This window comes from Carboxylicivirga sediminis (genome assembly GCF_018156225.1).
In the GTDB taxonomy this organism is placed as follows: domain Bacteria; phylum Bacteroidota; class Bacteroidia; order Bacteroidales; family Marinilabiliaceae; genus Carboxylicivirga; species Carboxylicivirga sediminis.
The window spans coordinates 1-57,671 of the sequence record NZ_JAGTAR010000011.1 but is presented as its reverse complement, the minus strand read 5'-3'; the positions used below and the strand labels follow the sequence as shown (position 1 = coordinate 57,671).

43 protein-coding genes and 2 tRNA genes (1 of these 45 running past the window's edge) are annotated in these 57,671 nt (G+C 41.0%); 35 read left to right on the top strand and 10 right to left on the bottom strand.

The genetic code is table 11. The features are described from left to right. On the bottom strand, positions 1–15 hold the 5' portion of the coding sequence (locus tag KDU71_RS08870) for an O-methyltransferase (RefSeq protein WP_212189803.1). Its footprint begins 630 nt before the window's first position; the window shows 15 of its 645 coding nt (coding positions 1–15); the start codon lies at positions 13–15; the stop codon falls past the left edge of the window. A 2-nt stretch (positions 16–17) separates the two neighbouring features. After that, complete coding sequence (locus KDU71_RS08865) at positions 18–1,238, bottom strand: M16 family metallopeptidase (protein ID WP_212189801.1); 1,221 nt, start codon at positions 1,236–1,238, stop codon at positions 18–20. A gap of 180 nt (positions 1,239–1,418) precedes the next feature. Here KDU71_RS08865 and KDU71_RS08860 point away from each other — a divergent pair. The 3 genes from KDU71_RS08860 to KDU71_RS08850 all read left to right on the top strand — a co-directional run bounded on the left by KDU71_RS08860 (position 1,419) and on the right by KDU71_RS08850 (position 3,117). Beyond that, positions 1,419–1,494: transfer RNA gene (locus KDU71_RS08860), tRNA-Phe, on the top strand. A gap of 107 nt (positions 1,495–1,601) precedes the next feature. Continuing rightward, positions 1,602–1,674 (top strand) — tRNA-Phe (locus tag KDU71_RS08855). 168 nt (positions 1,675–1,842) lie between these two features. Beyond that, positions 1,843–3,117 (top strand): hypothetical protein, encoded by a 1,275-nt coding sequence (locus KDU71_RS08850; protein WP_212189800.1) that lies wholly within the window; start codon positions 1,843–1,845, stop codon positions 3,115–3,117. On the opposite strand, the gene cobT is transcribed toward KDU71_RS08850, so the two are convergent. The 4 genes from cobT to KDU71_RS08830 are packed head-to-tail and all read right to left on the bottom strand — an operon-like array spanning position 3,114 to position 7,639. Beyond that, positions 3,114–4,196, bottom strand: a complete 1,083-nt coding sequence (gene cobT / locus KDU71_RS08845; RefSeq protein WP_212189799.1) for a nicotinate-nucleotide--dimethylbenzimidazole phosphoribosyltransferase — start codon at positions 4,194–4,196, stop codon at positions 3,114–3,116. The genes KDU71_RS08850 and cobT overlap by 4 nt on opposite strands. Next, on the bottom strand, positions 4,196–5,143 hold the full coding sequence (gene cbiB, locus KDU71_RS08840) for an adenosylcobinamide-phosphate synthase CbiB (RefSeq protein WP_212189795.1): 948 nt from the start codon (positions 5,141–5,143) through the stop codon (positions 4,196–4,198). The genes cobT and cbiB overlap by 1 nt, the downstream gene beginning before the upstream one ends. Then, positions 5,140–6,183, bottom strand: coding sequence for a pyridoxal phosphate-dependent aminotransferase (locus KDU71_RS08835; protein ID WP_212189786.1), 1,044 nt, complete (start codon positions 6,181–6,183; stop codon positions 5,140–5,142). The genes cbiB and KDU71_RS08835 overlap by 4 nt, the downstream gene beginning before the upstream one ends. Then, positions 6,161–7,639, bottom strand: a complete 1,479-nt coding sequence (locus KDU71_RS08830; protein WP_212189784.1) for a cobyric acid synthase — start codon at positions 7,637–7,639, stop codon at positions 6,161–6,163. Before KDU71_RS08830 ends, KDU71_RS08835 begins: the two co-directional genes overlap by 23 nt. Before the next feature lie 152 nt (positions 7,640–7,791). Between KDU71_RS08830 and KDU71_RS08825 the strand changes: the two genes are divergently transcribed. After that, positions 7,792–8,787 carry a DUF3667 domain-containing protein gene (locus tag KDU71_RS08825; RefSeq protein ID WP_212189782.1) on the top strand — a complete coding sequence of 332 codons (996 nt, stop codon included), beginning with the start codon at positions 7,792–7,794 and terminating at the stop codon, positions 8,785–8,787. 57 nt (positions 8,788–8,844) lie between these two features. Next, a complete protein-coding gene (locus KDU71_RS08820) occupies positions 8,845–9,432 on the top strand; it encodes a DUF3109 family protein (RefSeq protein WP_212189780.1) in 588 nt (195 codons plus the stop codon). Between the two features lie 47 nt (positions 9,433–9,479). Here KDU71_RS08820 and KDU71_RS08815 read toward each other — a convergent pair whose 3' ends face one another. Both KDU71_RS08815 and KDU71_RS08810 read right to left on the bottom strand, forming a co-directional pair. Further along, on the bottom strand, positions 9,480–10,478 hold the full coding sequence (locus tag KDU71_RS08815; RefSeq protein ID WP_212189778.1) for an SRPBCC family protein: 999 nt from the start codon (positions 10,476–10,478) through the stop codon (positions 9,480–9,482). A gap of 113 nt (positions 10,479–10,591) precedes the next feature. Beyond that, entirely contained in the window at positions 10,592–12,118 is a 1,527-nt protein-coding gene (locus KDU71_RS08810; RefSeq protein ID WP_212189776.1) for a glycoside hydrolase family 10 protein, read from the bottom strand. A gap of 154 nt (positions 12,119–12,272) precedes the next feature. Here KDU71_RS08810 and KDU71_RS08805 point away from each other — a divergent pair, with 154 nt between their 5' ends. The 5 genes from KDU71_RS08805 (at position 12,273) to KDU71_RS08785 (ending at position 21,438) form a co-directional block, all read left to right on the top strand. Next, positions 12,273–16,601 carry a response regulator gene (locus KDU71_RS08805; protein WP_212189770.1) on the top strand — a complete coding sequence of 1,443 codons (4,329 nt, stop codon included), beginning with the start codon at positions 12,273–12,275 and terminating at the stop codon, positions 16,599–16,601. 5 nt (positions 16,602–16,606) lie between these two features. After that, a complete protein-coding gene (locus KDU71_RS08800; RefSeq protein ID WP_212189769.1) occupies positions 16,607–18,172 on the top strand; it encodes a LamG-like jellyroll fold domain-containing protein in 1,566 nt (521 codons plus the stop codon). Positions 18,173–18,288: 116 nt separating this feature from the next. Next, the gene (locus tag KDU71_RS08795; RefSeq protein ID WP_212189766.1) at positions 18,289–18,873 is read left to right on the top strand and encodes an RNA polymerase sigma-70 factor; all 585 of its coding nucleotides are present in this window, start codon (positions 18,289–18,291) and stop codon (positions 18,871–18,873) included. 8 nt (positions 18,874–18,881) lie between these two features. After that, a complete protein-coding gene (locus KDU71_RS08790; protein WP_212189765.1) occupies positions 18,882–19,853 on the top strand; it encodes a FecR family protein in 972 nt (323 codons plus the stop codon). Between the two features lie 109 nt (positions 19,854–19,962). Then, positions 19,963–21,438 (top strand): carboxypeptidase-like regulatory domain-containing protein, encoded by a 1,476-nt coding sequence (locus KDU71_RS08785; protein ID WP_212189764.1) that lies wholly within the window; start codon positions 19,963–19,965, stop codon positions 21,436–21,438. Between the two features lie 76 nt (positions 21,439–21,514). Here KDU71_RS08785 and KDU71_RS08780 read toward each other — a convergent pair whose 3' ends face one another. After that, on the bottom strand, positions 21,515–21,781 hold the full coding sequence (locus KDU71_RS08780; RefSeq protein ID WP_244828302.1) for an acyl carrier protein: 267 nt from the start codon (positions 21,779–21,781) through the stop codon (positions 21,515–21,517). A 174-nt stretch (positions 21,782–21,955) separates the two neighbouring features. On the opposite strand from KDU71_RS08780, the gene KDU71_RS08775 reads away from it, so the two are divergent. Both KDU71_RS08775 and KDU71_RS08770 read left to right on the top strand, forming a co-directional pair. Next, positions 21,956–23,125, top strand: coding sequence for a BamA/TamA family outer membrane protein (locus KDU71_RS08775; RefSeq protein WP_212189756.1), 1,170 nt, complete (start codon positions 21,956–21,958; stop codon positions 23,123–23,125). Positions 23,126–23,248: 123 nt separating this feature from the next. Further along, positions 23,249–23,779 (top strand): DUF4494 domain-containing protein, encoded by a 531-nt coding sequence (locus tag KDU71_RS08770; protein ID WP_212189747.1) that lies wholly within the window; start codon positions 23,249–23,251, stop codon positions 23,777–23,779. 40 nt (positions 23,780–23,819) lie between these two features. Here the strand turns inward: KDU71_RS08770 and KDU71_RS08765 are convergent, their stop codons facing one another. Continuing rightward, positions 23,820–25,037 carry a transaldolase family protein gene (locus KDU71_RS08765; protein ID WP_212189745.1) on the bottom strand — a complete coding sequence of 406 codons (1,218 nt, stop codon included), beginning with the start codon at positions 25,035–25,037 and terminating at the stop codon, positions 23,820–23,822. A 159-nt stretch (positions 25,038–25,196) separates the two neighbouring features. Here KDU71_RS08765 and KDU71_RS08760 point away from each other — a divergent pair, with 159 nt between their 5' ends. The 23 genes from KDU71_RS08760 to KDU71_RS08650 form a co-directional block, all read left to right on the top strand. Beyond that, on the top strand, positions 25,197–26,423 hold the full coding sequence (locus KDU71_RS08760; RefSeq protein WP_244828299.1) for an L-serine ammonia-lyase: 1,227 nt from the start codon (positions 25,197–25,199) through the stop codon (positions 26,421–26,423). A gap of 125 nt (positions 26,424–26,548) precedes the next feature. Continuing rightward, positions 26,549–26,989 carry an NfeD family protein gene (locus KDU71_RS08755; RefSeq protein WP_212189743.1) on the top strand — a complete coding sequence of 147 codons (441 nt, stop codon included), beginning with the start codon at positions 26,549–26,551 and terminating at the stop codon, positions 26,987–26,989. A gap of 30 nt (positions 26,990–27,019) precedes the next feature. Next, positions 27,020–27,940, top strand: a complete 921-nt coding sequence (locus tag KDU71_RS08750; protein WP_212189741.1) for an SPFH domain-containing protein — start codon at positions 27,020–27,022, stop codon at positions 27,938–27,940. Between the two features lie 249 nt (positions 27,941–28,189). Further along, positions 28,190–28,762 (top strand): RNA polymerase sigma-70 factor, encoded by a 573-nt coding sequence (locus KDU71_RS08745; protein ID WP_212189739.1) that lies wholly within the window; start codon positions 28,190–28,192, stop codon positions 28,760–28,762. A gap of 373 nt (positions 28,763–29,135) precedes the next feature. Continuing rightward, complete coding sequence (locus tag KDU71_RS08740) at positions 29,136–30,143, top strand: FecR family protein (RefSeq protein ID WP_212189737.1); 1,008 nt, start codon at positions 29,136–29,138, stop codon at positions 30,141–30,143. A gap of 156 nt (positions 30,144–30,299) precedes the next feature. After that, positions 30,300–33,746 carry a TonB-dependent receptor gene (locus KDU71_RS08735; protein WP_212189735.1) on the top strand — a complete coding sequence of 1,149 codons (3,447 nt, stop codon included), beginning with the start codon at positions 30,300–30,302 and terminating at the stop codon, positions 33,744–33,746. Between the two features lie 19 nt (positions 33,747–33,765). Continuing rightward, positions 33,766–35,550: a RagB/SusD family nutrient uptake outer membrane protein gene (locus tag KDU71_RS08730; protein WP_212189733.1), complete on the top strand. Its 1,785-nt coding sequence runs from the start codon at positions 33,766–33,768 to the stop codon at positions 35,548–35,550. Between the two features lie 176 nt (positions 35,551–35,726). After that, positions 35,727–37,151, top strand: a complete 1,425-nt coding sequence (locus tag KDU71_RS08725) for a sulfatase (protein ID WP_212189731.1) — start codon at positions 35,727–35,729, stop codon at positions 37,149–37,151. Between the two features lie 6 nt (positions 37,152–37,157). Next, on the top strand, positions 37,158–38,567 hold the full coding sequence (locus KDU71_RS08720) for a sulfatase (RefSeq protein WP_212189729.1): 1,410 nt from the start codon (positions 37,158–37,160) through the stop codon (positions 38,565–38,567). Between the two features lie 98 nt (positions 38,568–38,665). Then, positions 38,666–40,096, top strand: coding sequence for an arylsulfatase (locus KDU71_RS08715; protein ID WP_212189727.1), 1,431 nt, complete (start codon positions 38,666–38,668; stop codon positions 40,094–40,096). Positions 40,097–40,290: 194 nt separating this feature from the next. Beyond that, on the top strand, positions 40,291–41,799 hold the full coding sequence (locus tag KDU71_RS08710) for a sulfatase family protein (protein WP_244828297.1): 1,509 nt from the start codon (positions 40,291–40,293) through the stop codon (positions 41,797–41,799). Between the two features lie 50 nt (positions 41,800–41,849). Next, positions 41,850–43,259, top strand: a complete 1,410-nt coding sequence (locus KDU71_RS08705) for a sulfatase family protein (RefSeq protein ID WP_212189725.1) — start codon at positions 41,850–41,852, stop codon at positions 43,257–43,259. Between the two features lie 12 nt (positions 43,260–43,271). Next, positions 43,272–44,765 (top strand): Gfo/Idh/MocA family protein, encoded by a 1,494-nt coding sequence (locus KDU71_RS08700; protein WP_212189723.1) that lies wholly within the window; start codon positions 43,272–43,274, stop codon positions 44,763–44,765. Between the two features lie 101 nt (positions 44,766–44,866). Further along, complete coding sequence (locus KDU71_RS08695) at positions 44,867–48,034, top strand: glycoside hydrolase family 2 TIM barrel-domain containing protein (RefSeq protein WP_212189716.1); 3,168 nt, start codon at positions 44,867–44,869, stop codon at positions 48,032–48,034. A 160-nt stretch (positions 48,035–48,194) separates the two neighbouring features. Continuing rightward, a complete protein-coding gene (locus tag KDU71_RS08690) occupies positions 48,195–49,484 on the top strand; it encodes an SUMF1/EgtB/PvdO family nonheme iron enzyme (RefSeq protein WP_212189714.1) in 1,290 nt (429 codons plus the stop codon). 11 nt (positions 49,485–49,495) lie between these two features. Continuing rightward, entirely contained in the window at positions 49,496–50,797 is a 1,302-nt protein-coding gene (locus tag KDU71_RS08685) for a Gfo/Idh/MocA family protein (protein ID WP_212189708.1), read from the top strand. 292 nt (positions 50,798–51,089) lie between these two features. Beyond that, positions 51,090–51,707, top strand: coding sequence for a hypothetical protein (locus KDU71_RS08680; protein ID WP_212189707.1), 618 nt, complete (start codon positions 51,090–51,092; stop codon positions 51,705–51,707). A 297-nt stretch (positions 51,708–52,004) separates the two neighbouring features. Further along, the gene (gpmI, locus tag KDU71_RS08675) at positions 52,005–53,534 is read left to right on the top strand and encodes a 2,3-bisphosphoglycerate-independent phosphoglycerate mutase (RefSeq protein WP_212189706.1); all 1,530 of its coding nucleotides are present in this window, start codon (positions 52,005–52,007) and stop codon (positions 53,532–53,534) included. Between the two features lie 111 nt (positions 53,535–53,645). After that, positions 53,646–54,311, top strand: coding sequence for a ferredoxin--NADP reductase (locus tag KDU71_RS08670; RefSeq protein ID WP_212189705.1), 666 nt, complete (start codon positions 53,646–53,648; stop codon positions 54,309–54,311). Between the two features lie 2 nt (positions 54,312–54,313). Beyond that, positions 54,314–55,357 carry a 23S rRNA (adenine(2503)-C(2))-methyltransferase RlmN gene (rlmN, locus tag KDU71_RS08665; RefSeq protein ID WP_212189703.1) on the top strand — a complete coding sequence of 348 codons (1,044 nt, stop codon included), beginning with the start codon at positions 54,314–54,316 and terminating at the stop codon, positions 55,355–55,357. Between the two features lie 91 nt (positions 55,358–55,448). Then, positions 55,449–55,769: a single-stranded DNA-binding protein gene (locus tag KDU71_RS08660; RefSeq protein ID WP_212189701.1), complete on the top strand. Its 321-nt coding sequence runs from the start codon at positions 55,449–55,451 to the stop codon at positions 55,767–55,769. 126 nt (positions 55,770–55,895) lie between these two features. After that, positions 55,896–56,699, top strand: a complete 804-nt coding sequence (locus KDU71_RS08655) for an outer membrane protein assembly factor BamD (protein WP_212189699.1) — start codon at positions 55,896–55,898, stop codon at positions 56,697–56,699. A 217-nt stretch (positions 56,700–56,916) separates the two neighbouring features. Beyond that, positions 56,917–57,671 (top strand): Ig-like domain-containing protein (locus tag KDU71_RS08650; protein ID WP_212189697.1); only part of this gene is annotated, 755 nt, incomplete at its 3' end.

The following is a 57,671-nucleotide window of genomic DNA, read 5'->3' as shown; positions in this document are numbered from 1 at the left end:
GGAAATATTAGTCATTACTATTTATAAATGAGGTACGACAAACTGTTAGGATTAAGGATTTCATTGGCGACATCCTGTAATTCAGACGCCTTAATGGAATCTATTTTGTTACAGATTACATCCAGCGAGTCTACCTGATCGTAGAGCATAAAGCTTTTACCCATCGATAACATAAGGTTTTCCCGATTATCGGATGATATAGTGAGCTGCCCTTTAAGCTGCCTCGCCGCCTTATGTAACTGTAATGCTCCCAGCGGCTTATCCCGCAATAACTTTAGCTCACGATCAATAATACCAAATGAGCGAATCAGATTCTCTTCGTCGGTGCCAAAATAGATATTAAAAACACCGGTGCCAAAATAAGGAGCATAACTGGACTCCACATTGTATGCTATACCATTTTTTTCGCGCAGAGCCATATTCAGTCGTGAGTTCATACCGGGCCCGCCAAGCAGGTTATTCAGTAAATGCAGATGCAGTCGCTTGTCGTGCCTGAAGTCGTAGGCCACATTACCTATCATCACATGGCACTGATGCGTATCGCGCTCTATGGTTTGCGATTCGGGCACATACCTATTAACCTCAGGTCGGCTAAATGAACGGATATTTTCCTCAACATCCCCAAAATACTTTTCGGCCCATTTGATTATTTTCTTGAAAGAGGCACTACCAACCGAGCAAAACACCATCTCATCAGTATTATAGTTGGCCTGCATAAACTGACGAATCATTTTCTCATCAAATGTTTTCAGTTTTTTCTCTGTCCCCAGTATATTACGCCCCATTGGATCGCCTTTGAATAGCATCTCTTCAAACTCATCAAAGATATACTCGGCCGGACTGTCCTTATAGGAGTTGATTTCATCCACAATCACCTCTTTTTCTTTAGCCAGCTCTTTAATTGGAAATGTAGAATTAAAAGTAATATCATGAATAAGTTCTATGGCACGTTCATAATCCTGCTTTAAAAATGAAGCATAAATACAGGTCTCTTCTTTGGTGGTGTAGGCGTTCAACTCCCCTCCTACATCATCCAACCGACTCAATACATGATAAGCTTTTCGCTTTTTGGTCCCTTTAAAAATTACATGCTCAATAAAATGAGCCATGCCATGCTCCTCTTCCTTCTCATCACGCGAACCTGCATTGATAATTAACCCACAATACCCAACTGCCGACTTATCCTGCCGATGAATAACGCGAATGCCATTTCGCAAAGTATATATTTGATATTCCATTAATTTTTTTTGAGGGTGCAAAAATACTAAACATCAGGCAAATTCACACACCCATTAAAGAAAAGCAACACTAAAAGTTGAAAAATGTTTTTGTGGTATAAAATCTTTGCCTATATTTGCAACCGCAATTCGGAAGAGATGCAACGAAAAGTCCCGATACGCGGGGGTTTGACACAGATTGGTGCCATAGCTCAGTTGGTAGAGCAACGGACTGAAAATCCGTGTGTCCCTGGTTCGATTCCAGGTGGCACCACCAGTCGTAAGGCTGATTTTAGGGTTTATTAATAACCTGTGGGGACAGGTTATTAATCCAAAGGGTAAAGGGTTATTGTTTATGTTATTTTTACTTTGTAAAAATAACTCGGTGCCATAGCTCAGTTGGTAGAGCAACGGACTGAAAATCCGTGTGTCCCTGGTTCGATTCCAGGTGGCACCACAAAAAAGATTGCTTACAGTGTTAAGCAATCTTTTTTTTTAAACCTCAATTCAAACTTTCCTCTCCTCTCAAATCTCTCAAATAAAATCTAATTGTCATTATCCAATTGAATGCCAACGTTTTAATAAAGTATGGCAATCATATCTAACAATAGATAAATTAATGCGTATGAGAGGTTATATCTTAGCACTATTACTCCTGACTACCAGCTTCACTTTTGCCGGTAACAACATTCAAGACTCCATTACAAGTGTCACTAATCAGTATCCGGGACTGGGCAAGGCAGCTTCTGGTATATTCTATTCAGATAAGCCATGGTCAGTAAGTGGCTTTGGAGAGATTAATACAGTAACAACACCCGGCTATACTCCTGACAAGGATGCATTAGGCGATATCGAACTCTATTACAGCAACCTCTACCGACTTGCCACATTCTTTGGCTACAGATTCAATGACAAATTGATTATTAACTCGGAACTGCAGGTTGAATATTTAAGCTCCGGACAGGAGAGCCATACCGAGATAAACTTTGAACTCTTTATGGACTATCGCTTCAATAAAGCATTTAATCTGCGTGCCGGTTTTCATCCCTTAGGTATTGGCTACATCAATAGCAATGACGAGCCAATTTTGTTTTACTCTGTTAACCGGCCCGAAACCGAACGATTAATACTTCCATCAACCTGGATAGAGTTGGGACTGGCTGCCTATGGACAACTATCGCCCAGCATAAGCTATTTTACCAGTGTTGTTACCGCTTTGGATGCACAACACTTCAGAAGTGCTACCTGGGTAAGAAATGGTCGCGAAGCATTTGACTTGAACTCCCTTGCCTGGGTAGGTCAACTAAATTATACTAACAAATCGGGATTAGACCTGAACATATCGGGCTATTACGGTTCAAACGGCAATGATGCCTATCAAATAGAAGATGCTTCACAGCAACTCAATTCTAAACTATCACTATTATCTGGCTATGCACGATATGCCCGTCAAAATTTCAGAGTACTAGCTGCCGGGACTTACGGGTGGCTGTCAGATTCCTATGGAGTTTACCATCTTACTAGTCAGGATAGTAATAACGGACAGGTTCTGGGATCACAAGTATTTGGTGCCTACACCGAGGCAGGCGTTGATATTCTTCACTGGCTCTGGCGCCACCGGAAAGACATCAATAAAACAATCTTGGACACGCATGAGATGAAATGGTCGTTCTTTGTCAGGTATGAACACCTCAATACACACCATAAGGTAGATAGCCGACTAAGTGAATACCCGCGCATACAAAACTATATGAATATACTGGCATTAGGCACCAATATTAACCTTACCGAAGATATTGTTATTAAAGCCAATTACCAGTTCAGGCAGAACCTTACTCCTTCGGAGTTTTCGATACCAACTGGTAATTGTTTTGAATTTGGACTCGGGTTTAACTTTTAATTATTACTCTCATCAGTAATTCGTATTCCAAGGTTGGCTGTGTTAACAATAGCTGCTTCATCAAAGGATGTCATTTTGTTTAACATAGCCACCGCACCTTTCACAACAGCATAAGCTACCGCTGCACCTGTTCCTTCTCCTAAACGAAATCCTAAATCCAAAATTGGCTCACCCCCAAGATAATCGACCATGTGTTTATGCCCTTGCTCCTGCGACTGATGAGAAAAAAGGGCATAGTTGACAACATTAGGTTCAATGGCATACGCTGCCAGCAAAGCCGAAGTTGTTATAAATCCATCAGTTATAATTATCATTCGGCGGGCAGCCGCTTCAAGCATACCTCCTGCTATGGTAGCAATCTCAAGGCCACCAAAGCGTGCCAGATTCTCAATGGCATTATCAGAAATTCCATGCTGCTTGATAGCATCTCCTAACACCCTGGCTTTATTCATAACACCTTCTGTAGTTAAGCCCGAACCAGGCCCAACAGCCTTGTCCACATCCAGCCCGGTGAAAACTGACAACAAAGCAGAAGCTGGTGAGGTATTACCAATCCCCATCTCCCCAAAACCAACTACATTAGTGCCTTCATCCGCTAACTTTGCTACAATATTGCGCCCATTATCCAATGCCTGCAGACATTCATCCATGGTCATCGCCGGTTCTTTTGAAAAGTTACGGGTACCTTTCCTCACCTTTGCATCTATTAGCCTTGGGTGTGGCTGAAAGTCAAAATTAACACCCGCATCCACCACTTTTAAATCAAAACCATACTCCTGCGAGAAAAGACCTATGCCTCCACCTCCATTAAGAAAATTCAGGCACTGCTGCCAGGTTATCTCAACCGGACAAGGACTTACTCCCTCATCGCAGATGTGATGATCAGCTGCCACTGTTAGCATCACCGGTTTACTCAATTGAGGTGTTAAAGAACCTTGTATCATGCCAATTTGCTTAGCCAGACGTTCCATCTGCCCCAGGGAACCAACAGGCTTGGCTTTCTGATCAATTTTATATTGAAGCTGTTCGGCCAATTCATCCTGAAGTGGCTCAATGTTAAGGTTATCCAGTTTAATCATTACTGAAGAATTATATATCTTATTACTACACACAAAAGAATACTACACAGGCACACCAAGTGGTTCACCTTCGCAGCTTTATACACATCGTTCAATTGCAATGGACGCTCATTGATACCAATAAACGGTTTATCAACCATCTGACCATGATAAATATTTGGCCCGCCAAATTTGGCATCTAAAAGACCTGCCAGCGCTGCCTCAGGATACCCGGCATTGGGGCTACTGTGTTTATTACCAAACATGGCAACAAACCGCATGGCACGCACTGAGCCTGTCACTGCAGCCATTAATAAAGCCGTTATGCGAGCCGGCAGATAATTAGCCGCATCATCAATATAGGCCCCTGCCCGCCCATACAACAGGTAACGCTCGTTCTTATAGCCAACCATTGAGTCAAGTGTATTAATCATTTTATAAGCCATCATACCCGGAACACCTAATAAGATGAACCAAAAAACAGGGGCAACCACTCCATCACTCAAGTTCTCTGCCATGGTTTCAAGAGCCGCCTTTCTTACCTGCTGTTCGGACAGTTGAGAAGTATCCCGCCCCACTATGCGACTCAACTGCCGGCGACCAGCCTCTATCCCGTTTTTTTCTAAGACCTTAAACACATTAACACCTTCCTTAATAAGCGTTTTGTTGGCCAGGCCGTAAAAGAAGAAAAGCATAGTCAGCAAAGCATTTAACCACACACCAACGTGTTGAGACCAAAACATAAGCCAATAAAACGCCAGATATACTAACATTATTAGCCCGACACTGGAGAACAAACCTTTAAGTAAACGATAGCTACCTTTATTTAACCGATGCTCTGAGAAACTAATCATCCGCCCAAAATAAACCACAGGATGGGGTAACGCTATCGGATCGCCCAGAAGTAAATCAAGCAAATAGGCCAATACGACTGCCAATACCAGCCATAAATCTGCATATTCAATCATTGGAATATACTTTTAAAGGCTGTTATCAGGCTATCATTTTTATCTCGCGAAAGAGTAGCCAGCCGTATATGGTATTCGCTCAAGGTTCGGAAATTACTGGCATCGCGCACCAGCAAACCATACTTTTCCACTAATAATTGCTTTAATTCAGCTGCCAGCATAGGTGTTTTAACCAGAAAATAGCCTGTTGAAGACGGATAGACTTCAATACCGGGGATGGCTGCAAGCTCAGTCCTGAAAGTCTTTGACAGACTCAGATACGTTAATAATTCAAGCTCATCAATAATTGGTTGGCGAAGGGCAAATTCACCTGCTTTAAGCGCCAGACTATTAACCGACCAGGGCGGCCTATAGACGGATAATTGACTAACAACAGCCTGATGACCTAATACATATCCCAGTCGCAATCCAGGCAAGCAATAGTTTTTAGTCATCGACTTAAGGATCAGCAGGTTCTTAAACCTGCCAATATATGGAATCATGGACATATCCTCGATGCAAAAATCAGCATAGGCTTCATCAATCACAAATGTGGTCTGAGGATTATTCTTAATGAGATCGAGCAATAGCTCTTTTGAAAACACCTCACCTGTTGGATTATTGGGGTTGCATAACCAGAATAGCCCTTCAGGTGTATTCATTCCATCTGAAAGGAAACCTGCGCCACAATAACTAATCTGATGATTGTAAACCTGACATGCATGCTCATATTCAGAAAAAGTGGGGGTAATGATGCGACTGCTGGCATTGGCATAGCTCTGAGCAATGTAAAATATAGCCTCAGCGGTTCCGTTACAAACCAACACCTGATCTTCAGCCAAATGGTGATTATCTGCCAAAGCAGCAGTAAGCGATTCACTTTGCAATTCAGGATAGTTGGCAATGCAGGACATATTACCTTTAAGACAGCTAAGCAACTCCGGATGAGGGCCTTTATACCACGTGTTAGTACTAAAATCAGCAATTATATCATGACAATAGCGATAAGCATCATTGCCATGAGCAAACTGACTGCTTTTACTGATTAAGGATACCGGCATTATCATAAATGGTTTTTATATTAATGTGCTGACGCAAATGTGCTGCCAGACGATCGTATTCGTTTTCTTTAAACTCATTATACGAAAACAATGCACCTGGTTCATTGGTATAAGGTGCTACCAGCCGATCAATTACCTCCTGGTTATCAAGTATCCCATGCATATAGGTTCCCCAGCAATATTCACTCAGATAAATACCATCGGCATGTCCGTCAATTGTGGTAACTAACTGGCGTACATTACTGTGCATCGTACTTTCACCCATATGTATCTCGTAGCCGGCACAAATACCCCTGCCATCAAGAAAAGTAAATTGTTGCTGCACCGTTTTTTTATGATTCGTAATCACCGTGGTCATAGGCAGTAGCCCGATTCCTTCAACTGTCGAAACAATACCTTCAATATTATCCGGATCATCAATACGCTCACCCATCATCTGGTAACCTCCGCAAATACCTATAATTGTTTTATTAGCCTGCTGCATTTGTTTTAACAGAGCTGGAATACCTTTTTCGCGGATGTAAAGCAAATCTTTGATTGTACTTTTTGAGCCCGGGAGAATAACAATATCGGCCTTTTCAATTTGAGATAGCTCTGTTGAATAGTATACATTTATGCGCTTATCAAACTGCAAAGCATTAAAATCGGTAAAGTTTGACATCTGCGGCAACTTTACAACAGCTACATTCACTTTGTCCTCTACGGGTATATTATTTCGGGTTTCAAGCGCCACCGAATCCTCGTCCTCAATATAAATATCGTTAAGATAAGGTACTACACCCACTACCGGAATACCAGTGAGGTCTTCAATTATCTGCCTGCCTTCGTCAAACAAACGCACATCACCCCTGAATTTATTTATGATTATGCCCTTCAGTAATGCACGCTCCTCTTCATCAAGCAGCATTACCGATCCATAAACACTGCCAAACACACCACCGCGCTCAATGTCGCCCACTAAATAAACATCTGCGCCAGCCCGGGCAGCCATGCGCATATTAACTATATCACGTTTCTTCAGGTTTAACTCAGATATTGAACCTGCCCCTTCCATAACAATGGGCGAATATCTTCCTGACAGTCGACTGAAAGTAGCATAGGCCTCATCAAACAAACGGGCATTATCATCTTTACGGAAATACTCATAAGCCGAACGATTGCCTACTGGTTTACCATTCAAAATGACTTGTGACATCATTTCGCCGCTTGGTTTTAACAGAACAGGATTCATATCGGTATGACAGGCTATTCTGCATGCCTCGGCTTGCACAGCCTGAGCCCGGCCAATTTCATAACCTTCAGGCGTAGCATAGCTATTTAAAGACATGTTTTGTGCCTTAAACGGAGCCGGGTGAAAGCCATCCTGTTTTAAAATTCGGCAAAAACCAGCATTTAAAACACTCTTACCGGCATCGGAGCAGGTACCAACAAACATTATCGGTTTGTGCATTTTCATAAGTAGGGGTAAAATTTTGCCAAATATAGCAATTAAAGATCAGGCGTCAGGGACTTTCACTACTTATTAACTTAAGACTTATACACAGTTTTTGTCACCAAACCAATAAAAAATTATCTTTAGGACCAATTCTAAACCCAGTTATAAATCTTATGAGTACGGCCGAACACCAAACCGAGAATGAGCTAATAATTTGTAAAAACTGCGACAATCAATTTAGCGGCAAATACTGTTCAAACTGCGGACAGTCCGTAAAAGAGCTCGAGCGCCCCATCCGCTTTATGATAGCTGATTTTATGGGCACCATCATCACCTTCGATACCAGACTGGTAAAAACCCTGGTGACCATACTTTTTAAGCCCGGCCGACTGACGCTTGATTACATTGCAGGCAAAAGAGCCAGATACATGCCTCCTTTCCGTTTTTACCTGTTCATCAGTTTTGTAATGTTTTTACTCATGTCTATTGTTACTAACAATTCGATACAATACAACTACGACAATACCAAAAATAAAGTAGAAACTGGGAAAGCAGAAATAACTGCTATGGTTGATTCGGTTAAGCATAGCAACGATTCTATTTATGTAGCCGCACGCGAAGCCATTAAAGCAGAATTGGATAGTTCACAAATAGATTCGACAGAGCTGGACAAAATGGACTCATTTATTGCCGACATTGAAAATGCAGTTGAGGATGTGGATGATAGTGACTCGAAATATGCAAAAACAGCCAGAATGATCAAAGACTACCCCGAACTATACGTCAACAAGCTCTACCAGTTCACTTCGTGGTCACTGTTTCTTTTTATGCCTATTTTTGCTTTTTTCCTGTGGATTAGTTTCTTCAGAACACGCAGTCTGTATATCGGACATTTAATTTTTGCGCTCAATATCCATTCATTTATATTTACCATTACTGCCATCGTCATTGCTGTCAACATCATTTTCAAAAACTATTCGGTAGGTTGGATTGGCTATCTGTACTTTCTGGTACCTCTTTATCAAATCATTGGAGCTAAACGTCTCTATCATCGTAAGTGGATTAATACCTTCTTTAAAATGACATTGGTATGGATGATGTATGGCTTTGTGTGGCTAATAGGTCTGATTATATTGGCTACTTTAACGTTTTTTGGCTTAAACTCATAAACACACAATGTGAGCTATTTTTCTATCTTTGCAGCGCTTTATTTAAAACAAGGATAGATGATTCAGATTGATGATAAGATAATTAGCACTGACATATTTGAGAAACGGTTTGTTTGTAACCTGGACAAATGTAAAGGTGAGTGCTGTGTTGAGGGCGAATCGGGTGCACCGTTGGAAGACGACGAAACCACTATTTTGGAAGACATCTACCCGGTTATTAAGCCTTACCTTACTGAAACTGCCATTGCCGAAATTGAGAAGCAAGGCAAATGGATAGTTGATAGCGATGGTGATAAGGTGACGCCCATTATTAATGGCAAAGAATGTGTCTATACTTATTTTGATGAAAAAGGCATCTGTAAATGCGCCATTGACAAAGCGTATCAGGAAGGTCTGATTGACTTTAAAAAGCCGGTTTCCTGTCATTTGTACCCCATCAGGGTAACCAAATACCCCGATTTCGAAGGCTTGAATTATCACACCTGGCCCATCTGTCATCCGGCACGGGAGTTAGGCAGCCAACTGGGAGTTCCTGTCTACAAATTTTTGAAAGAGCCTATCATTCGTAAATATGGCGAAGCTTTTTACAATGAGATGGAAGATGTGGAAGAAACCCTTCGCAAACAAGGCTTACTTAGTAAATAGCTGGTGGCATGCAACAGCATAACACCACCAGCTTATCATTTTGAACCTCATTTAACCGGAATATAAATGGCTGTCAGCCAGTTGGCAGGATCTGTTTCATTGGATGGATCATTCAGATATATTTCAATTGGGTCTATCTTTTTATTAACCTTGAGGCGCTTATACCTGGCATAGCTATAAGCAGCTGCCCAGCCATTTCCCAGATGCTCGTAGTCACCTTTAAAAGTCACTTTAACTGCTTTTATTGTTGGATAAATTTCTTTATAAAACTCACCATCCAAAACAATTGACTGATTCACAGGCACACCAGATGAATATGTACATTCAGGATCAGTAAAATCAAATTTGTGATAGATCGAAAATGCTGAGTCACTCTCAACACCCTCCTTTTCGCACAGTTCGTTGATTTTTGCAAATGTTGCTTTCATTGAAGGACCAACCTCGTACATAGGGCAAGTTTCTCTGATGGCTATATAATCAAAGCCATCGAGCGTTGCTACGCCATCAATCTTCACTTCCGAATCGATTTTACCTTTTTCTATAAAATCCTTAATCATCTTCAGTCCGCGTTCATAATCCATACGGATCCATGGCTCCATCTGCTTGGCCATGAATTTAAAAAAGAATGGCATTTTGCCTTTCATTCCCCAGGTTACTTCACATCCTCCATCTACTTCGGTAAACCGCCAGTATACCTCCGACTTTGACTTAAAAGGTTTTATAAATCTTATTTCCTGCAAAATAGATGCATTTTCAACAATATCCAGATGCTCTATCTCTCCCGTACCTACCAAATCGCCTACCCAACTATTGACAGCTCCGGTTCCAAGGCCATTGTTAGTTACATCCACCCTGGCATCTGGCTCCATACAAAGCCATGGCGACCAGGTTGGCCAGGTTTTGAAATCAGCCACCAAGTCAAAAACCCGCTCACGCGAAGCCTCCACTACTTGCGATTTCTTAACATGATAGGAACCATCGATACTGAACAGCCAGATAAACACACCGACTAAAATAACGGCAAGAAAAATTAAAGCTATCTCCATAACATAAAGGATTAGTGATTTTTAAAACATGGAAGATAACGAAGTTTTTAGGCGAACGCAAACCTCTTTAAGATAGCTTAGAAATAATCTTGTCGTGTCCTTTAATCTGGCATTTAAAACTCTACCACCAATGGTTCACTTAAAGTTCCTTCGGTATTACCTGCTCCCAGAGCCGCTACCCTAACTATATATTGTCTAGCAAAGCCATTTGCGCGCTTCGGTATCCTATACTTATTATCATACACCACATCCAATACAAACCTGGCATCATCGGGCGAAAATGCATCAAAAGCCTGATATCGGTAAATAATGTATTTCTCAGGTGCAGCATTGTCGTCATTGGTGCTTTTCCATTTTATCTTTCTCCTGGTCGCTTTAAGCTTTTCAACATCTCCAGCTAAAGCAGCACTTTGGCTATTAGCGTCATAGATTGCCAACGCTTTGTTCCGATAAAAGGTATTTATCAGCGAATCTTGTAGACCCAGCAAATCGCGTTTCAGATGTTTATAACTAAAGAACACACTGCCATTAAGATTGCTGGAACTCCTCACAAATCCAAGTTGAGACGGCAACTGCTTAACATCCTGCCAATCGGCCTTATCCGAACCAATTTTGTAAATACCATGACCAATATAAACTGGTAGATCATAACTATTCTCATTCCACCAATTAACTAATACCAGATAGTTGGCTACCGGATGCGATGTTCCCCAATATAGCTGCGGCACCACATAATCAATCCAGCCATTCTGCATCCATTTCAGCACATCAGCATAAAGACCATCATAATTGGTTGTTCCGGCTTTTGTATCTGAACCAAGCGGATCATCTGCTTTATTACGCCAAACACCAAAAGGACTTATTCCAAATTGCACCCATGGTTTTGTTGATTGTATGGTTGCCTGTATCGATTGTATGGTTTGATTGACATTCTCTCTACGCCAGTCGGCAATATCATCAAATTGCATCTGTCCATAACGCTGATAATACATAGAATCAGGAAACACCTGTCCGCTAACCGGATAAGGATAAAAGTAATCGTCCATATGAACTCCATCAATGGCATAATTTTCTACCAACTCCTCTACAACCTTGTTAATATGTTTATTGGCACCAGGATGTCCCGGGTTGAAATAAAGCTTATTCCCATATTCTACAAACATTTCGGGCGTGTCATGGTAAGGGTGCTTTGCAGGTAACTCATCCGGCATATTCATGGAGGCTCTATAAGGGTTAATCCAGGCATGTAGTTCAAGTCCGTGAGCATGTGCGTGCTCGATCCAATACCGCAACGGATCATACTTTGGCGACTTACCTGCCTCACCCGTCAATACTTTGGACCACGGCTCATAAGCTGATTTATACAGTACATCAGAAGCAGGCCTGACCTGCAGAAATATAGCATTGAGTCCCAATTGCTTGCAATGCTTAATAATTTGCAAAGCCTCTGCCTTTTGTTCTTTCACCTTCAGTCCAGGTTGGCTGGGCCAGTCAATATTTGCCACAGTGGCGACCCAAACGCCTCTCATCTCATTTTTGGGCACCAAAGACGGCTCCTGTCCCAATAATAAACAGGGAGCAATTACGTATAAGACAATAATGAGACTAAGCTTTGTGGCATTATTTGTGTATAGTGGCATCTTACTATTTTGTTCTGAGAACCAAAAATAGTAAAGCTAAATAAATTACAAACTTAATATTGATGAATCTGTTATTATCAAATAACCGTTTTTCAGGAGCTTAAAATGTTCTTATCTTTATAAGCTCAATATTATATCAGAAAACTAATTCCATATGGGGCTACTTAAACTGGGAGGAATGGCCAATTCCATACAAAGAAAAGTTTCTTTTGCATTTGTCATTATCATTCTTATAATGTCAGCCGTATCCTTTCTCAGTATCAGGGGTATTCGTCGGCTTTCGAATGTAGTGGAAAGCACAGAACAGGTAAATCAGCTTCAAAACAGCATATTTCACCTCCGCCTATATGAAAAACGAGCTTTTCTTTCAGGCAATACCGCTCTTATTAACAAAGTTGATTCCCTCACATTCAGCATCAGTTCGCGCCTCCAAAACATCAGTCAATCAGAAGCTAACCCGCAAACAAAAGAATTACTGGCGCCGATGCATGATTTAGTAACGGCCTTTAATAAAGATTTCAAGCTATATGCCTCCTTACATAACTACCAAAATATCTTATCATTTAAAACGGATAGTATTTATGATGTTATTGAAAAAGAAGAGCTGCGCCATCAGGAGCTCATTGAAGACTGGATTGCAAAAAAACGAACTATACAGCAGACAACGCTTGAATACTACAACAAAGCACATGCCCTGTTAATAGCCATACGCTCTATGCAAAATCGCATTGAGATTGACAACCTGGGACAGGCCAGGCGCGACTCCTTGGAAACCTGGTTTGACAACACCATAAACCTCACCTTTACCATTGAAAATCAGGTCAACAACATTGAGGCTCGCAGCCACATGAAGCAATTTAGAGCTGACTTGCGTCACTACGAGCAAACCATCTTCAGAACCTTAGATTTAATTAATAACCTCAATGCCGTTCAGACATCATTAAAAAGCAACGCCAGCACCTTACAGAGAACTGCTGAACAAGCAGCAACCATTCAATCGCAAATGCTAAGTAAGTGGGGCGTACTTAGCCTGCGCTTTTTAGTAATTCTGGTGGCAGTTGCAATCATTGCAGGTATTTTAGTTTTACGCTTTTTTGTTTTTACCATTACATCGGATGAACGTAAAAGGCGCCACGCCGAAAATGCAATTGAAGACAACAGGCGCTTGCTCGATGATATTATAAACAACTCAAAAGCACTCATATACGTCAAAGATCTGGAAGGCAGGTACTCCCTTGTTAACCAAAACTGGTGTGATGAGGTTGGCCTCAAAGAAGAAGATGTGATTGGCAAAAAAGCAGAAATCCTGTTTGCCAAAGAACCCGTTGAGCAGTGGCGCGAAGTGGATCTGCAAGTAATTAATAGTGGTATCCCCATCCACTATGAAGAAGAAATTGAGTTACGAACCGGTAAGCGCTACTTTTTATCCAATAAGTTTCCAATCAGAAATAAACGCGGTGAAGTACAAGCCATTTGTGGTATATCAACGGATATTACAGAGCTGAATAAGGCATTGCGTGATTTGGAAAGAAGCCGGGAGAACTACCGTAACATTGTAACCAATGTGCCTGGTATCGTATACACCGGCTTGGTGGATGACAGCCGAACCATGCTGTTTCTAAGCAGTGGTTTTAATAAAGTTACTGGTTTCGAACCTGAGAATTTCCTGGATGGCGTTCAGTCATTTACCAACCTCATTTTTGATAATGACAGAGAGCGGGTGCTTGATACAATTAAACAGGCTGTTGCCCAAAACCGCTCGTATGAGGTGGAATACCGCATAACCGATGTGCGCGGTGAAATGCGCTGGCTGCACGAAAAAGGCATGTCGGTCAAACAAAGTGAAGGTGGGCATTACCTGCAAGGTGTAATGATTGATGTAACCGCTACCAAAGAAGCGATCTCGGAAGTTATGATGCGCGACCGCTTTCTGGAAGGCGTTGCTGAAGCTGTTAAAGAACTGATTGCCAACCAAGACTCTACAGAAGCCATACGTAAATCCTTGCGCATTGTGGCACAAAGTGCAATGGTTGATCACTCATTTATTTTTAAGAATGATGAGGCACTAGGCGACAACCAACCTTCTGCATCGCATTTATACGAATGGCAAAAGGATCAAATAAAACCCATTGAACGCACCAACCTTCAAAATATTAAATACAGCCAGATTGGATCGCGCTGGTTTCATTTCCTATCTGACAAAAAAGACATCACGGGTTACAAAGATGATTTTGTTGAAGAAGAGCAGTTTTTATTCAATGAGTTAGGACTGGAAAGCCTGCTGGTGGTGCCTGTATTTGCCCGTAATACATTCTGGGGATTTATTGGCTTTGGCAACACCGATAAGGGCATGCCTTGGGTTGAATCGCACCGCGCCATCTTCAGAGCATATACAGTTACATTGGGTATTGCCATTGCCAAAGAGAAAGATGCAGTTCTATTGAAAGAAGCCAAGGATGATGCCGAAGCAGCTACAAAGGCTAAAAGTGATTTCCTGGCCAGAATGAGTCATGAGATCAGAACCCCTATGAATGCCATTGTTGGCTGGACACACCTTGCCATTGAGAAAGAAGTGAATCCGGGACAGAACGATTACCTGAAAAAAATTCAGGGTAGTTCTAAGTCATTACTTGGCATTATCAATGATATACTTGATTTCTCGAAGATTGAAGCCGGCAAGCTCAGCATTGAAACAATTGACTACGATCTGGAACAGGTATTTGACGACCTGAGTAATATGGTGGCCTATAAAGCCCACGAAAAAGGCCTCGATTTTATTTATGCGCTCCATGCCGATGTACCACTTAACTTGGTTGGTGATCCACTGCGCTTATCCCAGATATTGGTCAACCTGGTTAACAATGCCGTTAAATTCACCAATAAAGGTGAAATTGTCACCAGTGTTCTGGTGCTGCAGGAAGATGATAATGAAGTGGAGTTGCTTTTCGAGGTGAAAGACACCGGCATTGGCATTAAAGAGGATCTGCAGGAGTACCTGTTCGATTCATTCTCCCAGGCCGATGTATCAACCACGCGTAAATACGGTGGTACCGGACTAGGATTGGCTATCTGTAAGCGCCTGTCTGAACTGATGGGTGGCAGAATCTGGGTAGAAAGTACCTATGGCGAAGGAAGTTCATTCTTCTTTACGATGAAGGCTGGTAAACAAAAAGTCCAAAAACGCGATCTATTAATTCCACCTGAAGACCTGGAAAATAAGCATGTATTGCTCCTTGACAACCATCCGGCCACCTCTTCCATTATTAAAGATATGCTGGAGTTGCTTAAGTTTAGAGTGACATTAAAAAGACGTTGCGATTCTGCGATGATCAAGCTTGTAGAAAGTCATCAGTCCGATCCTATCGATTTGATCATTGCCGACTGGAACATTCCTGGCAATAAGTTCAGTCATGCTATACAGGAGCTATACGTGAATAACACAAGTAAAGTACCAATTCTTGTGCTCATCAATGACTTCGGTCAGGACCATGACCTTCAAACCTTTATAAATAACAAGGCCATCGGTTCAATCATAAAACCGGTTAACTTCTCAACACTACACGATGCTTGCCTGGAAGCATTTGGTAAAGAAAAGACCAAATTGGCATGGCGTAAAAAAGAACCCGGATTATACCTCAATGAGCTCAGAGAGCAAGATGAAGTAAAAGTACTGTTGGTAGAAGATAACGAGACCAACAAACAAATCGGAATAGAATTACTGGAACTGGCAGGTTTAAATGTGGATGTCGTATCAAACGGTAAAGAAGCTATTGCTGCTGTTCGCGACGGAGGCCCCAACTTTTTTGACCTTGTTCTAATGGACATTCAAATGCCTGTGATGGATGGGTTTGATGCTACTAAAGGCATATTAGCCATGGAAGAACATGCCAGCCTGCCAATTATTGCCATGACAGCCGATGCCATTGGTGGTATTAAAAAGAAATACCTCAATGCAGGCATGGTGGATATGATAGCCAAACCCATTGATCCTGAACAAGTCTATAAGAAAATTCTGAAATGGGTGGAAAAAAGAAGAGGCAGTAAACGCCACAAACGTAAACCCATTGCGATTGTTGAAAAACCAATAATAGAAATAAAGCCTGACAGTAATAATTTGCCAGAAATAAAGGGAATTAATGTTAATGAAGGAGTTAAGAGATTTGCCAACCGATGGGACTTCTTCAAACGCCTTTTGCAACGTTTCTATTTCGATCATACCAATTTTGTGTCGGAATTTAATGCTGTAAGAGAGGATGAAAGAGATGCTGCCGAACGTATGTTGCACTCTTTTAAAGGTATTGCAGGAACCATTTCGGCACCTAAACTCTATGAATTAGCTATTCAAACTGAGCAGGATTTTAAAAATGGAGAACCCGCGTTTAATGAGCACTTCAAAGAATTATCTCAAGAATTAGAAACTATTTTGAAAGAATTAAGTACAAATAAAGCAGTTGATGTTGAGGGGTTTGAAAAACCAAAATAAGTTGCATGATACAATATTGTAAATGGATAGTTTCCGGGCTTCTGTTAATCGCTCTGATGGCTTGCCAGGATGAAGAACCTGTTAGCAAACCAATAATTGCTTATCACTTTAACAATACGTTAAAGAACTCGGGAATGGTAAAAACAGCCATTTACGGACCCCAAGCAGCATCTTTTGCCTATTCAAAAAAAGATACCAGTCTCGATTTATCGCTCAATGCCTCAACACGCCAGCCGCTTGCTATTAAACTAAAAGATAACTTTTCATTGAGCGACTATAAAGGTTTCACGGTGGCCTTTTGGGTCAAGAAGTTCCCATCAGATCCTCAGAATTATACTATTTTATCACATACTTATCAGGATTCAACCAGTGTGCAAGGCTGGAAAATCAACACACCCGCCAATGGCTCCTGGGAATGGCATCTGTCAGACGGCTTGGATGACTGGTACTACCAACCAACAGCCAAACAAACCATTAACGATGGTAAATGGCATTTGTTAGCTTTCTCCTATGACAAAGAATTAGAAGAAGCCCGCTTATATTATGACGGCAATAACGTTGCTGTCATTTCACTCCAAAACAACAAATTATCACTCAACAGCACCCTGATTCATCTAGGTATAGCCTATAGTAATCAGCACAATAGAGATTTATTCAATGGCGAAATTGATGATTTGCTAATTTGGTCAAGAGTAATCCCCGATAAAGAAATACAATTGCTGCACCGCCAAAAGGCCAGGAAAAAATTACAATCAGAAAACGTAAAGGAGCAGTTTAAAGTAATGACCTGGAACATATGGGATGGAGCTGTTCACGACGGCCGATTTGTTGGGATTAAGCGCATTACCGAAATCATTGAACAGACTGATGCTGACATTGTTGTATTACAAAAAGCAGGACAAGCAGCACCGTTTATTGCCGATGCACTAAATTATAAAATATACCAACGCAGCAACGACTTATTTGTGCTAAGTCGGTTTCCAATTATAAATGCGCACAATGTATTTCAGCCCGAAACTGTGGGATGTATTGAGCTTTCATTACCTAACGAAAAATCATTATTCATCTGCCCGATAAACTTGAACGCATCACCCGATTTATCAGCATATATCCAATCAGGCGTTGCAGATACAGACTCGATCCTGCAATGGGAATCGGCAACAAGAGGTAAAGAATCTCAGTTTATACTTAGCGAGCTCAATTATCAAATTACCAACGCCAACAAAAAGCCAATAATAATCGCAGGCGATTTTAATTCAGGCTCTCACTTGGACTGGACAGCAAAAAACGCGCGACATAACTATGGTTTGGCAATTGCATATCCAACAAGTTTAAATTTTGAGAAGAACGGATTAATTGACACCTACAGAAGCAAGCACCCTGATGAAACCAAACACTTTGGTTATACCATTTCGCCCCGCTTCGACAGCATCATGAAAAACAGGACCAACTTCATCTATTACAAAGGCCAGCAACTTAAGCCTGTCGATAGCTATTTAATTGATGAACACCCAAAAACGTTCCCTTCTGACCATGCAGCTCTAGTGACTACATTTACATGGGAGGAGTAAATACACTCCTCCTAAAACCATTGGTTAGCGATAAAAAAGGACTGGCACTAAAAAAAATACGTAAATTGGATAAGGGAAAAACCCATTTGGCATGTCCTTTAATAAACTAGTTGTAAATGACTGTACAGTTAGACCCAAATATCCAGGATCGTATGCTTTTGGAAAAAATTAAAGCAGGTGATGAACGTGCTTTTGAGCTGGTTTTTAAAAACTATTACCCGCACCTGGTGCTGCTTGCTCAAAAATACCTTGGAGATAAAGATCTATCTGAGAGTATTGTACAAGGTGTATTTGTAAAAATGTGGGAGAAAAGAAGGGAAACAGATATCAAATCACTGAAAGGCTTTTTGGTGGTAGCCGTTCGAAACAAGTGCACCAATGAGCTGAAACACCGTCAGGTTGTCTATCAATACGAGAAAAATCAAACCGAAAAGCCTGAGCCTGTTTGGATGTCGTTTAATGAAAATGTGTACCTGAACAAAATTAACAGTGTAATAGACGAATTACCTGAACAGCGCAGGCGCATATTCAAAATGAGCCGAATGGATGGCCTGAAATACAAAGAAATTGCAGAGAAACTAAATATATCGCCAAAAACAGTTGAAGTGCAAATGGGAAAAGCACTCAAATATCTGAGGGAACAGTTGCAAACTCTCAAAAAGCAAATGTTGGCAACCTTATTATTATTGCTAATGCTTTAATTGTGTGAATGATGAATAAAGAGAACGAAAATATTCGCTGGAGCCTGTTGGCTAAAGATGTGTCGGGAGAGCTGAGTACCGAAGAGCATGAACAGCTTCAAAAGGAACTGGCCAACAATCAGGATATTGAGAAACAGGTGAAAAAACTTTGGGGAGATGCTCACTATGCACAGGCCCTTAAAAATGTTAACACCAATAAAGCCTGGAGTAACGTTAAATCACAAATCAACTCCAATAAAAAGAGTATCGTGTTTAAACGCTATATGGCCATTGCGGCAACTCTGGCCATTATAATTGTTTCCAGCCTGTTTGTAGGAATTATTTCGAAACAACAGACTACTGTTATTAGTACCGCACATACTATTGAAAAGGTGGTTTTACCAGATGGCACCATAGTTGACCTTAACCATGGAAGCACCATTACTTTCCCCAAAAAATTTAAGGGTAATACACGAAAGGTGCAGCTTAATGGTGAGGCATTTTTTGATGTTGCCAGAAACGAATCCGTGCCATTTATCATTGAAACCGAACAGGTCAATATCCGTGTGCTTGGTACATCTTTCAATGTGAAAGCCTATGGAGGCGCAACAAATACTGAGGTTATTGTAACAAGTGGTAAAGTAAAAGTCGACTCCAAACTTAGTAGCGAAAATGTAATTCTTGAAGCAGGAGATGCTGTTAACTACTCAATAAACTCAAATACTTTAGAAAAACACAAAGTATTTACTAACAATTACAAAGCCTGGAAAACAAAGGAACTGGAGTTCAACAACACCAGCCTATCTGAGGTTATTAAAACAATTGAAGACAGCTATCATATATCAATAATTGTTGGCGACAGTATTGTCACTGAAAACAAAGTTTTGAATGCAACGTTCAGCAAATATTCTCTTGAACATGTGCTGGAGTCTGTTTGTACCTCGTTTAACTTACAATATTCAAAACAAGGCGATGCATATTTCATTGAGAACAAGCATTAAGTCAATATTAATGGGCTAAAACAAATAATATCTGCAAAGGATTTGAAAAGAAAATGATACATTGTAAAGGAATAATCATCCAAATCTAAACTGTAATTGCACCTCAAAAATGAACAGGCACCTTATAAGTAATTTTTGGCTTATCCTTTTCTTCATTTGCTTTTTGCCTGAAACGTATGCGCAAATTACATCTATTAATCAACAAGGCATCACCATAGAGGCCTTGTTTGATTCACTAACCAATCAAACGGCCATTGATATCGCGTACGATGTTAACGCTATTCCATCAGATAGTGCTGTTAATGTAGATTTTCATAATAGACATGCCTTACAAATAGTTCAGGAAGTTTTGAGGAATTGCCAAGTTGACATTACCTACCTCAATGGTCAGATAATAATTAGCAAACAGCTACCTGCACCTCAAAAACCTCAACATATTGTACTTACCGGAACCGTACTGGACCAGTCAGATGGTAATGTACTTCCATTGGTTAACATCTCTGTTATTGATAAACCATTGGGCTCCATTACTAATTCCATGGGGCAATTCGAATTTAAATTGCCCCATAGCTATGCAGGACAACAACTGGCATTTTCTTTCTTAGGCTACAATACAACTTTCTTGGCCATACCAAAGGAGGACTCTATCATTGATATCCGCCTGAGGCCTACGTCGGTGAGACTCGATGAAATAGAAGTGACCTATAAAGATCCTCAAACAATTGTTGAGCAACTTAGAACACATCACCGCAACAACTATTTTGATGCACAAACGGTTCTTGAAGGCTTCTTCAGGGAATCAATAAAACAAGACGAGTCTTACGTCCAGGTATCCGAAGCAATTATTGAAATAATAAAGCCCAACTACTATAATCCATCTAACCTGGAACGTGTCAAATTCATTAAAGGTCGTAAAAAGAACGACCTGCACTCGATGGATTTTATTGATTTTAAGTTAGAAGGTGGCCCATTTCAATTCTCACGTATTGACATTGCCCGTTATCAGGATTTTTATCTGGAAGATAAGCAACTATATAAATACACCTACGATGGCATTGCCGTTTTAAATGATGAGATTGTTTACAAAATCAAATTCAGACCAATAAATGACGATGGCGATTTGCTTTACAACGGCACACTTTTTATCCATTCCGAAAGCTTTGCACTAGTTCGAAGTGAATTTAAACTAACCAATAAAGCCCTGAAAACAAGTGGCAAAACATTAATCAGAAAAGCATCAAGAAAGATTAAAGTAAAGCCCTTGGCTGCCACATACTACATTGATTATCGCTATTGGGAAAATAAATGGATACTTAACCGTATTAAAGGTGAAATTATCATCCGTATCAACGATAAGAATCAGAAAGTCAACTCTGTATTTACAGCAACCACCGAACTTCTGATTAGTGATTGTACCATCAACGAAAAGTACAAGCTTAGGCCTTCAGAACTATACAAATCTAAATATGTACTGGCCGATCAGATTAAAGAAACCGATGAGGAATTCTGGAAAGACTATAATATAATACGCCCCGACGAGGAGCTGGAGAAAGTATTTAAACAAACAAAGGTTGTTTCCAAATAAGTTGATGGGACGATAAAATGAGTGGTTTTATAGTCTTGTTTGGAAACAACCTCATGGGATTGGTCATTGAAAAATCTTATGCGCAATGTTTCTGCAGGTAATCAATTGTCGATTTTACAGAAGTTAATTGCGGTATCTCGTCATTTTGAATAGCCACATCAAAACGTGTTTCTAAATAAAATAAGAAACAATTCATATCTAAATCATCAACAAAAAGTTCTTCACGTAGCGAGGCTTCTTCACTGATTCGGTTCTTTGGCACACCAGTTTTTCTTAAAACTTTGTACAAATTACGCCTTATCGCTTTAGCATTCATATCAAATTCTTTTTTGTTTACATCCATTAGACAATCCAAATACGATGTGGACGTATCTTTTTTTTGAATTTTTTCGAAAAAAATTCAACTACTCGCGAAAAACAAAGCTTAAACTCTGATTACTTGAGTTTTAACAATTATATATTTTTTCACTTTTTTCTCCTTAACTTTGTTAATTGTAACGCCAGTTAAATTATTATTGTGAGAAAGCACATTCTAACCCCCATCATATTCCTAATGACAGTTTTAACCAGCACAGCTCAGGTTGATTCTTTAGGCAATAAAATCCTTAATAATCTTGATTCATTACGATTTGCCGAGATAGAAAGAAGTTCTTTCAAACTAATGCCATACATAGCGCCCAGCTATACTCCAGAAACACAGTTTTTATTATCCGGAGGCGGACTTATCACTTTCAAAACTCATAAGGATAAAATCTTAAATCTCTCATCCATTCCGTTTTCGGTTGGTTACAGTTCCAACGGTTCATTTTCGGTACGTGCCATTAATGTGATTTATTGGAAAGGTGATAAATTACGCTCAATTGGCGAGTTTCAACTGCGTGATATGCCAGATAATTATTGGGGCGTTGGATATGATAATGCTAATTCGGTGCCTAAAACAGACACCACAACCGCCTATTCACGCAACTATTGGCGCTTTTATCAGCGCTTCCTGGTTAGAACCCATGAAAAGATATTTGTTGGTTTGGTGGTAGACATTAATCGCACCAGGGCAATGGACCTGAATCAGCTAATGCTGCAGGATGAAGATGTGTTACATGACGGGACCGACATTTTTAATACAGGTATTGGTCTGGAGGTTAGTTACGACACCCGTGACTTTGTCCAAAATGCTTATAAAGGCGTTTTTATTAGTGGGATATTCACAACATATGCCAAATTTTTGGGAGGCAACACCAATTACAACATTATAGACCTCGACTATCGGCAATACCATGCTATTCAGCGCGAACGCAGGACACTTGCATGGCAGGTAAAAGGACGTTTTACTTTTAGCGGTAATACCCCATGGACAGACAAATCGATGTTGGGTGGTCTGGACAATATGAGAGGCTATACAATGGGGCGATTCCGTGATGACAACATGGTTTTTTCGACCCTGGAGTACAGACATATGTTTAAGCGTAAAAAGCTTAATAAGAAAGGTAATTATAACAGTCGTTTTGGTTATGTCGCCTGGGTAGGTTCTGGTTCGGTTGCTCCTTCAGTCAACGAACTGAAAGATTGGATACCCAATGCCGGCGTGGGTTTAAGAGCAGAACTACAACCACGAATGAATATCCGTGTAGACTATGGATGGGCCAAAGGCGAAAACGGCTTTTACATTACCTTTGCTGAAGTTTTTTAACATCAAACAAACTGTCTATCTGTCACTTTGATAATCCCAAAAACTTCTCTAATCTCCTTTTAACAGATATTGCTTTGGCAAATAGCAATCTATCTTATCTTTGCCCGATAAAAGTATAGTACCATGCAGAATTTATTTGAATGTAAAGTCAAATACGAGAAAATTGACGAACAATCGGGCAAAGAAAAGAAAGTAAGCGAAACATACTTAATTGATGCTGTTTCATTTACCGAAGCTGAGTCGAGAATATATAAAGAAATGGAATCAATGATTCGCGGAGAATTTATTGTGACCAATATCAGAAAGGCCAACTACACCGAGATATTTGAAAATGAAGATGGGGACATCTGGTATAAAAGCAAGGTTTCATTTGCTTCAGTTGACGAAAAATCAGGTAAAGAAAAAAAAGTAAGTAATCAAATTCTGGTATTAGCAAGTAATGTAAAAGATGCCTATGATAAAATTCATCAGGGCATGGGCGGCATGACCGTTGACTTTGACATTAATGCTATTGCCGAAAGTCCTATCCTGGACTTCTTCCCATACTTTAAAGGTGATGAGGTAAATGACGACATTCCTGCCAACCTGAAGCCACTGGCTGAGGTAGCAGACAGAGACGAAAGCCCTGTATCAGATGCAGAAACAGAAGAATAAAACTTTTAAGCCTCGGACCTGAAAAATCCGAGGCTTTTTCTTACAGCACACTGCTTATCTTCGCATCCAGTTGTTGCTGATCGTTCATAAACGATAGCAAGCCTGCCTTATTCAGTAAGGTATCAATCCCTACCTGATAATTTTCGATTTTAACGGCCCATTTGTTATGAACTGGTATTTTACCATCATTTCTTAAATGCTGAATTTCATTATTGTCAAAATCAGGAAAGATATCGTGGCAACCATAATCATTAAAGAGCTCTATCAAGTCAGCTGTTGTATCGGGTGTTTTATGAGCTAAACGCATAGCCACTTCTTTCTCCTGTTCTCTTGCCTGCCAAAGGTGCTTCAGATTAAACTGCCTAATCAACTCATTGGGTATGTTAAACGCAGTACCATTAATATGTGAACCGGTTGGTACATTGCCATTTTTTTGAGCATCAGCAATTACTTTCACGGGTATAGTAAGCACATCAGTGCCAGCCAAACTTAGCAGTTGACCTGCTGACCGTATGCTGGCACCAATAAGTTTAGTATTAGCCAAACCTCTCTCATTTATCTTACGCATACATTTTTGAGTTTCAATGGTCACCTTTTCACCAATTCCAGCGCCATCGCTCAGATTATTATTTATAAAATAAGCTCCCAGCCTTCCAACAAAAACATTACAATAAACAGGTTTAGCTACCAAACTAGCTATCACATTTTGACGCACACTAAAACCTAAAGTCATATTCACCGGAATACCTGTTTGGTGAAGTATTCTGGCCGCTAAAAGTCCTGCAGCTGTAAATGGCACCTTTATTATAAAAAATTGTGGAGCTATAGCATGTAAACGCTTACCTATCTCCACCGTCTGCAAAATATCATCGGCATAATCAGTATGCAATTCAACACTCACCTTACAGTTAAATATGTGAGCCAGGCGCAATCCGTGAATGGCATTGATACCAAAAGCAATCTCTTTCACCAGAACATCTTTTTCGTCCATTTTCAGTTCTTTCGACAAGTGCACAAACGCTTCATCATATACACCCTTCTGAACTTCCATGTTAAGCAAGGTATTATTGGTGGTAAGGGCCGAATATTCAGAAGTCCAAAGCTCTCGTGCACTATCTATATCGCCCGTGTCCATCCAAAGATGACTGCCGGAAGTTAAATATTGCGACCAATATTCAGAATGCAATTGTTTAAGATTAGTATTGTCAAACTGATTGGCAAGATGGTAGATTGATTGGTTAGATATTGGATATTTCATAGCATGGAGGATTAGTTACTATAAAAATAAGCGATAGAATTCTGTATTTCAAGATGAAAGGCCAATAAAATAATTGACAAAAATCACCATTTATTGAATGCATTAACAAGAAAAGCAATCATGCACTTCACTACCTTTGTAACACAAAAAATAAGGATTATGATGGAGTCAATTAAAGAAATATATAAAATTGGCAGCGGCCCTTCTAGCAGCCATACAATGGGACCTAAAAAGGCAGCTGAGATGTTTATCAAACGTCGGCCTGATGCCGCCCGGTATAAAGTTACTCTCTATGGAAGCCTGGCTGCAACAGGTAAAGGTCACCTTACCGATTACGCCATTGAGCAAGTATTTGAAAAAAATAACTACCCCTTAAGTGTCGAATGGAAACCTGAAGAGTTTTTACCTCGCCACTCCAATGCCTTAACTTTTTACGCCTACAATAGTAATGATGAGGAAATTGACAGATGGACAGCTTACAGCGTTGGTGGAGGTACAGTTGTTGATGATTTTACCAAAGAAGAAACAAAATCGATATACGAACTCACTACCCTAGAAGACATTCTCAAATGGTGCGAAGAAAACGGTAAACAGCTTTGGGAATATGTTGAAGAAGTTGAAGGACCAACCATATGGAAATACCTTGCTAAAGTATGGAAAGTAATGAAAACGGCCATTGATAAAGGACTTGACGAAGAGGGTGTTCTTCCGGGCTCATTAAAGTTACCCCGAAAAGCAGCCTCATACTATATCAAGGCCAAAAACTTTAGTGGTAAAATGGAGCGTCGTTCAATGATTTTTGCTTTTGCACTGGCTGTTTCTGAGCAGAATGCATCAGGCGGTAATATTGTAACAGCACCTACTTGCGGCGCCAGTGGAGTTTTACCAGCGGTACTAAAGTTCGTTGAAACCTATTATGGGGCTTCCGATAAAAAGATTCTCCGTGCACTTGCTACAGCAGGACTAATAGGAAATTTAGTTAAGTACAATGCCTCCATTTCGGGTGCTGAAGTTGGATGCCAGGGTGAAGTTGGCACAGCATGTGCCATGGCTTCGGCAGCTGCCACACAACTTTTTGGAGGAACTATCTATCAAATTGAATATTCGGCAGAAATGGGACTGGAGCACCATCTAGGTCTCACCTGTGACCCAATTGCAGGCCTTGTCCAAATTCCATGCATCGAGAGAAACGCCTTTGCAGCTGCCAGAGCATTAAATCATAACACCTATGTGCTATTATCTGATGGCAGACACCGGATAACTTTTGATGAAGTGGTAAAAGCTATGAAACAAACCGGTCATGATTTGCCAAACATCTACAAAGAAACCTCCACGGGTGGTCTGGCTGTATTTCATCAAGCACGCAATATCATGAAGAACACATAAATCATTAATAATCTGAGAGGTTAATTACTAACCTCTCTTTTTATATTATATTTCCATGTAATTATGTTGGTTGAACTAATAGTTATGTTTATATTTAAAATACAAAACCAAACACAACAAAACATATGGAAATCTTATCCAACGAAGCAGTTATCTGGTTCATTGCAGGTGCTGCGCTACTACTACTCGAATTTGTTATTCCAGGTGTATTTATTTTATTTTTCGGAATTGGAGCTTGGGTAACTGCCTTGTGTGTGTATCTCTTTGAGCCATCATTGGCCATGCAATTTCTGATTTTCAGTAGCACTTCAGTGTTATCGTTAATCTTACTCCGCTCATTTTTACTCAAGAAACTCTATAAAATGCCCGATCCGGTTGTTGATCCTGATGAAGAGTTTATTGGTGGTGTAGGCGAATGCATCGTCGATATCAGGCCCGATGTAGATGGTAAAGTTGAATTCAAAGGAACAAGCTGGACTGCTTCAGCTGGAACTGAAATAAATCCAGGAACAAAAGTCAGAATCATCAGAAAAGTAGGCTTGCTTTTGGAAGTAGAACCTGCCTAAATTTATTTAACCTCTTATTTTATTTTACTTATGGATGCACAAAGTATAGTATTTATTGTTATCGGTATTATTGTATTCTTTATTCTGCTCTCTTGCATTAAAATTGTACCGCAACGCTCAGCATATATTGTTGAACGACTGGGCAAATACAATGGCACATTAACTGCAGGATTCCATTTCCTGATGCCAATCATTGATAAGGTTTCATACAAGCACACACTAAAAGAGGCAGCTATTGATGTGGCTTCACAGTCGTGTATCACAAAAGATAATATTGCAGTGGAAGTAGATGGGGTGCTGTATCTGCAGATAATCGACCCGCAAAAAGCCTCCTATGGAATTGACAACTACGGCTTTGCCGCCATACAAATTGCACAAACAACCATGCGTAGTGTCATTGGTCGCTTAGACTTAGACAAAACATTTGAAGAGCGCGAAACAATTAATACCAGCATTGTAAATGCAGTTGACAAAGCCAGCGATCCTTGGGGAGTGAAGATTACCCGCTATGAAGTGAAAAACATCACTCCACCGCAGAGTATTAAGGATGCAATGGAAAAACAGATGCGTGCCGAACGTGAAAAACGCGCAATGATTGCCGAATCGGAAGGTCAGAAGCAAGCCAAGATTAATGTAGCCGAAGGTGATAAGCAAGAACTGATTGCGCGCTCAGAAGGTGAGAAACAGAAGCGTATCAATGAAGCTGAAGGTAAAGCAGCCGAAATTGAATTTGTGGCCACAGCAACTGCGAAAGGAATACGCGAAATTGCATTGGCCATTAATGAAAAAGGTGGTATTGATGCTGTGAACCTGCGGGTAGCTGAACAATACCTTGGAGAATTTGGCAAATTGGCTAAAACCAATAACACCATGATTATTCCATCCAATATGTCCGATATATCAAGTATCATTGCAACAGCCACTTCGGTTCTTGATCAAACCAAAAAATAATCTTTTAAGAAAGCGAGTCAGAAGGCTCGCTTTTTTTTGCACGACACCTTACAAATAAATTGTTATTAGAATCAACAATAACAACTAAAAGCAACACAAACAAAGACTGTTACAACTATAATTCCCACCTTCAATTCAAAGTCAATCATACCCCATTAAAACTACTAATTAATTCATTCCTCTTTCTTTTTTTTTACTTTTATCCCGAAAATGCACTGATAAACATTTACCCAAAATAATATTGCTCGCATGGATAGGGGGGATAACTTCCTGATAAAGGAGTTAAAAAAAGGAAACAAAGACGCTTTTGAATTTGTGTTCAAGCAATACTATTCGTCGCTATGCTTGTATGCGGCAAAATACCTTTCAGGTGATTCAGAGGCCGAAGATATTGTTTCTGGTTTCTTTTTAAATTTCTATAATAAGCGGCATATACTGCAAATACACACTTCATTAAGAGCCTACCTCTATCAATCAATCAGAAATCTCTGCCTAAACCACTTGCGAGATTTCAAAAAACAGACGACTCTAATTAATCAGGAAGACCGAGCTCATCTACATGCATTTGAATACAATGAAACAGTATACGAAACACTTATAGGAAAAGAAGTAGAACAGAAGATTACAGAAGCCTTAGAGCAGCTACCTGAACAATGCCGCATTATATTTGAGATGAGTCGTTTCAAAGGAATGAAATACAAGGAGATTGCCGAAGCGCTAGATCTTTCTGTCAATACCATTGAAACACAAATGTCGCGTGCCCTGAAGAAATTAAGAGAAGACCTAAAAGAATACCTGCACTTAGTCGTTGGATTCTTGTAAAATTTCAATAGATAACGGATGGATACTGACTAAATTATTTCTAACAAACTCATCTTAAATCTTATAACCAGCAAATTTCCTATTGAAAACATAATACTTATAAGTTTAATGTTTGAAACACTTTACATCTAATCCTTACACTCCTATCAAAATCGGATCGGATATTATCTCAATCATATACACACTTCAATAACAGATACAAAATATATCGCTTCAATCCATCTCAGTTGAAATTAATAATTAACCACATCTCATTGATTTAGTTACAACTACACCCAAAAACACTAAATTTTTAAATAAAATATTAAAATAATTTAATTTTCATGTGGCGGTAAATTGTTTCTCTAGTGTCTTAGAGTTAAAATACAATATAATGCCCAAAGAAAAAGATAAGATCAATCATATAGCCCGATATTTGAATGGCAATAGAGACAGTCTAACCCTTTCAAATATAAACGAATGGCTGGAGGAGAATGAAACAAACCAGTTGATCTTCGATGAAATACGCGAAATCTGGCATTCACTTGATGCGGAAGAAGAAAAGAAGCGCTTTAATGTTAATGAAGCATGGGCAAAATACAGTTCATGGATTGATCAGCAGCAATCAAATAAAAACCAATCTATATTTAAACGGTACCTTATACAAGCCAGTAAATATGCAGCCTTAATACTGATAGCCATTATGAGCACCTGGTTAATTTTTGATTACAATTCCAATAATACCCAAGATCAATCTTTTATAGCTGATATACCTTTAGGTCAAACAGGTACAATTACCCTTAATGACGGAAGCCAGGTAACTCTTAATAGTGGTTCAAGACTTACTAGCCTCTCAATGGGTAAGAATAATGAAAGAAGGGTAAAACTTAGTGGAGAAGCTTATTTTAAAGTAGCACATAATCCAGACCTTCCATTCTATGTTGAAATAAATAATATCAATATAAAGGTATATGGTACTGAATTCAACGTGAATGGATATAATGAGGACAACTTTACAGAAACAACGTTAGTTAAAGGTAAAGTAGGCATTCAATTAAATACAGGGACAGAATATATTCTTAAACCTAATGAAATGATTCGAGTTGCAAGAGACAATAGTACTGAAATTGTAACAGTCCCATCTGCAGCTCAAGAAATCAACTGGTTGAAAAACATGTACAAGTTTAAAAATCAACCACTCAATGAAATTGCTAAACACATTGAACGTATGTACGGAATGAAAGTGATAATAGAAGATCAACAGCTAGCCAAAGAGAAATATACAGGGCAGTTCACTAAAAACGAATACATCGATATTGTGCTGCAAAGATTGGTTATGACCTCACCATTTAAAATAGACTATGACATAAAAAATGAACAAATAACAATTTATAGAAATTAAATCCTAATATAAAAAATCAGCATATGAGATAAACCAGGAAAAGAAAAATCGAACTAGGGGATGCTCCAACATCCCCTAGTTCTGAACATGCTCCAACATGTTCAATAAAATGTTATAGCCTGCTACTGGCACAAAACACTTTAATATTTCAAAAATATGAAAAAAAATTCACCGGACAGGTATGTCCTGTTTAAATCATTACTAGTCATGAAGCTGACAGTATTACTACTACTTGTTTTTACCATTAATGCCTTTTCGTCGGTCTACTCACAGAAAAGCAGGGTAACCATCAATTTGAAAAATGTATCCCTCGAAAAAGCACTTGAAACGATTGAAAAAGAATCTGATTATAAATTTTTCTACCACAACGAAAGAATTGATTTGTCAGAACATGTATCTGTGGAATTGGAAAATGCAACAATTGAGGATGTACTATCCAAAATTCTAGATAGCAACAATGTCGATTATAAGATTATCGATCAAAGCATCATCCTAACGGAACCCGCTCATTATCTACCTAATGGAGCCCAACAACAAACAAAGATAACTGTTACAGGTGTTGTTAGGGATGCTGCAGGCGATCCACTGCCTGGAGTAACAGTACTTGAAAAAGGCACCACAAATGGGTCAATTACTGGCATTGACGGCTCCTACTCTATTATTACCGATAACCAAGATGCTACCATCCTATTCACATTCATCGGGTTTGAAAAGCAAGAAATCAAAATAGCTGGTCGTACTTCTATTGACATCACTCTTATGGAAGAAACAACCGGCCTAGATGAAGTGGTTGTGGTAGGTTTCGGAACCCAGAAAAAGTCTAATGTAACAGGTGCAACAACAACTGTTGCCATGGAAGATGTACTAGGCAACAGGCCAGTGACCAATACCATGCAAGCCATTCAGGGAACGGTACCCGGAATGCAAATTACAGTTCCATCCGGAGAACCAGGCGCTACTACAAGTATCAACATCAGGGGTACCACTTCCATCAATGGAGGTAGTGCATTGATTTTAATGGATAACGTACCGGTATCATCTGAAGATGTCAATCCCCAGGATGTAGAGTCAATTACCGTACTTAAGGATGCCGCTGCCTCATCCATTTATGGTGCCAGGGCTGCCTTTGGAGTTATTTTGATTACCACCAAAAAAGGAGGAAAAGACCAACCAGTAAAGTTTAACTATTCAAACACTTTCAGTTTTGGTACGGCAACTGATATTGCTGAAAAAGAATCGACCTATAATTTCGTTAATGCAATGAATGACTGGGGAGTAACTTCGTACTGGACCAATCAGGACATCCCAACCTGGGTTAACTTTCTGGAAGAATATAAGAATAACAAAGGACTTTATCCTGAAGGCTATGCCACGGACGAGTATGGCGTAAGATATCCCTTAACCAATACAGGAACTATAGATGAGCTAATCGGCCAGGGATCATTTTCACAAATTCACAACTTCAATTTTAGTGGAGGAGGTAAAAGATCTCAATACCGCGTATCACTTGGTTACAGTGATGAAAATGGTATCATGGTGTCTGAAAACGATCGCTATACCAAGTACAACTTTGCCACCTATTTAAGCACTGACTTAACTGACAATTTAAAGGCCTCTGTTAATATTGCATACCGTAACAGTTCAAAACTTACACCACGCACGAGCTATTACAATGCAGTTACAGCCAAACCGTGGACACCGGCATCAGGAAACTACACTCTTGAGGATGGAACTTCTGTGCCTTATGATGCTCCTTCTAATCTGGCAAAATTGCAGCAACCAAATGAAGAGACACAAGGTAACATGCGCTTATTAGGTAAATTGGAATATGAGCCATTCAAAGATTTGATTTTGACAGGAGAATACACCTATGAATCAAAGAATCAGAATAACTACAGTATGGATGAGCAGTTGGACTTTGTGGATGCTAACCGCTATACCTTAAAAGAAGGAAATTCTGAGAGTACTTTTTATCGCAAATCGAATACACAAAGGACCTATAACGCAACTAACTTCTATGCTAAATATAAGAAGCAAATTGGCAATCATCATTTTAACGCATTAGCTGGTATCAATAAAGAAGAATTTCATTCTGAAAACTTTTGGGCCAGAAAAGCAGAGCTTTTAAATGCAGACTTACCTGCCTTATCAACAGCTACCGGAACGATTACTGCCGACGACAGCTTTGGCGAATGGGCCGTATTGGGTTACTTTGGACGGATCAATTACAACTATAAAGAGAAATACTTTATTGAGGCCAACGGACGCTACGATGGTTCCTCTAAATTCGCAGCACGTGAGAAGTACGGTTTCTTTCCATCTTTTTCAGTAGGCTGGAATATGGCCAGAGAAGAGTTTATGTCAAACTTCGAAACCATCTCACATCTGAAGTTAAGAGCTTCATGGGGCGAAATAGGCAATCAGGAGGTTAATGGTAATTACTTATCCATACCAGGTATGCCTATCACAAATGCAAATTGGATCAATCCTGATTCGGGCTTAAGATACAATACTGTTAACCCACCAAGTTTAGTTAGCCAGACTTTTACCTGGGAAACAGTTCAAACCCTTAACTTCGGATTAGATGTAAAATTACTTAATAACAGATTGAGTACTTCTTTCGATGTTTTCAATAGAAAAACATTAGGCATGATTACGGCCGCCGTTAAGGTGCCGGATGTGCTTGGTACAGTTGCTCCGCCTGCCAATGCAGCAGATTTGGAATCACGTGGTTGGGAACTAGAGATATCATGGAATGATCGCATCAATGAATTCAAGTATAACGTAGGTTTCACACTATTTGACAATAAAGCTGAGATCACAAGATTTGATAATCCTGCCGGGCTAATCAGCACCTATTACGAAGGACAGATCCTAGGTGAAATTTGGGGCTATGAAAGTGATCGCTTTTATACGGTTGATGATTTTATTGAAGGAAGCTTAAATGATAATTTAACAGGAGGAACCTTAAAGGAAGGTGTTCCTGCATTTATTGGTCGTAATCCAAATCCTGGTGACATGATGTACAAAGACCTGAATGGCGATGGCGAAATCAGTCCAGGAAGCAGCACGCTAAGTGATCCGGGAGACCGAAAAATTATTGGTAATAATAAGCGTCGTTACCAGTATGGTATTTTTGGTAATGCATCATACAAAAACTTTGATTTCTCATTCCTTCTGAACGGAGTTGGCAAACGGGATTTGTATATCAATAACAACATTCGATTCCCTTATACCGGGGAATTTAATACGATGCATAAAGGTCAGATGGATTATTGGACACCTGAAAATACCGATGCCTATTTTCCAAGAAATTATGACCTAGGCGGTGTTAACTATGGAAACAGTCGATTAACACAAACTAAGTATCTGATTGATGGCTCATTCCTGCGCATCAAAAATATTACACTCGGTTATACATTGCCACAATCACTATTGAGCAAAGTAAACATTGAGAAATTCAGAATTTACGTATCTGGAGAGAATCTTCACAGTTTTGATAATATGCCTGATGGTATTGATACTGAGCTGCAATCAAAAGACCAAGGTTTTTACTATCCGTTGATAAGAAGCTTTAACGTTGGTTTAAATGTTACTTTTTAATTTTATAAAAGCTACAGAAATGAAAAAAACATATAGCGTATTATCGGTTTGCATGATCCTGCTTTTTGTAGGGTGTAGCGATGCATTTTTAGATAAAGCCCCACTAGATCAGCTTTCAGAGCCAACTACTTTTACTACTGATGCTAATTTTGAAACCTACTGCTGGGGATTTTACAATACTTTCCCTGGTTTTGATCTTACCCCAACCAATAATGAGTGGAATGGCGATTTGATGTGTCAAGGCTCTGGTAGTATCGGTCGTGATTGGCTCTGGCAAAATGTAGTTGAGCCGAACAATGCTGATAGTTGGACAGATCCATACGAGAGAATTCGTCGAATTAACCTTATGTTGAGCAATCTTGAAGGCAGTCAGTTGGATGAAGAAGGACAGAAGCACTGGCGCAGTGTCGGATACTTTTTCAGAGCCTATGAGCATTTTCAATTGTTAATTAAGTATGGTGAGTTCATTTATTTGGATGAGTTAGTTAATGAAACAGATTTGGATGTGTTGTATGGACCTAAAACATCACGTGATGAAATTGCTGCTATGATGTTAGCGGATTTGGAATATGCAGAAGCTAATATCCGAGCTGAAGGAGATAATGTCGTTGACCAAAGTGTTGTACGCGCATTAATCTCACGTTTTGGGCTGTTTGAAGGTACTTGGCGCAAATACCACTCACTGGGTGATGAAACTAAATACCTGCGTGCCAGTGCGGATGCCGGCATGGCACTTGCCCAGTCTTTTCCTAATTTGCATGGCAATTATGATCAGGTGTTTAATAGTACTAATTTGAATGGAACGAATGGCATTCTTCTTTATAAGGCCTATGAATTTGATGTAATGATGCACATTCACACATCACGCCATCGTAACTCGGCAGGAAACTGGGATATCACCAAACGCGGTATTGACAAATTTTTATGCAAGGATGGTGAAACCATATGGACAAGTGCCATGTTTGAAGGCGATGTAAATGCACCTGAGGATCCATATACTGAATTCAGAAACCGCGATGAACGATTGTATTATATGACCCCTCCACCATATCAGGTTGTGCCAACTGGTCAAAAAACATGGGAATACGATCCGGATCCAAAACACCGTGAGTATATTGATTTGATGAGCACTTTATCGGATGCCAATCATAAGCCATTGCCTCTAAGTAACTGGCAGGGTATCATCCTAAAGCAAGAGCCCCATTATCGTAAAAGCAATAAGGGACAAGGCTTTATGGTGAGCTATACTGGCTACCGTTTTCATAAGTATTACAATGAATTTCATACCGGAATTCAAAACAAAGAATACACTGATTTTCCGGTATTCCGCATGGGTGAGGTATTGGTTAACCTGGCTGAAGCTCTGTTTGAGCTAGGTGAATTTGATCAGGATGCTGCCAATTTAACCATTAATAAATTACGTGCTCGTGGAAATGTAGCAGCTTTAGATATTGCTAATTTCGTTGATGATCCAACGCGTGACGCTGATGTGGACCGTGTACTTTGGGAAATCAGGAGAGAACGTGCAGTTGAATTAATGGGTGAAGGTTTCCGTTTCGATGATATCAGAAGATGGAGAAAAGCCCATGAGTATGGAGCGCTTGAAAAATTAGGCAGGTATGTCAATAATGCCAACTTCGGCAACAAACTACCTATTCAGGGTGGCGCTTCTGTAGGTTTTGTTTCTCCATGGGGCGTGCCTCCAGGATTCCCAGAACATTACTACTTATATCCTATTCCATTGGAAGAATTGGCTTTGAACGAAAAACTGGTTCAGAATCCAGGTTGGAAAAGAGCAGAATAAGAAATCTGATGAAAAGTTCAAAATTCCATCACATTTAATTAAGTCAGCCTGTCTTAAAAAGCAGGCTGACCTTTAATTTTAATAAATTTTTATCGCCAGTGATTATTCACCAGTAGAGACCTAAATATTTTGGTTAAATCTATCAACCTGAGAAATGTAATATAAAATCAGCCTAAATGAAAAAGCAAATAATCCTTATAATTGTCATAGTTGCACTAATGAATACATTCTTTGGCTGTGTTAATAGCTACTCTTCAGAACGTTCAAAGAAAAGTCCAAACATTATACTTATCAATATTGATGACATGGGATGGTGCGATGTTAGCTTTATGGGCTCTCAGTACTATGAAACACCTAACCTGGACGCACTGGCTAAAGACGGTATGATCTTCACTAATGCCTATGCTTCGGCATCGAACTGCGCTCCCAGCCGTGCCAATATGATGAGTGGCCAATGGCCTCAACGTCATGGCATTTACACTGTTGGTTCATCTGAACGTGGGAAAAATAACACACGGAAACTAATTCCAACAAAAAACAACGAGACTATACCTGAGGATAATATTCTCATCCCTGAGGTTCTGAAAAAAGCCGGGTATATTACCTGCCACTCAGGAAAATGGCATTTAAATAACGACCCCACTACCAAAGGTTTTGACATCAATATAGGTGGAAATCATTCTGGTAATCCCGGCAGCTATTATCCACCATACAGAAATGTACATTCGTTAACAGCTCCGGACGATGATTATTACCTTACCAACCTGATAATGGATAAAACACTTGAATTTCTTAACACAGTGCACGACCAACCGTTTTTCCTTTACTATTCACCCTATGCGGTCCATACACCAATACAACCCTATAAGCCCTTGCTAGAAAAGTACGAAGGTAAGCCTACATGGAACGGACAGAATAATCCCAACTATGCTACTATGGTTGAAAATCTGGATAAACAGATTGGACGAATGATTAAACAGTTAAAAACATCCGGACAACTAGATAATACCTTCATCCTGTTTACATCTGATAATGGGGGACACTATGGTGTCACTAAACAATGGCCCTTGAGATCAGGTAAAGGAGCTTACTACGAAGGAGGAATACGTGAACCAATGTTCGCCTATTGGAAAGGCAAAATTCCGGCGGGCACAAAATCTGAAACGCCAATAACTAATCTGGATTTCTACCCTACCATTTTGGACGTCGCCGGAATTTCCAAACCTATCAATAAAGTGCTGGATGGCCAATCCATGCTACCATTGCTGACAAAACAATCAGAAATGCCTCATAGACCTTTGTATTGGCATTTTCCAATATACCTTGAGGCTTATGCAAAAAACGACACCACTACCTTCGATCCTTTATTTCGCACTCGCCCGGGCTCGGCTATTCGTTATGGAGATTGGAAGCTAATTCAGTACTTTGAGAATAACGACTTTGAATTATATAACCTGAAAGATGATCTGAGTGAGCAAAGTAATCTGGCTCCCAGTAATCCGGAAAAAGTAAATGAATTACTGGAACTACTTGAAAAATGGCGAATAAGCACAAATGCACCAGTTCCAACTGAATTAAATCCGGAATATATACCAAATTAAAACATCATGAAGCTTATTGGAATCAAATACTTTAGTTTGCTTACACTTGCTCTTACTACAGTTATAACAGCATGTGGGGACAGACATCAAAAAGAAGGTGAAAGCCAACAACCTAACGTCATCATTCTTTTTTCGGATGATGCAGGATATGCCGATTTTAGCATGAATGGGAATCAGCTTATCAAAACCCCTAATATAGATGCCATCGCTAAAAATGGAATCACATTTACCAATGGTTATGTGAGTGGACCGGTATGCAGTCCCTCCAGAGCAGGTTTAATGACCGGACGTTATCAGCAGCGCTTCGGACATGAATGCAACTTGGGAGGCAACTATACTAAAGTTGATGAAGAGCTATTAGGTCTGCCTGTTGGAGAATTAACCATTGCCGATTTAATGAAACAAAGCGGCTATCGTACCGGAATGATAGGCAAATGGCATTTAGGTGAAAAACAACAGTTTCATCCTTGTAATCGTGGTTTCGATTACTTTTTTGGCATGCTTGGTGGCAGCTCGACTTATCACGCAGGTAAGGCCAGGTCAATCATTCGGAATTTTGAACAAGTCAACTATAAAGCTTTACCTTATTTGACTGATGCCTTTGGAGACGAAGCATGCAGTTTTATAGATGAAAACAAAGATCATCCTTTTTTCCTGTATGTATCCTTCAATGCACCTCATACGCCAATGCACGCTCGTCCTGATTACCTGGCAGAGGCTAAAAGCCTATTCGAAACAGAGCAACGAGCAATTAACGCCGCTATGACACGATCACTGGACGAGAATGTTGGAAAGGTGATGACTAAATTAAAACAACTGGATTTGGACAACAATACCTTGGTTTTCTTCACCAATGACAATGGAGGAGCCATGCCTTATAATGCTTCTTGTAATGATCCATTCTCAGGAACCAAAGGTACCTTTCTCGAAGGGGGAATTCATGTACCTTTTCTGGCTCAGTGGCCGGACGTAATTCCAGCAGGTACCAAGTATAATCAACCTGTTATCACGTTGGACATCTTAACTACTTCAATAGCCGCTGCAGGGGGCGAGTGCCCACCTGATAGAAAATATGACGGTGTTAACCTATTGCCATTTATTACACAACAAAGTAATAACATTCCGCATTCAGCTTTATACTGGCGTTTACAGCATCATGGAGCCATACGAAAAGGCGACTGGAAACTTATTTGGTTTGATGATCAAGCACCTCGTTTGTACAATCTTGATACCGACATCTCTGAGCAAACAGATTTAGCTGAGGAATATCCGCTTAAAACTAAGGAGTTATTAGATGACTTTAACCGTTGGCAAAAGGAGCTACAGGCACCAATATGGGTATCTGATCCTAAATGGAAAGAGCATTCAAGGCAGCGCTATGTTCAAACCTACGTTAATACATTAAAAAAGAAATAAAAAACTCTTCATCATACGGACAGACAAGCAAATAACATATGATATCATTATACTAAGAACAGAGTAATTTATAGACTAAAATACTAAATACATAAACAGTGAAACTACATCGTTACTTTAAAATTGCATTAGCAGTTCTTGCTGTTGGTACCATATTCATCAGCTGTGAGCAAAAGACTAAAAAACCTCAACAGCCAAACATCATTTATATTCTTGCCGATGACTTGGGATATGGTGATTTAAGCTGCTATGGACAAATCAAATTTGCAACACCAAACATCGATAAGCTGGCTGAACGGGGCATGCGCTTTACACAACACTACTCTGGCAGCACCGTTTGTGCGCCGTCGCGCAGTGCCTTAATGACCGGTCAGCACACTGGCCACACGTATATCCGTGGTAACAGAGAGCGCCAGCCCGAAGGACAACATCCATTAAAAGGTGATGCAGTTACCATTGCAGAGTTGTTTAAGCAAGCGGGGTACGCTACTGGCGCATTCGGTAAATGGGGATTGGGCTACCCAGGCTCAGAAGGCGATGCAAACAACCAGGGATTCGATACCTTTTTTGGTTACAACTGTCAGATGCTTGGCCACCATTACTATCCTTATTTCTTAAGAGCGAATCAGGACAGCCTTGTGTTAGAAGCCAATGCAGGCAAGCAAACAGGTATTTATGCCCCTAACCTGATCCATGAAAAAACTCTTCAGTTTATTGATGACCATAAAGATGAGCCATTCTTTTTGTATGTACCATCTATCATACCTCATGCCGAATTGTTTGCGCCGGAAAAATACATGAAACGCTTCCGTGGGAAGTTTGAACCTGAACATACCTATAAAGGTGTTGATGATGGACCTCGTTTCAGAAAAGGACCATATGGTTCACAAGCCGAATCGCATGCAGCCTTCGCCGCAATGATTACACTGTTAGATGATCAGGTTGGTGAGATTATGCACAAAGTAGAAGACTTAGGTTTAGCTGATAATACAATCATCATTTTCACATCAGACAATGGCCCGCATGTTGAAGGCGGTGCTCAACCAAACTATTTCAACAGCAACGGTCCGTTCAAAGGCTACAAAAGAGATTTATACGAAGGCGGCATCCGTGTGCCTTTTATTGCCAGTTGGCCTGGAGTTATTCCTGAAGGCACAACTTCCGATCATATCTCTGCTTTTTGGGATATGATGCCAACATTTGCAGAAATTACAGGTCAAAAAGCACCCAAAGGCATTGATGGTATTTCGATGCTGCCAACCTTAACCGGAAAAGGCAAACAAAAAGAGCATGATTTTCTGTACTGGGAATTCCATGTGTGGGGTGGCCGTAAAGCTTTAAGAATGGGCAATTGGAAAGCCGTTCAATATGGCATCAGTAAAAACCCTGAGGCGCCAATTGAGCTTTATGACTTATCGGCAGATCCAGGTGAAACAAATAACGTGGCAGATGAAAATCCTGAAATTATAAATAAGGTGAAGACTATCCTTAGCACTTGCAGAGTGGAATCAGACATCTTTAAGTTCTGACAAAAGGTAATAACACCATCGGAACACTAGAAGTGAAGTGCATTTTTCGAATAATTTCACTAAAACACAATGAGAAACAAATAAAAATATAACGAAAGAAGCACTGTTTTCATTTCGTTTTTAAAGAGAAGAAACGTATTTTTGATAAAAAATAAAAGTATATTATACTTTTATATAACTAATAACCGGAAATAATGATGAAGTACATTTTAATATTAAGTGGGATCATTTGTATGGCCATCCTTAATTCATGTTCAACACCATCCCAGCAAAACCCTAACATAGTAATCATTTATGCCGATGATTTAGGTATTGGTGATGTAAGTTGCTACCAATCCGGCACGCTCCCCACACCAGGTATTGATCAAATGGCAGCCGAGGGCTTAAAATTCACAAATGGATATGCAACTGCGGCAACCTGTACGCCCAGCAGATATAGTTTATTAACCGGTGAATATCCATGGAGAAATAACCGAGCTGCTGTGCTGGCCGGCAATGCTGCTTTATTGATAGATCCGAACTCCAACACCTTACCCAAACTTCTAAAAGATAATGGATATACCACGGGAGCTGTAGGTAAATGGCATCTGGGGCTTGGCGATGGTAATATTAACTGGAACGCGCCTATCACACTGGGTGCTAATGAAGTTGGTTTTGACTATTCTTACATCATGGCAGCTACCAATGACAGGGTACCAACGGTTTTTGTGGAAGATGGTGAGGTTGTTAATCTGGATAAGAACGATCCGATACTGGTAGACTACCGTAAAAACTTCGAAGGTGAACCAACCGGGAAAGATAATCCTGAGCTTTTAAAAGTTCACCCAAGCCATGGCCACGACATGAGTATCACCAATGGCATCTCGCGCATTGGATATATGAAAGGCGGAAAATCAGCCCTATGGGTAGACGAAAATATGGCTGACACTTTTTTGGATAAAGCAAAGCAATTCGTTAAGCAAAATCAAAGCAAACCCTTTTTCTTGTTTTATGCCCTGCATCAACCACATGTTCCTCGTGTACCACACCAGCGCTTTGCCGGTAAATCTGGAATGGGACCTCGCGGCGATGCAATTTTAGAAGCTGATTGGTGTGTGAGTGAGTTTCTTAAAGCACTCGATGAATTCGGTTTATCCGAAAACACATTGGTTATATTCTCGAGTGACAACGGACCAGTATTAGACGATGGCTATCAGGATGAGGCCAAAGAACTACTTGGAAATCATACACCATGGGGAAACTTGCGCGGTGGCAAATACAGCTTGTATGATGCCGGCACACATATTCCATTCATTACCCGATGGAAAGGGCAAATTAAACCAGGTGTATCCGATGCTTTAATATCACAGGTTGACCTTTATGGAAGCCTGGCAGAACTTTTACAATCAGAAAACAAACGGCCCGATAGCCATTCATTATTCGATGTACTCATTGGCAAATCAATCAACGGTCGCAACCACCATGTTACAGAAGGCTTACAAGGCCGATTAGCCTATCGCGAAGGCGACTGGGTAATGATACCACCTCACAAAGGAGGCAAAAAAATAAGCTGGGGTGTAGATATGGAAACTGGTTTCTCAATGCAACCTCAACTATACAATCTTAAGGACGATCCAAGTCAACAAAATGATTTGGCAGAAGAGTATCCGGAGAAAGTTGACCAGATGATGAAAAGCTTTGAGGCAATTAAATCGCGTAAATAAATGGGACTATATCATTTATTAGAGATAGTAATCATGCAAAACGAACTAAAATGAAACAACTCATTTCAATTCTTCTGTTTCTTATCGGTATTCAGATAATAGCTCAAGAAAATATAAATAAACCTAACATTATTCATATTTTGGCCGACGATGTTGGTTATGATGATTTGAGTTGTTTTGGTTCAAAGGATATTTCAACGCCCAACCTGGATGCATTAGCAGCCAAAGGAATGAAATTTACCAGCTTCTATGCTCCTCATGGCACTTGCACCCCTTCACGGGCTACTTTGTTAACCGGCCGCTATTCGCCACGCATCAATAATAATCAGGGGTTATTTGTACTCTTTCCACATTCTAAACACGGACTGGAAGATGAATTGGAAACAACCATTGCTGAGCTTTTAAAAGAAGAAGGGTATACCACCGGTTTATACGGCAAGTGGCATCTTGGTCATTTGCCACAGTACTTGCCTTGCGTACATGGTTTTGATGAGTTTTTAGGCATCCCCTATCCCAACGACCATGGACCCGAACGGATTGGCAACAGCGGCTGGCGGCCAAATGGCGTGAGCGATCCGGCTATTCCGTTGATTGAGCAGGCTCAAATAATAAAACGTTGCGATAACAATGATCTGGCTGAGCTCCCAGCGTTATTTACCCGTGAAGCCTGTAAGTTCATTTACAGAGCGATTAAGGAACAAAAAAAGCCTTTCTACCTTCAATATGCTAACATTGAAACGCATACGCCGTGGTTTGTTCCCAAAGGATTTGAAGGACGAAGCAAAGCGGCAGCCTATGGCGATGCGGTAGAGTACCTTGACACCTCTGTTGGCATTATTATGAACACACTAAAACGCTTAGGTATCGAAGACAATACCATCATTGTTTTTTCATCCGATAACGGTCCGTTGGTGCACCGCGACAAAGAACTGGAGAACTGCTATGGTAAATTTGGGTTTACCGATCCAGAGAGAAAACATATGCTGAGAGAAGGTAAATACCAGGAGCGTTACGATGGTGGCATACGTGTATCGTGCATCATGACCTGGGAAGGGCAAATACCAGCCGGTACAAGCTGTAACGAACCTATTGGCGCAATGGACTTATTCACCACTTTTGCGGAACTTGCAGGAGCTTCAGTTCCTAATGACCGGATAATTGATGGCAAGAATATCTGGCCACTGATGAGTGGTCAGCCCGGTGCAAAAACACCACACAAGGCCATCTATGGATTTAAGCCTAAAGGTGGAATATCAAGTATTCGCTACCAAAACTGGAAACTGGTTTTGGCAGGTAAGCACTGGACAGGCGAATTAAAAGAACATCACCTGTTTGATTTGTCTACTGATATTGGCGAAACAACCAACGTGGCTGACCAACACCCTAAACTGGTAAATCAATTAGTTAAAATGGCTAACGAGGCTGCCGAGGCAGTTCAAAATGATAAAAAACTAAATTAAATTCATACGATTATGGCATCCGACAGACGATCATTTCTTAAAAACATGGCCCTTGGGGCTGGCGTTGTTACAGCTGCTCCTCTAGCGGGCTGTTCAACAACAGGCACCAAAGAAAAAGAACAAGTAGCATACATACGAGAAAATGCAGAACGAGTTCCTAAAATGAACTTTAACATGTGTGGTTATGCAGCGCCAAAACTAAATACGGTGCGCGTTGGTTTCGTTGGTATCGGTGATAGAGGCACACCGGCTGTTAAACGCATGACACACATCGAAGGCGTTGAAGTGACTGCGATCTGCGACACACGTCAGGCAGCTATGGATGGTGCTCAAAAGATTTTGAGCGAAGCTGGATTACCTAAAGCAAAAGAGTTTACGGGTAGTGACACAGCCTTTACAGAGTTATGTAACAGCAATCTGGTGGACCTTGTTTACATTGCTACTCCCTGGGAATGGCACGTACCGGTAGCCATTGCCGCCATGAAAGGTGATAAGCACGCTGCTGTAGAGGTATCTACCGCCAAAACTATGGACGAATGCTGGGAAATGGTGGAAGTATCGGAGCAAACCAAGAAACACTGTGTCATTCTGGAGAATTGTTGCTACGACTTTTTCGAGCTGTTAACCCTTAACATGGCCCGTCAGGGGGTGTTTGGCGATTTAGTACACGGAGAAGGCGCTTACATCCACGACCTGGACTACTGGCATTTTAATAAGCCTCAGGATGACAAGCCGGGTGGCGATGGTGCATATGATAAGCTATGGCGTTTGCATGAAAACACACGCAAAGCCAATGTGTACCCAACGCACGGATTAGGCCCTATCTGTCAGGCCATGGATATCAACCGTGGCGATCGCATGGATTACCTGACGGCCATGATGTCGGATGACTTTACCCTGGCTAATCGCATCAAAGAATTAGCACCTGACCGTCCTGACCTGCAACAGTTTGTTGGCAAACAAATGCGCGGTAACATGGATATGCAGATGATACGCACCGTGAAAGGACGCACCATCATGATACAGCATGATATTAGCTCACCACGTCCCTACTCACGTATTCACATGTTGAGTGGAACTAAATGTTTTGCGCAAAAATGGCCATTGCAGCATATTGCTTTTGGTCATAGTGTGGCCGATGAAGCTAAAATGAAAGAGCTGTGGGATAAATATACCCCTGAAATTGTACGCCGTGTGGGTGAGATGGCTAAGCAAGTAGGTGGTCATGGAGGCATGGACTTTATCATGGACTGGCGCCTGATTGACTGTTTACGCAACGGTTTACCAATGGACATGGACGTGTATGATGCGGCAGCCTGGAGTTGTATCACGCCGCTGAGCGAATGGTCCATCGCCAATGGGTCAAAACCCATTAATGTACCCGACTTTACACGCGGTGCCTGGAAAACCAACAAGCCGGTTGAATTAACTCTTAAAGGTGGTGGTACCACAGGTGTTAGAAACTTGGCTGAGGCAGACTCAAAAGGACAATTATCTGTACATTAATTTAATAAGGCAGCAGGCTGCATAAGCCTGCTACCATTCTCTAAATAATTATATTATCCATATCATCTGGTAATTATCATATACTGGATTAATTCATTACTATGGCTAAACACTTTTTTGCATATTTATTGGTATTTGCTGGTATTTCAAACTTATGGCCGGCATTAGCCAATAACTCGAATGACTGGGAGAATCCCAAAATGTTTAATAAAAACAAAGAGGTTCCCCACGCATCATTCATGACCTTCTCGAACCTGCCAGATGCTTTAGCTAAGAAGCACGAAGCATCGGTTTATTACAAAAGTCTGAATGGTACCTGGAAATTCAACTGGGTAAGAAAACCGGCTGACCGGCCTGTCGATTTTTACAAACCATCCTTTGATGTCAGCGCGTGGGATAACATAAAAGTTCCCTCTAACTGGGAGCTTGAAGGTTATGGCATACCCATTTATTGTAATCATCAATACGAGTTTGCCAGCTATAAAGCGCCTGTTTCAGACGAGATCAAATATGTAGAAACCATCTACCCGGCTAATCCGGGTCAGGTACCTCATGACTATAATCCGGTTGGCTCCTACCGACGTTCGTTTACTGTGCCCGAAAACTGGGATGGCCGCCAGGTTTTTATTCAGTTTGGCGCTGTTAAATCGGCCTTCTACATTTGGATTAATGGACAGAAAGTAGGCTATAGCCAGGGCAGTAAAACCGAAGCCGAATGGGACATTACCAAGTACCTGCAAAAAGGCGAAAACACCGTTGCCGTTGAAGTATATCGCTGGAGTGACGGCTCTTACCTGGAATGTCAGGACTTCTGGCGCATCAGCGGGATAGAGCGTGATGTATTTATCTACTCAACCCCTAAAGTGCGTATTCGCGACTTCTTTGTTAAAGGAGATTTGGACGAAAACTACACAAATGGTCAGTTAATGATTGACGTTGACCTGAAAAATCACACAAAGGGACTTCGTGCTGGCAACTATAAGCTGACTTACATGCTGTTTGACCACAATCAGAAAGTTATAGCCAGCGAAACAACTACAGCTAAAATCAATAAAAAAGCTGATTTAAAGCTGCATTTTGAAAAGGCCATCGATAATCCGTTAAAATGGACCGCCGAAACGCCTAACCTTTACACCATAGTATTGCAACTTGAGGATACCAAAGGCAATAAGGAATATGTATCAGCCAAAACAGGTTTCCGAAAAGTGGAGATCATCGATGATATTTTCTACATCAATGGTGTTGAGGTATTGATTAAAGGCGTTAACCGGCATGAGCATAACCAAACGACCGGTCATGTGGTGAATGAGGAAGACATGCTTCATGAAGTAAAACTCATGAAACAATTCAACATTAACGCGGTGCGCAACTCACACTACCCTACTCATCCACGCTTTTACGAGCTTTGCGATGAATACGGCCTGTATGTAACCGACGAGGCCAACATTGAATCACACGGCATGTATTACGGAAAATATTCATTGGCTAAAAATCCTGAATGGAAAGAAGCACACCTAGACCGCAATATGCGCATGGTAGAGCGCAGCAAAAACCACCCATGTATCATTGTGTGGTCAATGGGTAATGAGGCAGGCGACGGCGAGAACTTCACAGCTGTGTATGACTGGATTAAGCACCGCGACCCTTCACGTCCGGTACATTATGAACGTGCTGAGATGCGTGAAAACACAGATATATTCTGCCCTCAATACCCGGGCGTTCGCTATCTTAAACACTATGCTTCGAAACACCAGACTAAGCCAATGATTATGAGTGAATACTCTCATGCCATGGGCAACAGTACGGGTAACCTGGCCGATTTATGGGACGTTATTTACGACCGCAACAACCGCCAGTTGCAAGGTGGCTACATCTGGGATTGGATTGATCAGGGCTTACTGGAGTACGATGAAGAAGGACGCCCATATTGGACCTACGGAGGCGACTATGGTGAGAACATGCCGACAGATGACAACTTTGTATGTAACGGTATCATTTTCCCCGATATGACGCCACAACCAGGCTTCTGGGAAGTAAAATACGCCTATCAGTATGTGCGCTTCTCAAATGAGGGTCTGCCATTTGGTCAGTACAAAATCTCCAACTATCATGACTTTATCAACCTGGATAACTATGATATTCGCTGGAGCATCTCCGAAAACGGAAAAGAAATCCATCATGGTTTTGTGGATGTTTCATTAAATCCGCACCAAAGCCAGGTAATTGAAATTCCTTCTGCCCCAATTAAGGGTCAACCGGAATGCGAGTATTTCATCGATTTCTCGGTACGACTGAAGCAAGGTGTTTCCTTACTCCCTGAAGGTTTTGAAGTAGCTCACGAGCAATTCACCTACCCGGTTCCGGTGCATCCAATTGCTCCTTTTGAGCAATATGCTAAGCTTAAAGTCGATGAAAATGATGCGCTGATTCGTGTTGATGGACAAAACTTCAGCATTGCATTCAGTAAACAAGAAGGTACCATCTCACAATGGACTGTTAACGGAACCGACTTAATTCAGAAAGGTCCCGCCATTAATTTCTGGCGCGCCCCTAACGACAATGACAAAGGCAGCAACATGATTAAGCGTCTGGGTATATGGCGTGAGGCCAGCCAATCGGTAAAAGTGACTGGCATCAATGTTGAGGAAGCGACCAACTACAAGGCCATTGTTAATGTAAGCTACTCAATTGAAGCCATCGAATCGACGCAAACGGTGAGTTACGAAGTATTGGGCAATGGTAAAATCATTGTTACCAATAAGCTTCAATTAGGCAAAGATGACTTGCCTGCTCTTCCTCGCTTTGGCATGCGTATGGAAATGCCTGTTGAGTTCGATAATCTGAAGTTCTTTGGACGAGGCCCACACGAAAACTATTGGGACCGAAACCGTAGTGCATTTGTTGGCTATTACGAAAGCAAAGTAGCTGAGCAATACGTGCCCTATGTGCGTCCGCAGGAGAATGGTTACAAAACTGATGCACGCTGGTTTGAGTTGCGAAACAATAACGGTTGGGGTGTAAAGATCAGTGGCATGCCAACCTTAGGTTTCTCGGCACTGCACAACCCAATCGAAGATTTCGATCAGGAAACACACGATGAGTACAAACACCTCAACGACATCGTTAAGAAGGATGGCGTATACCTCACATTCGATTTGAAACAGATGGGTGTGGCAGGCGATAACTCATGGGGAGCTACTCCATACGAGCAATATACCTTGCCCGCCGAAAACTATGAGTTTAAATTCAGTATCGAACCTGTTTTTTAATAAATAGACAAAAGGTTATATATTTCACAAAAGAGTCTGGTTATTATTAATCAGGCTCTTTTGCCGTTAATAATTTAGGGGAGATATGCCAATTGGGTGTTATACTTTTAAAGTCCTTCTCGAATAAATACTATTTTTGAACGGAGATAAACAAATAATAATGAAAAAGGGGGTAGTTCGACTTTTATTATTGAGCATTGTGCTTGTTTTACTAAGCTTCTTATTAAAGAAAGCCGACCATTACACCTCTACCGACTCCTATTGCAACAGCTGTCATGTGCACGAGCATGCCCATAGCTCTTGGCTGCAATCGCCACACAATCACACTGCCGAACAAAAAGTACATTGCATTGATTGCCACCTGCCACCCAAAGGGCAAGGTTTTTATAAGGAAAAAGCAAAGGCTGGTATTCGCGACATCTATGCCTTTTATTTTAAGGACTCAACTGATTTTAACTGGCAACAAAAGTCGCAGGTTGAATTTGCCAAACACCATACCTACAAAGAATCCTGTATCCACTGTCATCCCAAGCTATTCCCTGTTGAGCTGTCAGAAAACGGTGAGTTGGCCCATTGGCATTATCAGCAAAATGAAAAGGAGATGCATTGCATCCAATGCCACATGAATGTGGGGCACGGAACCGATAAAAAAGCCAGCCATAACTACAAGCTATTAACCAACGAACATAAGCAGGACACCATCTACGCTATGGCTGCAGACATTCATTCATTCCGGGCGTTTACCGAAACCGTACCCGGAAGTGATGTTTCCTTCAGGATGCTGCCCGTGCAGGGAGAAAACAAGCAGGACAACAGCTCCACCTCTATCGAATCCTTTTTTATAGGAGAGATGGAAGTCAGCTGGGACGAATATCTGCTATTCCTCTCCGAAACCGAATCAGAAGGACGCTCTGACCATACCGAAGTGGATGGCATATCCGGAGCTACACCGCCGTGGGGCAATCCCGATCAGGGATGGGGATTAGGAACCCGACCAGCCATTACCATGACTCATCATGCGGCAATCGTTTACTGCCAATGGCTATCGCAAAAAACAGGTAAAAACTACCGCCTGCCCACCGAAGCCGAATGGGAACATGCTGCCCAAAAGGCAATTGAAAACCAAACCCTGAACAATCAACTCGTCAATACAAACAAAACAAAAACCACAGAGCCAGATAATATTCAACCCGATGCCATTGGCGCACGTCACCTGTTTGGCAATGTAAAAGAGTTCTGTTCCGACGCGTTTGAAAATAACAGTAAGGAATTTGTTATCAAGGGCGGCTCATTCAAATCGGATATTAATGAGTTAAGCCCGACCTATCGTGAATCGACACAACACGACAATTGGTTGAAAACCGATCCGCAGATACCTAAAAGCATCTGGTGGTATTCCGATTGCAACGATGTGGGATTTAGAGTTGTACTTAGCTATCAAGCAAAATAAAACAGTTAGATATGAGCAAGCATACACGTCGCGATTTTATCAACAAAACGGTTCTGGCCGGAGGATTTGCTTTGGCCGCTGGTGCAATAAGCTGTCGTAAACAAAAGCAGACTTTTGATTTGCCCCATACAGCACCAGATGGACCGGTACTAAAGGCTGGTTTGGTCGGTTGTGGTTCGCGCGGAACGGGTGCAGCTCTTAACTTTTTAGACGCCGGGCCCTCGCTGGAACTGGTGGCTCTGGGCGATGTATTTGATGACAAGCTGCAAAAGTGTCGTGCCAATATTAAAAAAGAAAGAGGCATTGAAATAGACGCTGAGAAATGCTTTGTGGGCTTTGATGCCTTTGAAAAAGTGATTGATGCCGGAGTTGATATTGTCCTATTGGCCACACCTCCTTACTTCCGGCCAGAGCACTTTGAGGCAGCCGTTAAAGCCGGCAAGCACATTTTCATGGAAAAACCGGTTGCCGTAGATCCTGCCGGCATTCGCTCAATCCTTATTAATGGCATGCGTGCCAAAGAAATGGGCCTATCGGTGGTGACCGGCACCATCAAAAGGCACCAGGTTGACTATCTGGCGACTTACGAGAAAGTATCGCAGGGAGCCATTGGTGAGATTGTGGCCGGTAACTGTTACTACAATCAGGGCAAACTGTGGCACGTTAATCCACGCGCCGAATGGAGCGAAATGGAAGCGATGATTCGCAACTGGGTGAACTGGTGCTGGCTATCGGGCGACCACATTGTGGAGCAACACATTCATAACATCGACCTGATGAACTGGTTCATTGGCTCTCATCCGCTGAAGGCAACGGGCTTTGGCAGCAGGCAACGTCGCACTACGGGCGACCAGTACGATAATTTCAGTGTCGATTACATCTATCCAGATAATGTGCATGTGCACAGCATGTGCCGCCAAATAAATGGTTGCTCTACTAATGTAACTGACAACATCAGGGGAACACATGGTTACACCAATTGCGAAAACACCATCTTTAGTCCTCAGGGCGAAGTACGCTGGAAATTTCCATTGACCGAAGAGCAAGAACAGGATCGCTGGCATTTCTTCTGGCGCGCTTTTGTACAGGAACACATCGATTTGGTAACGGCCATCCGCAACAAGCAACCTATCAACGAAGCACAACAAATAGCCGAATCCACCCTCACTGCCATTATGGGGCGCATATCTGCCTACACGGGTAAAGTGGTTACCTGGGATGAACTGCTCAACAGTGAGCTTAAACTTGGCCCTAAACATTTTGTGATGGGTGATGTGAACATCAGTAAAACCATACCAGTACCCGGTCAATAATGGATAAGCATACAATCACCTGCACACATTGCAACTCCATCTTTGATAAAGATGAATTACAAAGAAGCTGTTGCAACTGCTTCTGTTGCACCGGTTGCGAGATATACATATGTGCCAGCTGCCAGCAGGAGATAGTTATAGCCCCCATAGGTCAACCACCAGGCTACACAAGGAACCCTCCTCCGCCAAACACCTCCTGTCCAAATAATTAATAACATTTTGCAAAAAATGTTAATCCTCTTTTTTTGGCACATTTTTTATTGATTCATCACCAAACAATTAAAATAAAACAATGATGAAGTCAATTCAAAGTATTTTTATCGCACTGGGTATTTTAGTGAGTGTTTCGGTGCAAGGAGGAGAGAGAGGTTTAATTGAAGTATTCAACCACGCCAATTCAGGACAGTCAATCATCTCAGTCATTAACACTGGATATAGCTACAATAACCTTAAGTTGGTATGTAACACAACTGGCGAATCATTTATTCAGGAATCTATTGAAAACACCCCAAATTTCCAGAAACTTGTTGATCTAAAAACCTTAAAAGACGGCGATTACACCGTTGAACTGGAAGGTAACGGAGAGTCTGTTCAAAAGAAGATTAATGTACAGTATGGCGAATTAAGAAACGCCGACCTGGCAAAAGATATTTTCGAAGAAACCAAGAACATGAAGTTCTTCCTGGATGACAAGAAGGAGAAACTTACGGTAAGCTACATAAATCCGGATAAAGATGAGCTAACCATTAAGCTTGTAAACATGGACACCAACAAGGTGGTTGAGCGTATCAAAGGAAGCAGTAACATCGCTTACTCAAACATCATTGAGGTAGATCACTTAAGAAAAGGAAACTACAGGACAACACTTATTTCGGGTGATACTTCTTACCATTTTGATTTTACTCGATAAGCTTAAAAAGACTTGTAACAGAGTATAAAGAAATTTAAAAACCGAAATAGCAATGTTTCGGTTTTTTTTGGCATTCAAAGCAAATGAAATCATCGGCCACGAAATATTAAAGCTTTTTAACGTTTATCGCAATCCCAGCAATAAACTAACTACACCTTTGCTTGTTTACTTGTAGATAGTTAAATATCACCCACAGGAACTGCCAAACCTTTTAATTTCCTGTTAATTTATCTATTTTTGCGCCGTTTTATTCGACGATTATAAAGTAAAAACAGAAAAAGATTTAAATATTATCACATGAGCAAGAAAACGATTTTGATTATCCTTGATGGATGGGGATATGGAGACCATTCGAAATCAGATGGTATCTTCACAGGTGAAACACCATATTTCGATAGCTTGGTTAAGAACTATCCAAACTCCAAACTGCAAGCTTCGGGCGAGAACGTGGGTTTACCTGACGGACAGATGGGTAACAGCGAAGTGGGTCACTTAAACATTGGTGCCGGACGCGTTGTATATCAGGATTTAGTAAAGATTAACCGTGCTTGTGCAGACGGAAGTATTGCTCAAAACCCTGAAGTGGTTAAAGCCTACACATATGCCAAAGAAAATGGCAAAAAGATTCACTTCCTAGGTTTGTTATCTAAAGGTGGGGTGCACTCAAGCCAGGAGCACCTGTATAAACTATTAGATATTGCTAAAGAATACGGCATCGAAGAGCGTGCTTTTGTTCATGCTTTCATGGATGGCCGCGACACCGACCCTAAAAGCGGTAAAGGCTTTATGACTGAATTACTTCAGCACATGGAAAAATCAGGTGGACAAGTTGCTTCAGTAATTGGCCGCTACTACGCCATGGACCGCGATAAGCGCTGGGAGCGTGTGAAAGAAGCATACGACCTGATGGTGAACGGAACAGGTAAAGCCACTACTGATATCATCGCAGCCATTGATGAATCATACGCCAATGGTGTAACCGATGAGTTTATCAAAGCGCTTAGCCACGTGGATGCTAACGGAAAACAAGTTGGTACTATCCAGGAAGGTGATGTAGTGGTATTCTTTAACTTCCGCAACGACCGTGCCCGCGAAATCACTCAGGTGTTAACACAGGAGGACATGCCTGCTGAAGGTATGAAGACCATTCCATTGCACTACTGCACCATGACGCCTTATGATGCAACTTTTAAAGGAATGCATATTTTATACGATAAGGATAATGTAACCAATACCATTGGTGAGGTGGTTGCCAATAATGGCCTTAAACAACTACGTATTGCCGAAACAGAGAAATATGCTCACGTAACTTTCTTCTTCTCAGGTGGCCGCGAGGCTGTATACGAAGGCGAAGACCGCATATTGGTGAACTCACCAAAGGTGGCTACTTACGACCTGCAACCTGAAATGAGTGCCTTCGAGGTGAAAGATAAGATTGTAGCTGAGCTAAATCAGAACAAATACGATTTCATCGCCTTGAACTATGCTAATGGCGATATGGTTGGTCACACCGGTGACTACGATGCCATTATGAAAGCGGTTAAAGCGGTGGACGACTGTCTGGAAGCAACTGTGGAAGCTGCTAAAGCCAACGGTTACGAAGCCATCATTATTGCTGACCACGGTAATGCTGATAACGCGATTAACGCTGATGGGTCCCCAAACACGGCCCACTCACTAAACCCGGTTCCTTTTATTTGGGTAACCGAGCGTCAGGGTGATATCAAAGATGGTATTTTGGCCGATGTGGCACCTTCATTGCTTCGCCTGATGAACTTGGAGCAACCAGAAGAAATGACTGGTGAATCACTGATTGAATTGAAGTAAGACTCAAACAATTGATTTGATATAAAGGCAACTCGTAAAGGGTTGCCTTTCTTTTTATCTGTTATTGGCAAACAATAGGTGTTCAAGCGTGTTTCATACAAAAATCAAGTAATGAATCAGCACAAACGCAAGGAGCTTCAAGCCGTAAAGGTCATTAGCAATCAACTATTGGCAACGAATGTTCACCATATTAAACTGGAGAAACCTTTTTCTTTCCAGGCCGGACAAGTAGTTGCCCTGACTATGCATCCCACTGATGAGCCTCGCCTCTACTCCATCGCCTCCGGAACCAGCCAAGCTTACCTGGGCATCCTGTTTGATGTGAAGCCCGACGGTGAATTAACGCCTCCATTATCAAAGGTGAAACCCGGTGACACCTTATATATATCAGCGCCGTTTGGAAAGTTTTTATGCAAAGAGCAGCCCGCTACCTGGATAGCCACCGGTACCGGCATCGCCCCTTTCATCTCGCTGGTTGAATCAGGTTTAGCCAATAACATCGCTTTGCTGCATGGCGCCCGCACCATCGATAAATTCTATTTCCAGGATGAGCTTCAGGATAAACTTGGTGAAAACTACCTTAGGTTTTGCACCACCGAATCGGGCCCACAGATAATGGAAGGCCGGCTGACCAACTATTTGGAAAATGCTACCAATCTGCCAACCAATAATAAATACTATCTTTGTGGCGGTTCGCAAATGGTGATTGATGTACGCGAAATACTGATTGCGAAAGGCGTTCCTTACGACAATATTATAGCAGAAATATATTTTTAGAGATGAGCAAAGAGGCACTATACGGTAAAACACTGAGTGAGTTAAAGGTTTGTGTGACAGAATTGGGTTTACCCGCATTCACCTCCAAGCAAATAGCCGACTGGTTGTATAAAAAGCATGCAACCTCCATTGAAGACATGACCAACCTGTCGAAAAAAGCCAGGCTTCAACTAAGCGAAAACTATGAAGTGGGTTTAACGCCGCCGCAATCCTTTCAAGAGTCGGTGGATGGCACCAAAAAGTACCTGTTTCAAACGCATAGCCAGCAGTTTATTGAAGCGGCCTATCTGCCCGAGGAAAACAGAAACACCCTTTGCATCTCATCTCAGGTTGGCTGTAAAATGGGCTGCCTGTTCTGCATGACGGCTCGTCAGGGCTTTCAGAAAAACCTGAGCAGCAACGAAATACTCAACCAGATAGCCAGCTTGCCCGAGCGCGATACCTTAACCAATGTGGTGTACATGGGCATGGGCGAACCAATGGACAACATCGAAAATGTGCTGAAAAGTCTCGAAATTATCACTGCCGATTGGGGCTATAGCTGGAGTCCGCGCCGCATCAATGTCTCTACCATAGGAGTAGTGCCTGCCATGCGCCGTTTCATCGAAGAGTCCGAAGCTCACCTGGCCATCAGCCTGCACTCACCTTTCAACGAAGAGCGTAAACAGTTGATGCCCATAGAGAATGTTTATACAGCCGAAAAAGTGATTGAAGCATTGCGTGATTACGATTTTGGCCGCCAGAGACGCATTTCATTTGAATACATCATGTTTAAGGGCGTTAACGACTCTCCTCAACACGTAAAAGGCCTGCTACAACTACTCAACGGAATAAAATGCCGTATTAATCTTATCCATTTCCACCCTATTCCTGACTCGCCACTTAAAGGAAGTGACTATAAAACCATGGAAATGTTTCGCGATAAGCTTTCGCAGAAAGGGATTACCACCACCATCAGAAAATCGCGCGGCGAAGATATTTATGCCGCCTGCGGTTTATTATCAACGAAGAAACTGGTTCAGAAGGATACAGAACAAGACTACTAACCTAAAGCATTTTCCTGCAAGCTATTGACATTCATAATTAAGCTTTTTAGATTTATCAATAATTAAAATTCCAATAACCAAATCTAAAAAAATGCTTAAACTAATTTTGAACGGAACAGTCGGAAAAGATGCTGACGTGATGGATGTAGGCAACCGAAAAGCCATTAACTTCAATGTAGCCGTTTCAATGGACTACAAAAATACACAAGGCGAAAAAGTAGAACGCACCGAATGGGTGAAAGCCGTTCTGTGGCGCAGTGAAAAGCAAAGTACAAAAATTGCCGATTACTTAAAAAAAGGTCAAAAAGTATTGATAGAAGGTATACCCGGAAGCGAAGGCTACCAGTCTAAAGATGGACACATCAAGGCATCATTGCACGTTAACGTCAAAGATATTGAACTCTTAAATTAAGCCATTAATGAATTGCAAAGGCTGCCCCCATTGAAGCGTACAGTCTTTGCTATTCAATGTTTCCAGCCCATTCATACCAGCTCTTTCATAAATCTTTGTATTTTTGAATACAAAACAATTTGTGGTATGAAGATCCTATCGATTACATTATTTGTGGCCCTTTTATTCGCTTCGTGTGGCCCCAATAAGCAAGAACTGGCTAAAGCAAAATATAACAGAGCAGAACAACTGTTTGCTGACAAGAATTTTAACGATGCAAAGCTGGAAATTGATTCGATTGCCGAACTCTACCCCGGACAAATTGAATATATCACACGTGGCAACGATCTGTTACGTAAAATTACCATAGAAGAACAAAAGCAGAATAAAGTTTTTTTGGACAGCATGCTTCAGACAAAACGAGCAGAGCTGGAACCATTAATGAAAAATTTTATTGAATCATCAGATTATGGTGCAAAGAAAATACTGATACACAAACGCCAAAAGCCCGAAAACTCATACGGAAGAACATACCTAAGAGCTCATCTTGATTTGGAAGGCAACTTCTATATATCCAGCAGATACACTGGCACTGATAGAATATACCATGATCAGATAAAAGTATATTTCAGCGGTAACGAAGCACTAAGTGAAGTAGTTCCTGAGGATGGCTTCAACAACCGTCATTTTGAGGACGGCGAAAACCAATGGGAAGTCATTAATTTTAAAGATGGAAAGGATAATGGTGTCATTGACTTTATTGCACAAAATGCCAATCAATCAATTAAAGTGCAGTTCAGAGGTAAAAAATACTACTACATTGTGATGGAGAAATTTGACAAGGAGGCCATACGCGATGGCTACGAAATTTCTTTCGTATTAAAAGAAATCAAACGCATTGAAGAAGAACTGAACAAAGTAAAAGCTGAACTAAATCGCTTAAATGCGTAAACTAAGCATAAGACAGCCATACTGCTGCATGAATTTGCAGCAGTTTTTGCACACTCCTACTACAATTAATTCCCTAATTCACAAGCGTTACAAATTACAAAAGCTACAATCCTATACTTTCACAATCATTTTTAGTCCTTTCATCAAAAAAGTAGGCTAAAAGGTATAAACCTTAATAACTTTAGCTAATTAGTTTTACTCACAAAACTACATTAGCATGCAAACCACTACCCCAATTAACAAGTTATGCAAAATAACTTGTTTAGCTTTTTTCGCCATATTATTGCCAGCTTTAGCTGTTGGGCAAAATCCTGTTGCCAATGATGATGCTGCAACAGTAAATGAAGGTGCTGCCGTCACAATTGACCTAACTGACAATGATACCGATGCTGACGGAATTAATGTTACAACCGTATCATTGGGAGCTGCCACAAACGGCAGCCTCTTAAACAATAATGACGGAACGGTTACCTACACACACGATGGCTCTGAAACTACATCAGACAGCTTTACATACACGGTTAATGACAATACTGGTGCCACTTCAAATTCTGCAACAGTTAATATTACCATTACTCCTCAGAACGATGCGCCGGTTGCCAACAATGATGCTGCGACTGTGAACGAAGGAGCATCCGTTACTATTGACCTGACCGATAATGATACCGATGCTGATGGCACCATTAACAATGGCTCTGTTTCTGTAGGAACGGCAAACAACGGAACCATTGTCAATAATGGTAATGGAACAGTTACTTATACCCATGACGGTTCGGAAACTACCAGTGACAGCTTCACCTATACCGTTAACGATAACAACGGAGCCACATCAAATACCGCAACTGTTAACATTACCATTACGCCTCAGAACGATGCACCAGTTGCCAATAATGATGCGGCCACGGTTAACGAAGGAGCTTCGGTTACCATTAACCTGACAGGCAACGATACAGATGCTGATGGCACCATTAA

Bases quoted from the DNA above. Each gene is read 5' to 3' on its own strand.
- KDU71_RS08865 (WP_212189801.1), bottom strand. From the start codon at position 1,238: ATGGAATATCAAATATATACTTTGCGAAATGGCATTCGCGTTATTCAT.
- KDU71_RS08850 (WP_212189800.1), top strand. From the start codon at position 1,843: ATGAGAGGTTATATCTTAGCACTATTACTCCTGACTACCAGCTTCACT.
- cobT (WP_212189799.1), bottom strand. From the start codon at position 4,196: ATGATTAAACTGGATAACCTTAACATTGAGCCACTTCAGGATGAATTG.
- cbiB (WP_212189795.1), bottom strand. From the start codon at position 5,143: ATGATTGAATATGCAGATTTATGGCTGGTATTGGCAGTCGTATTGGCC.
- KDU71_RS08835 (WP_212189786.1), bottom strand. From the start codon at position 6,183: ATGCCGGTATCCTTAATCAGTAAAAGCAGTCAGTTTGCTCATGGCAAT.
- KDU71_RS08830 (WP_212189784.1), bottom strand. From the start codon at position 7,639: ATGAAAATGCACAAACCGATAATGTTTGTTGGTACCTGCTCCGATGCC.
- KDU71_RS08825 (WP_212189782.1), top strand. From the start codon at position 7,792: ATGAGTACGGCCGAACACCAAACCGAGAATGAGCTAATAATTTGTAAA.
- KDU71_RS08820 (WP_212189780.1), top strand. From the start codon at position 8,845: ATGATTCAGATTGATGATAAGATAATTAGCACTGACATATTTGAGAAA.
- KDU71_RS08815 (WP_212189778.1), bottom strand. From the start codon at position 10,478: ATGGAGATAGCTTTAATTTTTCTTGCCGTTATTTTAGTCGGTGTGTTT.
- KDU71_RS08810 (WP_212189776.1), bottom strand. From the start codon at position 12,118: ATGCCACTATACACAAATAATGCCACAAAGCTTAGTCTCATTATTGTC.
- KDU71_RS08805 (WP_212189770.1), top strand. From the start codon at position 12,273: ATGGGGCTACTTAAACTGGGAGGAATGGCCAATTCCATACAAAGAAAA.
- KDU71_RS08800 (WP_212189769.1), top strand. From the start codon at position 16,607: ATGATACAATATTGTAAATGGATAGTTTCCGGGCTTCTGTTAATCGCT.
- KDU71_RS08795 (WP_212189766.1), top strand. From the start codon at position 18,289: ATGACTGTACAGTTAGACCCAAATATCCAGGATCGTATGCTTTTGGAA.
- KDU71_RS08790 (WP_212189765.1), top strand. From the start codon at position 18,882: ATGATGAATAAAGAGAACGAAAATATTCGCTGGAGCCTGTTGGCTAAA.
- KDU71_RS08785 (WP_212189764.1), top strand. From the start codon at position 19,963: ATGAACAGGCACCTTATAAGTAATTTTTGGCTTATCCTTTTCTTCATT.
- KDU71_RS08780 (WP_244828302.1), bottom strand. From the start codon at position 21,781: ATGGATGTAAACAAAAAAGAATTTGATATGAATGCTAAAGCGATAAGG.
- KDU71_RS08770 (WP_212189747.1), top strand. From the start codon at position 23,249: ATGCAGAATTTATTTGAATGTAAAGTCAAATACGAGAAAATTGACGAA.
- KDU71_RS08765 (WP_212189745.1), bottom strand. From the start codon at position 25,037: ATGAAATATCCAATATCTAACCAATCAATCTACCATCTTGCCAATCAG.
- KDU71_RS08760 (WP_244828299.1), top strand. From the start codon at position 25,197: ATGATGGAGTCAATTAAAGAAATATATAAAATTGGCAGCGGCCCTTCT.
- KDU71_RS08755 (WP_212189743.1), top strand. From the start codon at position 26,549: ATGGAAATCTTATCCAACGAAGCAGTTATCTGGTTCATTGCAGGTGCT.
- KDU71_RS08750 (WP_212189741.1), top strand. From the start codon at position 27,020: ATGGATGCACAAAGTATAGTATTTATTGTTATCGGTATTATTGTATTC.
- KDU71_RS08745 (WP_212189739.1), top strand. From the start codon at position 28,190: ATGGATAGGGGGGATAACTTCCTGATAAAGGAGTTAAAAAAAGGAAAC.
- KDU71_RS08740 (WP_212189737.1), top strand. From the start codon at position 29,136: ATGCCCAAAGAAAAAGATAAGATCAATCATATAGCCCGATATTTGAAT.
- KDU71_RS08735 (WP_212189735.1), top strand. From the start codon at position 30,300: ATGAAAAAAAATTCACCGGACAGGTATGTCCTGTTTAAATCATTACTA.
- KDU71_RS08730 (WP_212189733.1), top strand. From the start codon at position 33,766: ATGAAAAAAACATATAGCGTATTATCGGTTTGCATGATCCTGCTTTTT.
- KDU71_RS08725 (WP_212189731.1), top strand. From the start codon at position 35,727: ATGAAAAAGCAAATAATCCTTATAATTGTCATAGTTGCACTAATGAAT.
- KDU71_RS08720 (WP_212189729.1), top strand. From the start codon at position 37,158: ATGAAGCTTATTGGAATCAAATACTTTAGTTTGCTTACACTTGCTCTT.
- KDU71_RS08710 (WP_244828297.1), top strand. From the start codon at position 40,291: ATGATGAAGTACATTTTAATATTAAGTGGGATCATTTGTATGGCCATC.
- KDU71_RS08705 (WP_212189725.1), top strand. From the start codon at position 41,850: ATGAAACAACTCATTTCAATTCTTCTGTTTCTTATCGGTATTCAGATA.
- KDU71_RS08700 (WP_212189723.1), top strand. From the start codon at position 43,272: ATGGCATCCGACAGACGATCATTTCTTAAAAACATGGCCCTTGGGGCT.
- KDU71_RS08695 (WP_212189716.1), top strand. From the start codon at position 44,867: ATGGCTAAACACTTTTTTGCATATTTATTGGTATTTGCTGGTATTTCA.
- KDU71_RS08690 (WP_212189714.1), top strand. From the start codon at position 48,195: ATGAAAAAGGGGGTAGTTCGACTTTTATTATTGAGCATTGTGCTTGTT.
- KDU71_RS08685 (WP_212189708.1), top strand. From the start codon at position 49,496: ATGAGCAAGCATACACGTCGCGATTTTATCAACAAAACGGTTCTGGCC.
- KDU71_RS08680 (WP_212189707.1), top strand. From the start codon at position 51,090: ATGATGAAGTCAATTCAAAGTATTTTTATCGCACTGGGTATTTTAGTG.
- gpmI (WP_212189706.1), top strand. From the start codon at position 52,005: ATGAGCAAGAAAACGATTTTGATTATCCTTGATGGATGGGGATATGGA.
- KDU71_RS08670 (WP_212189705.1), top strand. From the start codon at position 53,646: ATGAATCAGCACAAACGCAAGGAGCTTCAAGCCGTAAAGGTCATTAGC.
- rlmN (WP_212189703.1), top strand. From the start codon at position 54,314: ATGAGCAAAGAGGCACTATACGGTAAAACACTGAGTGAGTTAAAGGTT.
- KDU71_RS08660 (WP_212189701.1), top strand. From the start codon at position 55,449: ATGCTTAAACTAATTTTGAACGGAACAGTCGGAAAAGATGCTGACGTG.
- KDU71_RS08655 (WP_212189699.1), top strand. From the start codon at position 55,896: ATGAAGATCCTATCGATTACATTATTTGTGGCCCTTTTATTCGCTTCG.